The 53,357-nt window shown below is 62.0% G+C and carries 51 protein-coding genes, 1 other RNA gene and 1 pseudogene; 41 read left to right on the plus strand and 12 right to left on the minus strand.

What is annotated here, in order from left to right; genetic code table 11:
- Positions 1-29: 29 nt before the first annotated feature.
- Positions 30-809, minus strand: coding sequence for a peroxide stress protein YaaA (gene yaaA / locus APH36_RS18555; RefSeq protein ID WP_060499773.1), 780 nt, complete (start codon positions 807-809; stop codon positions 30-32).
- Positions 810-947: 138 nt separating this feature from the next.
- Between yaaA and APH36_RS18560 the strand changes: the two genes are divergently transcribed.
- The 5 genes from APH36_RS18560 (at position 948) to moaE (ending at position 5,022) form a co-directional block, all read left to right on the plus strand.
- Positions 948-2,084 carry a polysaccharide deacetylase family protein gene (locus APH36_RS18560; protein ID WP_060499774.1) on the plus strand — a complete coding sequence of 379 codons (1,137 nt, stop codon included), beginning with the start codon at positions 948-950 and terminating at the stop codon, positions 2,082-2,084.
- Positions 2,085-2,356: 272 nt separating this feature from the next.
- Positions 2,357-3,751 (plus strand): PhoH family protein, encoded by a 1,395-nt coding sequence (locus APH36_RS18565; RefSeq protein WP_012274097.1) that lies wholly within the window; start codon positions 2,357-2,359, stop codon positions 3,749-3,751.
- Between the two features lie 106 nt (positions 3,752-3,857).
- The gene (gene moaC / locus APH36_RS18570; RefSeq protein WP_003251775.1) at positions 3,858-4,328 is read left to right on the plus strand and encodes a cyclic pyranopterin monophosphate synthase MoaC; all 471 of its coding nucleotides are present in this window, start codon (positions 3,858-3,860) and stop codon (positions 4,326-4,328) included.
- The gene (moaD, locus tag APH36_RS18575; protein WP_060499775.1) at positions 4,328-4,573 is read left to right on the plus strand and encodes a molybdopterin converting factor subunit 1; all 246 of its coding nucleotides are present in this window, start codon (positions 4,328-4,330) and stop codon (positions 4,571-4,573) included. The genes moaC and moaD overlap by 1 nt, the downstream gene beginning before the upstream one ends.
- A 2-nt stretch (positions 4,574-4,575) precedes the next feature.
- Positions 4,576-5,022, plus strand: coding sequence for a molybdopterin synthase catalytic subunit MoaE (gene moaE, locus APH36_RS18580; RefSeq protein ID WP_060499776.1), 447 nt, complete (start codon positions 4,576-4,578; stop codon positions 5,020-5,022).
- A gap of 128 nt (positions 5,023-5,150) precedes the next feature.
- On the opposite strand, the gene rhlB is transcribed toward moaE, so the two are convergent.
- Together rhlB and APH36_RS18590 are read right to left on the minus strand one after the other, a co-directional pair.
- Complete coding sequence (gene rhlB / locus APH36_RS18585; protein WP_060499777.1) at positions 5,151-6,614, minus strand: ATP-dependent RNA helicase RhlB; 1,464 nt, start codon at positions 6,612-6,614, stop codon at positions 5,151-5,153.
- Positions 6,615-6,715: 101 nt separating this feature from the next.
- Complete coding sequence (locus APH36_RS18590) at positions 6,716-7,372, minus strand: alpha/beta hydrolase (RefSeq protein WP_060499778.1); 657 nt, start codon at positions 7,370-7,372, stop codon at positions 6,716-6,718.
- Between the two features lie 332 nt (positions 7,373-7,704).
- On the opposite strand from APH36_RS18590, the gene APH36_RS18595 reads away from it, so the two are divergent.
- From APH36_RS18595 to APH36_RS18610, 4 genes are all read left to right on the plus strand, one after another.
- A complete protein-coding gene (locus tag APH36_RS18595; protein ID WP_016713531.1) occupies positions 7,705-8,733 on the plus strand; it encodes an amino acid ABC transporter substrate-binding protein in 1,029 nt (342 codons plus the stop codon).
- A gap of 67 nt (positions 8,734-8,800) precedes the next feature.
- Positions 8,801-9,979 (plus strand): amino acid ABC transporter permease, encoded by a 1,179-nt coding sequence (locus tag APH36_RS18600; RefSeq protein ID WP_060499779.1) that lies wholly within the window; start codon positions 8,801-8,803, stop codon positions 9,977-9,979.
- A 10-nt stretch (positions 9,980-9,989) separates the two neighbouring features.
- Positions 9,990-11,087, plus strand: coding sequence for an amino acid ABC transporter permease (locus APH36_RS18605; protein WP_060499780.1), 1,098 nt, complete (start codon positions 9,990-9,992; stop codon positions 11,085-11,087).
- Positions 11,088-11,097: 10 nt separating this feature from the next.
- Positions 11,098-11,862, plus strand: a complete 765-nt coding sequence (locus APH36_RS18610; protein WP_003251792.1) for an amino acid ABC transporter ATP-binding protein — start codon at positions 11,098-11,100, stop codon at positions 11,860-11,862.
- A gap of 31 nt (positions 11,863-11,893) precedes the next feature.
- On the opposite strand, the gene algW is transcribed toward APH36_RS18610, so the two are convergent.
- Positions 11,894-13,054 (minus strand): Do family serine endopeptidase AlgW, encoded by a 1,161-nt coding sequence (algW, locus tag APH36_RS18615; protein WP_019098030.1) that lies wholly within the window; start codon positions 13,052-13,054, stop codon positions 11,894-11,896.
- Between the two features lie 157 nt (positions 13,055-13,211).
- Between algW and APH36_RS18620 the strand changes: the two genes are divergently transcribed.
- The 3 genes from APH36_RS18620 (at position 13,212) to cysN (ending at position 17,000) form a co-directional block, all read left to right on the plus strand.
- Positions 13,212-13,970, plus strand: coding sequence for a Nif3-like dinuclear metal center hexameric protein (locus tag APH36_RS18620; RefSeq protein ID WP_060499781.1), 759 nt, complete (start codon positions 13,212-13,214; stop codon positions 13,968-13,970).
- 194 nt (positions 13,971-14,164) lie between these two features.
- Positions 14,165-15,082: a sulfate adenylyltransferase subunit CysD gene (gene cysD / locus APH36_RS18625; RefSeq protein ID WP_013974136.1), complete on the plus strand. Its 918-nt coding sequence runs from the start codon at positions 14,165-14,167 to the stop codon at positions 15,080-15,082.
- Between the two features lie 16 nt (positions 15,083-15,098).
- Positions 15,099-17,000: a sulfate adenylyltransferase subunit CysN gene (gene cysN / locus APH36_RS18630; RefSeq protein ID WP_060499782.1), complete on the plus strand. Its 1,902-nt coding sequence runs from the start codon at positions 15,099-15,101 to the stop codon at positions 16,998-17,000.
- A gap of 110 nt (positions 17,001-17,110) precedes the next feature.
- Here the strand turns inward: cysN and APH36_RS18635 are convergent, their stop codons facing one another.
- Positions 17,111-17,590: an Lrp/AsnC family transcriptional regulator gene (locus APH36_RS18635; RefSeq protein WP_016498026.1), complete on the minus strand. Its 480-nt coding sequence runs from the start codon at positions 17,588-17,590 to the stop codon at positions 17,111-17,113.
- 127 nt (positions 17,591-17,717) lie between these two features.
- On the opposite strand from APH36_RS18635, the gene APH36_RS18640 reads away from it, so the two are divergent.
- Positions 17,718-18,914, plus strand: coding sequence for a methionine gamma-lyase (locus tag APH36_RS18640; RefSeq protein ID WP_060499783.1), 1,197 nt, complete (start codon positions 17,718-17,720; stop codon positions 18,912-18,914).
- Positions 18,915-18,961: 47 nt separating this feature from the next.
- Here the strand turns inward: APH36_RS18640 and APH36_RS18645 are convergent, their stop codons facing one another.
- Entirely contained in the window at positions 18,962-19,399 is a 438-nt protein-coding gene (locus tag APH36_RS18645; protein ID WP_016713539.1) for a YhcB family protein, read from the minus strand.
- Between the two features lie 135 nt (positions 19,400-19,534).
- On the opposite strand from APH36_RS18645, the gene APH36_RS18650 reads away from it, so the two are divergent.
- From APH36_RS18650 to zapE, 3 genes are all read left to right on the plus strand, one after another.
- Positions 19,535-20,170 carry an alpha/beta hydrolase gene (locus APH36_RS18650; RefSeq protein WP_060499784.1) on the plus strand — a complete coding sequence of 212 codons (636 nt, stop codon included), beginning with the start codon at positions 19,535-19,537 and terminating at the stop codon, positions 20,168-20,170.
- A 25-nt stretch (positions 20,171-20,195) separates the two neighbouring features.
- Positions 20,196-21,545: a tryptophan--tRNA ligase gene (locus APH36_RS18655; RefSeq protein ID WP_060499785.1), complete on the plus strand. Its 1,350-nt coding sequence runs from the start codon at positions 20,196-20,198 to the stop codon at positions 21,543-21,545.
- Between the two features lie 198 nt (positions 21,546-21,743).
- Positions 21,744-22,838: a cell division protein ZapE gene (zapE, locus tag APH36_RS18660; protein ID WP_060499786.1), complete on the plus strand. Its 1,095-nt coding sequence runs from the start codon at positions 21,744-21,746 to the stop codon at positions 22,836-22,838.
- A 115-nt stretch (positions 22,839-22,953) separates the two neighbouring features.
- Here the strand turns inward: zapE and APH36_RS18665 are convergent, their stop codons facing one another.
- Positions 22,954-23,874 carry a GlxA family transcriptional regulator gene (locus APH36_RS18665; protein WP_174442268.1) on the minus strand — a complete coding sequence of 307 codons (921 nt, stop codon included), beginning with the start codon at positions 23,872-23,874 and terminating at the stop codon, positions 22,954-22,956.
- Between the two features lie 236 nt (positions 23,875-24,110).
- On the minus strand, positions 24,111-25,151 hold the full coding sequence (locus tag APH36_RS18670) for an NADP(H)-dependent aldo-keto reductase (protein ID WP_060499787.1): 1,041 nt from the start codon (positions 25,149-25,151) through the stop codon (positions 24,111-24,113).
- 257 nt (positions 25,152-25,408) lie between these two features.
- Here APH36_RS18670 and rplM point away from each other — a divergent pair, with 257 nt between their 5' ends.
- From rplM to APH36_RS30950, 7 genes are all read left to right on the plus strand, one after another.
- Positions 25,409-25,837, plus strand: coding sequence for a 50S ribosomal protein L13 (gene rplM, locus APH36_RS18675; protein ID WP_003251819.1), 429 nt, complete (start codon positions 25,409-25,411; stop codon positions 25,835-25,837).
- 14 nt (positions 25,838-25,851) lie between these two features.
- A complete protein-coding gene (gene rpsI / locus APH36_RS18680; RefSeq protein ID WP_003260797.1) occupies positions 25,852-26,244 on the plus strand; it encodes a 30S ribosomal protein S9 in 393 nt (130 codons plus the stop codon).
- 263 nt (positions 26,245-26,507) lie between these two features.
- Positions 26,508-27,101 carry a ubiquinol-cytochrome c reductase iron-sulfur subunit gene (petA, locus tag APH36_RS18685; protein WP_003251823.1) on the plus strand — a complete coding sequence of 198 codons (594 nt, stop codon included), beginning with the start codon at positions 26,508-26,510 and terminating at the stop codon, positions 27,099-27,101.
- On the plus strand, positions 27,101-28,312 hold the full coding sequence (locus tag APH36_RS18690) for a cytochrome bc complex cytochrome b subunit (protein ID WP_003251825.1): 1,212 nt from the start codon (positions 27,101-27,103) through the stop codon (positions 28,310-28,312). The genes petA and APH36_RS18690 overlap by 1 nt, the downstream gene beginning before the upstream one ends.
- Positions 28,312-29,091 (plus strand): cytochrome c1, encoded by a 780-nt coding sequence (locus APH36_RS18695; protein WP_060499788.1) that lies wholly within the window; start codon positions 28,312-28,314, stop codon positions 29,089-29,091. The genes APH36_RS18690 and APH36_RS18695 overlap by 1 nt, the downstream gene beginning before the upstream one ends.
- 118 nt (positions 29,092-29,209) lie before the next feature.
- Positions 29,210-29,833 (plus strand): glutathione S-transferase N-terminal domain-containing protein, encoded by a 624-nt coding sequence (locus tag APH36_RS18700; protein WP_060499789.1) that lies wholly within the window; start codon positions 29,210-29,212, stop codon positions 29,831-29,833.
- 10 nt (positions 29,834-29,843) lie between these two features.
- Positions 29,844-30,272 (plus strand): ClpXP protease specificity-enhancing factor, encoded by a 429-nt coding sequence (locus tag APH36_RS30950; protein WP_082426418.1) that lies wholly within the window; start codon positions 29,844-29,846, stop codon positions 30,270-30,272.
- Between the two features lie 89 nt (positions 30,273-30,361).
- On the opposite strand, the pseudogene APH36_RS18705 reads toward APH36_RS30950, so the two are convergent.
- From APH36_RS18705 to APH36_RS18720, 4 genes and pseudogenes are all read right to left on the minus strand, one after another.
- Positions 30,362-30,802: pseudogene (locus APH36_RS18705) on the minus strand (BON domain-containing protein); the annotation flags it as partial.
- Positions 30,799-31,392 carry a phosphoheptose isomerase gene (locus APH36_RS18710; RefSeq protein ID WP_012274070.1) on the minus strand — a complete coding sequence of 198 codons (594 nt, stop codon included), beginning with the start codon at positions 31,390-31,392 and terminating at the stop codon, positions 30,799-30,801. The gene APH36_RS18710 and the pseudogene APH36_RS18705, both read right to left, overlap by 4 nt.
- 86 nt (positions 31,393-31,478) lie before the next feature.
- Positions 31,479-31,850, minus strand: a complete 372-nt coding sequence (locus APH36_RS30955) for a YraN family protein (RefSeq protein WP_019098045.1) — start codon at positions 31,848-31,850, stop codon at positions 31,479-31,481.
- Entirely contained in the window at positions 31,850-33,667 is a 1,818-nt protein-coding gene (locus APH36_RS18720; protein ID WP_060499791.1) for a penicillin-binding protein activator, read from the minus strand. Before APH36_RS18720 ends, APH36_RS30955 begins: the two co-directional genes overlap by 1 nt.
- A gap of 186 nt (positions 33,668-33,853) precedes the next feature.
- Between APH36_RS18720 and rsmI the strand changes: the two genes are divergently transcribed.
- From rsmI to lpxC, 18 genes are all read left to right on the plus strand, one after another.
- A complete protein-coding gene (gene rsmI, locus APH36_RS18725; RefSeq protein WP_060499792.1) occupies positions 33,854-34,729 on the plus strand; it encodes a 16S rRNA (cytidine(1402)-2'-O)-methyltransferase in 876 nt (291 codons plus the stop codon).
- Between the two features lie 67 nt (positions 34,730-34,796).
- Positions 34,797-35,172: RNase P RNA component class A (rnpB, locus tag APH36_RS18730), an RNA gene on the plus strand.
- A 308-nt stretch (positions 35,173-35,480) separates the two neighbouring features.
- Positions 35,481-35,936 (plus strand): division/cell wall cluster transcriptional repressor MraZ, encoded by a 456-nt coding sequence (gene mraZ / locus APH36_RS18735; protein ID WP_004575120.1) that lies wholly within the window; start codon positions 35,481-35,483, stop codon positions 35,934-35,936.
- Positions 35,933-36,880: a 16S rRNA (cytosine(1402)-N(4))-methyltransferase RsmH gene (gene rsmH / locus APH36_RS18740; RefSeq protein ID WP_019097348.1), complete on the plus strand. Its 948-nt coding sequence runs from the start codon at positions 35,933-35,935 to the stop codon at positions 36,878-36,880. Before mraZ ends, rsmH begins: the two co-directional genes overlap by 4 nt.
- The gene (gene ftsL / locus APH36_RS18745; protein ID WP_056801817.1) at positions 36,877-37,170 is read left to right on the plus strand and encodes a cell division protein FtsL; all 294 of its coding nucleotides are present in this window, start codon (positions 36,877-36,879) and stop codon (positions 37,168-37,170) included. Before rsmH ends, ftsL begins: the two co-directional genes overlap by 4 nt.
- The gene (locus APH36_RS18750) at positions 37,170-38,918 is read left to right on the plus strand and encodes a penicillin-binding protein 2 (RefSeq protein ID WP_164525225.1); all 1,749 of its coding nucleotides are present in this window, start codon (positions 37,170-37,172) and stop codon (positions 38,916-38,918) included. The genes ftsL and APH36_RS18750 overlap by 1 nt, the downstream gene beginning before the upstream one ends.
- The gene (locus tag APH36_RS18755) at positions 38,915-40,405 is read left to right on the plus strand and encodes a UDP-N-acetylmuramoyl-L-alanyl-D-glutamate--2,6-diaminopimelate ligase (protein WP_177337114.1); all 1,491 of its coding nucleotides are present in this window, start codon (positions 38,915-38,917) and stop codon (positions 40,403-40,405) included. Before APH36_RS18750 ends, APH36_RS18755 begins: the two co-directional genes overlap by 4 nt.
- Positions 40,398-41,765, plus strand: coding sequence for a UDP-N-acetylmuramoyl-tripeptide--D-alanyl-D-alanine ligase (murF, locus tag APH36_RS18760; RefSeq protein WP_060499794.1), 1,368 nt, complete (start codon positions 40,398-40,400; stop codon positions 41,763-41,765). Before APH36_RS18755 ends, murF begins: the two co-directional genes overlap by 8 nt.
- Positions 41,765-42,847: a phospho-N-acetylmuramoyl-pentapeptide-transferase gene (gene mraY / locus APH36_RS18765; RefSeq protein WP_016713560.1), complete on the plus strand. Its 1,083-nt coding sequence runs from the start codon at positions 41,765-41,767 to the stop codon at positions 42,845-42,847. Before murF ends, mraY begins: the two co-directional genes overlap by 1 nt.
- Before the next feature lie 6 nt (positions 42,848-42,853).
- The gene (murD, locus tag APH36_RS18770) at positions 42,854-44,200 is read left to right on the plus strand and encodes a UDP-N-acetylmuramoyl-L-alanine--D-glutamate ligase (RefSeq protein ID WP_028698611.1); all 1,347 of its coding nucleotides are present in this window, start codon (positions 42,854-42,856) and stop codon (positions 44,198-44,200) included.
- On the plus strand, positions 44,197-45,411 hold the full coding sequence (ftsW, locus tag APH36_RS18775; protein ID WP_060499795.1) for a putative lipid II flippase FtsW: 1,215 nt from the start codon (positions 44,197-44,199) through the stop codon (positions 45,409-45,411). Before murD ends, ftsW begins: the two co-directional genes overlap by 4 nt.
- On the plus strand, positions 45,401-46,480 hold the full coding sequence (gene murG, locus APH36_RS18780) for an undecaprenyldiphospho-muramoylpentapeptide beta-N-acetylglucosaminyltransferase (protein ID WP_060499796.1): 1,080 nt from the start codon (positions 45,401-45,403) through the stop codon (positions 46,478-46,480). Before ftsW ends, murG begins: the two co-directional genes overlap by 11 nt.
- Positions 46,473-47,921 carry a UDP-N-acetylmuramate--L-alanine ligase gene (gene murC, locus APH36_RS18785; protein ID WP_016713564.1) on the plus strand — a complete coding sequence of 483 codons (1,449 nt, stop codon included), beginning with the start codon at positions 46,473-46,475 and terminating at the stop codon, positions 47,919-47,921. The genes murG and murC overlap by 8 nt, the downstream gene beginning before the upstream one ends.
- Positions 47,918-48,874: a D-alanine--D-alanine ligase gene (locus APH36_RS18790; RefSeq protein ID WP_060499797.1), complete on the plus strand. Its 957-nt coding sequence runs from the start codon at positions 47,918-47,920 to the stop codon at positions 48,872-48,874. Before murC ends, APH36_RS18790 begins: the two co-directional genes overlap by 4 nt.
- 5 nt (positions 48,875-48,879) lie before the next feature.
- Positions 48,880-49,749: a cell division protein FtsQ/DivIB gene (locus APH36_RS18795; RefSeq protein WP_012274056.1), complete on the plus strand. Its 870-nt coding sequence runs from the start codon at positions 48,880-48,882 to the stop codon at positions 49,747-49,749.
- 14 nt (positions 49,750-49,763) lie between these two features.
- A complete protein-coding gene (gene ftsA, locus APH36_RS18800; protein ID WP_016713566.1) occupies positions 49,764-51,026 on the plus strand; it encodes a cell division protein FtsA in 1,263 nt (420 codons plus the stop codon).
- A 55-nt stretch (positions 51,027-51,081) separates the two neighbouring features.
- Complete coding sequence (gene ftsZ / locus APH36_RS18805) at positions 51,082-52,278, plus strand: cell division protein FtsZ (RefSeq protein WP_003251871.1); 1,197 nt, start codon at positions 51,082-51,084, stop codon at positions 52,276-52,278.
- Positions 52,279-52,390: 112 nt separating this feature from the next.
- The gene (lpxC, locus tag APH36_RS18810) at positions 52,391-53,302 is read left to right on the plus strand and encodes a UDP-3-O-acyl-N-acetylglucosamine deacetylase (RefSeq protein WP_016713567.1); all 912 of its coding nucleotides are present in this window, start codon (positions 52,391-52,393) and stop codon (positions 53,300-53,302) included.
- The last annotated feature ends 55 nt before the right edge of the window (positions 53,303-53,357 follow it).

Consider the following 53,357-nt stretch of genomic DNA (forward strand, 5'->3'; position numbering starts at 1 on the left):
TCGATCTCAAGAGCTGCGCAAATGCCGGATCAATCGCCCGGATGATCCCGCAAAAACACCAGATGATCAGCCTTGGACTGCTCGGCGCTGTAGTAGTACCCCTGCACATCAAACTGCTTGAGCTGCTCCGGGTCGCTGATGCGTTGCTGGATAACAAAGCGGCTCATCATACCGCGGGCTTTCTTGGCGTAGAAGCTGATGATCTTGTACTGGCCGTTCTTCAGGTCCTTGAAGTCGACGTTGATCACCCGGGCCTTCAGTGCGCTGCGTTTCACGGCACTGAAGTACTCGTTGCTGGCCAGGTTCAGCAGCACGTCATCACCTTGTTCAGCCAGGGCCTGGTTCAGCCATTCGCTGATGCGTGTGCCCCAGAAGGCATACAGGTCCTTGCCGCGGACGTTGGCCAGCTTGGTGCCCATTTCCAGGCGATAGGGCTGCATCAAATCCAGCGGGCGCAGCAGGCCGTACAGGCCCGAGAGCATGCGCAGGTGGTCTTGCGCATAGCTGAAGTCGTCTTCATCCAGGCTCTCGGCGTCGAGGCCGGTGTATACGTCACCCTTGAACGCCAGCAGCGCCTGCTTGGCATTGGCCGGGGTGAAGTCCGGGGTCCAGCTGCCGAAGCGGGCGGCATTCAGGCCGGCGAGCTTGTCGGACAGGTGCATCAGTTCGCTGATTTGTGCAGGCGACAGCTCGCGCAGTTGCTGGATCAGCTCCTGGGAGTCGTCCAGGTACTGGGGCAGGGTGAAACGCTCGGTCACCGGCTTGGTGTCGTAATCGAGGGTCTTGGCGGGGGAAATCACCGTCAGCATCGGGTCGGCTCCTGGCATCGTTGGCCGTGGATTCTACGGGGTGGGCGGTGCAAGTCCAAACTATGACGACGATAGTCACAGACCATGGGGCGGTGCAGGCGCTATAGTTCGCGTTTTGCCGTTGCGGAGCCTTACACCGTGCGCATCGTCTTTGCCTTGCTGGCCGCTCTGTTGAGCTGTGCCGTGCAAGCCGCCCCTTCACCCCAGGTCAGCCTGGACCGCAGCCTGTGGCCCGAACAGCTGGATAGCCCCGCGCTGTTCGATGTGGCCTCGCGGGCCGAGATTCTTTCGTTCGCCCAAGTGCTGCATGAGAGCGAATTGCTGGACGATGCGGCGCTGGCGGCGCGGCTGGGGTTGCGGCAGATCAATCTGCAGAAGGTGCGTCAGGTGCGGGCGCGCATGTGGCAGCGGTTATCGGAGGGTTATCAACAGGCGCAGCGCAGTTGCGTGCAGGATGCATCGTTTTGCTATCCGGTAACTTCCATGGCGGATTTACGTGCCCAGGCGGCAACGTTCGCTGCTGATGTCGGCACGTTCTATACCGGTTGGATCGAGCCGAGCCATCAGTTCCATGTGCGCTACCTGGACGAACAATTGCGCAAGGCGGCGCTGCTGCCGCAGACCAGCAGCGAGGTCGAACGGCTGTCTTCGCGCGAGCGCAATGGTGATGAGCTGAACGACCGCATGTTCCTGCTGACCTTCGTTGGCGGGCCTGGGCCGGACGACGGGAATACCGACATGCTGACGGATTACCTGCGTCGGCAGAAGCTTCAGGGCACCTTCTTCGTGCTGGGTAACCGCCTGCAACAACGCCGTGATGCGGGGGCGGCGAATGCGGTGCGCCAACTGTATCGCGGGCAGTGCGTGGGTATTCAAGGCTGGGAATACCGCTCCCATGCCCAGTGGACGGATTGGCAGGACTCGCTGCGACGTAGCCAGGCGCGGGTGCAGGCTGACCTGCCAGAACAATATGTGCCGCTGTTCCGCCCGCCTTATGGCCAACGCCGTGCCGATGGCGACGCGTTCATGGCTAGCCAACAGTTGCGGGTATCGCTGTGGGATATCGATGCCCAGGATGATGGCGTTTTGAGCGCAGAGGCCTCGGCGCAGCGGGTACTGACCCTGATGCTGTTGTGGCGCAAAGGGGTAATCCAGTTCCACGACAGCCTGCCCAAGGCCCAACCGGCGGTGGAATGGTTGCTACGCAACACCGCCCAAAGCGGGATTGGCTGGGAAGATTGCCGGGAATATGGATATAGCGAACAAGGGGTATGACTTCTGAGCGTAGTCCCGTCTGGCCTCGCCGCCAAGGCCTCTTCGTCAATCGGAAAAATAAACTTCAAAAAGACGTAAAAATGCTTTTTTCGGTCATGGCTTTTGCGGTATGAAGAAACCAGACAGCCGATTCCTGCAGCACAGGTGGCGTCATCCAGGCCCACCTAGCCAGGTTCGCTTCCCGCCCGTAACAACGCGGATACGGGGAGAGCGGTAGTCACTTTGCGGCGCAACAGACCGTGCCGTATGGCTTCGACATAAGGTGACCGAGTATGGATGACCAAGGACGCAACCCTTCCTCCAGCAAGCCAATCCTCTATGTGCTCGATACCAACGTCCTGATTCACGATCCCAACGCGTTACTGAACTTCGAGGAGCACCACGTCGCCATCCCGATGACGGTGCTGGAGGAACTCGACAAGCTCAAGACTGGCAAACAGACCATCGCCGCGGAATGCCGCCAGGCCATCCGCCTGATCGACCAGACCCTCGGTGACGCTTCGCCCAGCGATGTCGAGCAGGGCGTGCCGATCCAGCGTAACAAGAGTGGTCCCAAGGGCTTTCTGTCGATTCTGATGAGCCCGCGCAACGAACCGAGCAAGTTGCTGCCGGAAAACCTCAACGACAACATCATCATCAACACCCTGCTCGACGTACGCAGCCGGCGCACCGACCTGGACGTGGTGCTGGTCACCAAAGATATCAACATGCGCCTGAAGGCGCGCGCCTGTGGCATTGCGGCCGAGGACTACAGCACTGACCAGCTGGTCGATGACGTGTCCTTGCTGTCCAAGGGTTACCACTCGGTTACCGGCTCGTTCTGGGACCGCGTCAGCAAAGTCGACACCCGCCAGGAGCGCGGCCGCACCTGGCATCGGGTGCAGATGATCGACAATCTGCCGGCAGTGCACATCAACGAGTTCATCATCGATGAGCAGGGTTTCGTCGGCTGGATCAAGGGTATCCGCAACGACGAGCTGCTATTGCTCGACCTGCACCAGGAGCCGCTGCTGCACCAGGAAGCCTGGGGCCTGAAGCCTCGCGACATCCACCAGAGCCTGGCGCTGTTCGCCCTGCTCGACCCGGATATCCACCTGGTCAACCTGACCGGCGCCGCCGGCTCCGGCAAGACCATCCTGGCGCTGGCTGCAGCCATCGAGCAGACCATGGTCAGCAAGCGCTACCGGCGCATCATCGCCACCCGCAGCGTGCAGGGGCTGGACCAGGAAATCGGCTTCCTGCCGGGCACCGAAGCCGAGAAGATGGAGCCCTGGCTGGGTGCCATCACCGACAACCTCGAAGCCTTGCACATGGATGACGAAAGCACCCATGGCAGTGTGGAGTACATCCTCGAACGCGTGCCGTTGCAGTTCAAGTCGCTTAACTACATTCGGGGTCGCAGCTTCCAGCAGAGCCTGATCCTGATTGACGAGTGCCAGAACCTCACGCCGCACCAGATGAAAACCATCATCACCCGTGCAGGCTCGGGTTCCAAAGTGGTCTGCCTGGGCAACCTGGCGCAGATCGACACCCCCTACCTGTCCGCGACCAGCTCGGGCCTGACCTACCTCACCGAGCGCTTCAAGGACTTCCCCCATGGTGTGCACATCACCCTGCAGGGTGTGCCACGTTCGGTGCTGGCCGAGTACGCCGAGTCGCATCTGTAACCCTCACCGCCGGGCGGTTCGCCGCCCGGCCTCTTCAAGCATGAACCCTCTGCTCAAACCTGACCCACAGGTTTACACTGGCTGTTCCCTTCACAGGAGCAGAGCAGTGCTGACACATCTTGATTCTCAGGGGCGGGCCAACATGGTCGACGTCACTGAAAAGGCCGTGACCGAGCGCGAGGCCACCGCCGAGGCGCGGGTGCGTATGTTGCCGCAGACCTTGCAGATGATCGTCGACGGTGAGCACCCCAAGGGCGACGTGTTCGCCGTGGCGCGCATCGCCGGGATCCAGGCGGCGAAGAAAACCAGCGACCTCATCCCGCTGTGCCACCCACTGATGCTGACCAGCGTCAAAGTCGAACTCAGTGCCGAAGGGCAGGACGCCGTGCGTATCGTCGCCCGCTGCAAGCTCGCCGGGCAGACCGGCGTGGAGATGGAAGCGTTGACTGCTGCCAGCGTTGCCGCGCTGACGATCTACGACATGTGCAAGGCGGTGGACAAGGGCATGGTCATCGAGCAGGTGCGCCTGCTGGAAAAGCTCGGTGGCAAGAGCGGGCACTACAAGGTGGAGGCATGATGAAGGTCAAGGTGATGTACTTCGCGCGATACCGCGAGCTGCTGGGTGTTGATGCCGAGCGTGTCGAGGGTGCATTCAATGTGCTCGACGATGTGCGCAAGGCGTTGGTGGCCAAGGGCGGGAAGTATGAGCTGCTGGCTGAGCAAAACTTGATGTGTGCGCGCAACGAAGAGCTGTGCAGGCTCGATGAACCGTTGGAAGAGGGCGATGAAGTGGCGTTCTTCCCGCCGGTGACCGGAGGCTGATCATGGCGGTGCGAGTGCAGGAAGGCGCGTTCGACCCGGGGGCCGAGGTCAATGCCATGCATGCGGCCAATGTCGGCGTGGGTGCGGTGGTCGGGTTTGTCGGCTACGTGCGGGATTTCAACGACGGTCGCGAAGTGGCAGGAATGTTCCTGGAGCACTATCCGGGGATGACCGAAAAGGCCTTGGCCAAGATCGTGGTGGAGGCCGAGCAGCGCTGGCCGTTGCTCAAGGTAGAGGTGCTGCACCGCATAGGGGCGCTGGAGCCGGGCGAGCCGATTGTGTTCGTGGGGGTGGCCAGTGCCCATCGGCAGGCGGCGTTCGATGCCTGCAACTTCATCATGGACTACCTGAAGACCCGGGCGCCGTTCTGGAAGAAGGAGAATACCCAGGAAGGGCCAAGGTGGGTGGAAGGGAAGCAGAGTGACCAGGATGCGGCGGGGCGCTGGTAGGCCTTTTTTTGATGGCCGGTGCTTCGCACCGGTTCGCGGGTAAGCCCGCTCCCACAGGTACTGCACAGATTTAAAGCCCTGTGACGTACCTGTGGGAGCGGGCTTGCCCGCGAAGAATCCAGCATCGGTCAGTGATGCTTGCGCGGCACCGGCTTCAGCAGCTCATCCGGCGGCATCTCACACTTGATCTTGCGCCCCAGCAGTTCTTCGATCGCCGGCAGCTGGTAGGAGTCATCCTCCCCGGCAAAGCTGATCGACACGCCACTGGTCCCCGCACGGCCTGTGCGGCCAATGCGGTGCACGTAGTCATCCGGGTCTTCCGGCAGGGTGAAGTTGATCACGTGGCTGATGCCATCGATGTGAATACCACGCCCCGCCACATCCGTCGCCACCAGCACGGTAATGCGCCCTTCGCGGAAGCTTTCCAGGGTACGAATGCGCTTGTGCTGCGGCACGTCGCCCGACAGCTGGGCGGCATTGATGCCGTCGCGTACCAGTTTCTCCTCGATGCGCCGCACTTCGTCCTTGCGGTTGGCAAACACCATCACCCGTTCCCATTTGTTCTGGGTCACCAGGTTGTACAGCAGCTTGTACTTGTCGCTGCCAGCCACGGCATACACGTGCTGCTCGACCGTTTCGCTGGCCACGTTCTCCGGCTCGATCTCGACGATGGCCGGGTTGGTGGTCCACTGCTTGGCCAGGTTCATCACGTCGTCGGTGAAGGTGGCCGAGAACAGCAGGGTCTGGCGCTCGCTTTTCGGCGGCGTCTGGCGAATGATCTGGCGCACTTGTGGGATGAAGCCCATGTCGAGCATGCGGTCGGCTTCGTCCAGCACCATCACCTCGACCATGTCCAGGTGCACTTCGCCGCGCTGGTTGAAGTCCAGCAGGCGACCTGGGGTGGCGACCAGGATGTCGCAGTGGCGAGCTTCCAGGGCCTTGAGCTGTTTGTCGAAGTCCATGCCGCCGACGAAGCTCATCACGTTCAGGCCGGTGTACTTGGTCAGGGCGATGGCGTCCTTGGCGATTTGCACCACCAGCTCGCGGGTGGGCGCGATGATCAGCGCGCGCGGTTCACCCATGTAACGCTCTTTGGGCGGCGGCGTCTGCTGCAGCTGGGAAATGATCGAAATCAGGAACGCGGCGGTTTTGCCGGTACCGGTCTGCGCCCGGCCGATGGCGTCCTGGCCACGCAGGGTGTAACCCAGCACCTGCGCCTGGATCGGCGTGCAGTACGGGAAGCCCAGGTCGTGGATGGCGTGCATCAGCTCGTTGGACAGCTTGAAGTCGTGGAAGCGGGTTTTGCCTTCCTGTGGCTCGACCACGAAGTCTTCCGGCTTCCACAGGCTGGCCTGCGGCTTGGGCTTGCGTTCGCGACGCGGTTTTTCCTTGGCCGGGGTGTCGGCGGCTGGCGTGGCGGCGGTGGGCTGTTCGGCCTTTGGGGCAGGTTTGGCGCGTGGGGCGGCCGGTTTGGGCGCGGGCCGGGCCTCTGTGGCCGGGGCGGGCGCAGGCGGCGACACGCTGGCAGCAGGAGCGGCGGCCTGTGGCGCGGCGTCTCCCTTGCCGAATATTTTCTTGAGTGCCTTGAGCACGATCGTCTCATCAACTGGTTAAGGAATGTACGCCGGGCAGTGTAATGCAAGAACCGGGCGCGGCGTAGTGGAATAGCCCTACAACTACAGGCGGTCCTCGCTTATTGCAGTTGCTTGGCCAGCCATTCGTGGATGTCGTTCAGCTCCTCGACCACCACCTCGTGCTCCATCGGGTACTCGTGCCAGCGTGCGGCCACGCCCCAGGTGTTCAGGTACTCGAAGGCGGTGCGGCCCATGGACGGGATGACCACCGGGTCGTGCACGCCGTGCAGGCACAGGGCCGGGGTGCGTTGCTGGCACGCACTCAACTGGTGCTGGTCGTTGAAGGTGGGGGCATAGGTGGACAGGGCAATCACCCCGCCCAGTGCTTCTTGCCACTTTATATAGGCAGTGTGCAGCACCACCGCGCCACCCTGGGAGAAACCGGCCAGGAAAATACGCGACAGGTTGATGCCTTTGGCCTGCTCGGCCTTGATCAGGGCAATCACCTGTTCGGCCGATTCCTCCAGCTGCGCTTCGTCAATGGCGCGGGCCGGGGTCATGGCCTTGATGTCGTACCAGCTGGGCATGGCGTAGCCGCCATTGATGGTCACCGGGCGGGTTGGGGCCTGGGGCATGATGAAGCGGGTGGTGGCCAGGCGCTCCTGCATGAATTCGGCCACAGGTAGGAAGTCGTAACGGTCTGCACCCAGACCGTGCAACCAGATCACACAGGCATCGGCGGTTTTCTGCGGTTCGAGAATCAGCGGGTTGGTCATGACTGCTCCGAAAGTGTGCGGGTCTTGTTATGGCGTGCGTGAAAAGAAGGCACTGGAAATGATTGTCGGAAAAAGAATGTCGCAACGATACAACTTTCCCTACTTGACGAGCGCTTAAACGCTACAGCCAGAAATTTTGGTACGCGCTTTGCTATTCAACCTGTGATGCAAAGGGCAGGCCGTGACGGTAACACCCTTTGCACGCGAAGGCTGTCATAGAACAGCCCATTGCGCCAATTGACCCAATAACAAGCCAATACGGGTCGGATACGCCTCAAAAGGGTGCGGTGCAATTCCGGCTCGATACAACAAGAGCGATTTGGAGGTTGTGAATGAAGATGTTGAAAACCACCCTGGCAGTCCTGACCGCTGCCGCCGCGCTGGGCGCCGTGAGCAACGCCCAGGCTGGCGCCACCCTCGATGCGGTAAAGAAGAAGGGCTTCGTCCAGTGTGGCGTGAGCGACGGTCTTCCGGGCTTCTCGGTCCCTGATGCGCAGGGCAAGATCGTCGGTATCGACGCCGATGTGTGCCGCGCCGTGGCCGCCGCCGTGTTCGGCGACGCGACCAAGGTCAAGTTCAGCCAGCTCAACGCCAAGGAACGCTTCACCGCCCTGCAGTCGGGCGAGGTCGACGTGCTGTCGCGCAACACCACCTGGACCAGTTCGCGCGATGCCGGCATGGGCCTGGTGTTCGCCGGTGTCACCTACTATGACGGCGTAGGTTTCCTGGTCAACAAGAAGCTGGGTGTTTCCAGCGCCAAGGAGCTGGATGGTGCGACCATCTGTATCCAGGCCGGTACCACCACCGAGCTGAACGTGTCGGACTTCTTCCGCGCCAATAACCTCAAGTACACGCCGATCACCTTCGACACCTCGGACGAAAGCGCCAAGTCGCTGGAATCGGGCCGTTGCGACGTGCTGACCTCGGACAAGTCGCAGCTGTTCGCCCAGCGCTCCAAGCTGGCCGCGCCGACCGAGTACGTGGTGCTGCCGGAGACCATCTCCAAGGAGCCACTGGGCCCGGTGGTGCGTAAAGGCGACGAGGAGTGGTTCAGCATCGTCAAATGGACTCTGTTCGCCATGCTCAACGCCGAAGAGGCGGGCATCACCTCGAAGAATGTCGAGGCCGAAGCCAAGGCCACCAAAAACCCGGACGTCGCCCGCCTGCTGGGCGCGGACGGTGAGTACGGCAAGGACCTCAAGCTGCCCAAAGACTGGGTAGTGCAAATCGTGAAGCAAGTCGGCAACTACGGCGAAGTGTTCGAGAAGAACCTGGGCCAGAGCACCGACCTGAAGATCGACCGTGGCATGAACGCCCTGTGGAACAACGGCGGCATCCAGTACGCGCCACCTGTGCGCTGATGGCTGCACCCTGCGGCGGCATCCCGCCGCCGCAGGCTGTTCGAATCCCTACTGTCCGGGGCACTTCATGCAAAATCAAATCGGCGCACCCAAGGGCTTGTCCCTTAACGATCCGCGTGTGCGCGCGTGGCTGTTCCAGATCCTCACGATCGTTCTCGTGGTCGGCCTGGGCTGGTACCTGTTCCACAACACGCAAACCAACCTGCAACACCGGGGGATTACCTCGGGCTTCGACTTTCTCGACCGCAGTGCCGGCTTCGGCATCGCCCAGCACCTGATCCCGTATGTCGAATCCGACAGCTATGCGCGGGTGTTCGTCATCGGCCTGCTCAATACCCTGCTGGTGACCTTCATCGGTGTCATTCTGGCGACGATCCTGGGGTTCATCATCGGTGTGGCGCGGTTGTCGCCTAACTGGATGATCAACAAGCTGGCGACCGTGTATGTCGAAACCTTCCGCAACATCCCGCCGTTGTTGCAGATCCTGTTCTGGTACTTCGCCGTGTTTCTGACCCTGCCGGGACCGCGGGGCAGCATCAACATCGACGACACCTTCTTTATCAGCAACCGTGGCCTGAACATGCCCGGCGCTTCGATGGCCGACGGCTTCTGGCCGTTCGTTGTTGCCTTGGCCGTGGCGGTGGTGGCGATCGTGGCGATGGTGCGTTACGCCAACAAGCGCTTCGACGAGACCGGCGTGCCGTTTCACAAGTTCTGGGTGGGGCTGGCGTTGTTCGTCGCCATTCCGGGTTTGAGCGTGCTGCTGTTCGGTAGCCCGGTGACCTGGGAAGTGCCGCAACTGAAAGGCTTCAACTTCGTCGGTGGCTGGGTATTGATCCCCGAGCTGCTGGCGCTGACCCTGGCCCTGACGATCTATACGGCCGCCTTCATTGCCGAAATCGTGCGTTCAGGCATCCGTTCGGTCAGCCACGGCCAGACCGAAGCCGCACGCTCGCTGGGCCTGCGCGAGGGGCCGACCCTGCGCAAGGTGATCATCCCCCAGGCACTGCGGGTGATCATTCCGCCGCTGACCAGCCAATACCTGAACCTGGCGAAAAACTCGTCGCTGGCGGCCGGTATCGGCTATCCAGAGATGGTCTCGCTGTTTGCCGGTACCGTGCTCAACCAGACCGGCCAGGCCATCGAGGTGATTGCGATCACCATGAGTGTCTATCTCGCCATCAGCATCAGCATTTCGCTGCTGATGAACTGGTACAACAAGCGCATTGCGCTGATCGAGCGGTGAGGATACGCCTGTGAATGCCCATGTTTTCAAACCCGACATGCCGCCACCGGTGAAAACCGTCGGCGTGCTCGCATGGATGCGTGCCAATCTGTTTTCCAGCTGGCTCAACACGCTGCTGACCCTGTTTGCCATCTACCTGGTGTGGTTGATCGTGCCGCCGCTCATCCAGTGGGCGTTGATCGACGCCAACTGGGTCGGCACCACCCGCGCCGACTGCACCAAGGAAGGCGCCTGCTGGGTGTTCGTGCAGCAGCGCTTCGGCCAGTTCATGTACGGCTATTACCCGTTGGAGTTGCGCTGGCGCGTGGACCTGACCGTGTGGCTTGCCGTGCTCGGCGCTGCGCCGCTGTTCATCAAGCGTTTCCCGCGCAAGGCCTTCTATGGCCTGGGGTTCCTGGTGCTGTACCCGATCCTGGCCTACACCCTGCTGCATGGCGGCCTGCTTGGCCTGGAAACCGTGGCCACCAGCCAGTGGGGTGGGCTGATGCTGACCCTGGTGATCGCCACCGTGGGTATCGTTGGCGCCTTGCCGCTGGGGATCCTGCTGGCCCTGGGGCGGCGTTCGCGCATGCCGGCCGTTAAGGTGGTGTGCGTGACTTTCATCGAGTTCTGGCGCGGCGTGCCGTTGATCACCGTGCTGTTCATGTCGTCGGTGATGCTGCCGTTGTTCCTGCCTGAAGGCATGAGCTTCGACAAGCTGCTGCGGGCGATGATCGGCGTGATCCTGTTCCAGTCGGCGTACATCGCCGAAGTGGTACGCGGGGGCCTGCAAGCCATTCCCAAGGGCCAGTACGAAGCCGCTGCGGCCATGGGCCTGGGCTACTGGCGCGCGATGGGCCTGGTGATTCTGCCGCAGGCGCTCAAGCTGGTTATTCCCGGCATCGTCAATACCTTCATTGCCCTGTTCAAGGACACAAGCCTGGTGATCATCATCGGCCTGTTCGACCTGCTGAACAGCGTCAAGCAAGCCGCCGCCGACCCGGCCTGGCTGGGCATGGCCACCGAGGGCTATGTGTTCGCCGCCCTGGTGTTCTGGATTTTCTGTTTCGGTATGTCCCGCTACTCCATGCACCTGGAGCGCAAGCTGGACACTGGCCACAAGCGTTAGGAGTTTCGAAATGAGTGAAGCGATCAAGCAGCCTGCCGGCCCCGAAGGCATCATCCAGATGCAGGGTGTGAACAAGTGGTATGGCCAGTTCCATGTGCTCAAGGACATCAACCTGAACGTGCGCCAGGGCGAGCGAATCGTACTGTGCGGGCCGTCCGGTTCGGGCAAGTCCACCACCATCCGTTGCCTCAACCGCCTGGAAGAACACCAGCAGGGGCGCATCGTGGTGGATGGTGTGGAGCTGACCAACGACCTCAAGCAGATCGAGGCCATCCGCCGCGAGGTGGGCATGGTGTTCCAGCACTTCAACCTGTTCCCACACCTGAGCATTCTGGAAAACTGCACCCTGGCACCGATGTGGGTGCGCAAGATGCCCCGGCGCAAGGCCGAAGAAATTGCCATGCATTATCTGGAGCGCGTGCGTATTCCGGAGCAGGCGCACAAGTACCCGGGGCAGTTGTCCGGTGGCCAGCAGCAGCGTGTGGCGATTGCCCGTGCACTGTGCATGAAGCCGAAGATCATGCTGTTCGACGAACCGACCTCGGCGCTGGACCCGGAAATGGTCAAGGAAGTGCTCGATACCATGGTGGGCTTGGCCGAGGATGGCATGACCATGCTCTGTGTAACCCACGAAATGGGCTTCGCCCGCACCGTGGCGAACCGGGTGATCTTCATGGACAAGGGGGAGATCGTGGAGCAGGCGGCGCCGGATGACTTCTTCGACCGGCCGCGCAGTGACCGGACCAAGTTGTTCCTCAGCCAGATCCTGCACTGATGCAAATGGGGCCGCTAAGCGGCCCCATTTTTTACTTCTCTTCTTGTGTGGCTGCTGGAGCAGGTGGTGGCCGCAGCCCCACCTCGGCAATCAGCTTCAACTGCTGCCCGTTGCGCATCACCTCGATGGTGATCTTCTCGTTGGGCTTGATCCGTGCCACCTGGTTCATCGACTTGCGCCCGTCACCGGCCGGTTCCCCGTTGATGCTCAGAATCACGTCACCCAGTTGCAGCCCGGCCTTGGCCGCCGGCCCTTCGCGGAAGATGCCCGCCACCACGATACCCGGGCGGTCCTTCATGCCGAACGACTCGGCCAGCTCCTGGCTCAGCGGCTGCACTTCGATGCCCAGCCAGCCACGGATCACCTGGCCATGCTCGACGATCGACTTCATCACCTCCAGCGCCAGTTTCACCGGAATGGCGAAGCCGATGCCCTGCGAACCGCCCGACTTGGAGAAGATCGCGGTATTGATACCGACCAGGTTGCCATTGGCATCGACCAAGGCGCCGCCCGAGTTACCCGGGTTGATGGCGGCGTCGGTCTGGATGAAGTCTTCGTAGTTGTTCAGGCCCAGCTGGTTACGGCCGGTGGCGCTGATGATACCCATGGTGACGGTCTGGCCGACGCCGAACGGGTTGCCGATGGCCAGCGACACGTCGCCGATGTGAATGGTGTCGGAACGGCCGATGGTGATCGCCGGCAGGTTCTTCAGGTCGATCTTCAGCACTGCCAAGTCGGTTTCCGGGTCGCTGCCGATCACCCGGGCCAGGGTTTCGCGGCCATCCTTCAACGCCACGACGATCTGGTCGGCCCCGCTGGTGACATGGTTATTGGTCAGCAGGTAGCCCTCGGGGCTCATGATCACTGCCGAGCCCAGGCTCGACTCCCAGCGGCGCTGCTTGGGCAGGTTGTCGCCGAAGAAGCGGCGGAACTGTGGGTCTTCGAACAATGGGTGGGCGCTTTTGTTCACCACTTTGGTGGTGTACAGGTTGACCACCGCAGGCGCGGCCAGCGTCACCGCGTCGGCGTAAGACACCGGGCCCTGCATGATGCGGGTGGTTTGTGGCGCCTGTTGCAGGTTGACGTCCTGGCTGGGCAGGCCGACCCATTCCGGGAAGCGCTGGATGATCAGCATGGCGATCAGCACGCCGGTGAGCAGGGGCCAGCCAAAGTAACGAAACGCCTTGAACATGAACGAATCCTGGAAAGAGCAGGGGCCATTGGCCGCGCAGTGGGGCATGAGCGCGCGCGATCATACACCGGTTCCCCCAGTGCCGGCGACGGCCCATAATGGCCGGCATTATACGGGCGTTGCGCCCGAGAAAAGCGCAGTTTTCGAGGAGATTTTCATGGCCGTCGCTCTCAACACCCTGGTCGAGGAAGCCGAACGCTACCTGGGCAGCGCGAAGATCCAGGATTATTGCCCCAATGGCCTGCAGGTCGAAGGCCGGCCGCAGGTCAGCCGCATCGTCAGCGGTGTTACCGCCAGCCAGGCGTTGCTGGATGCCGCAGTCGAGGCCGAGGCCGACCTGGTACTGGTGCACCATGGTTACTTCTGGAAGGGTGAGAACCCGTGCATCACAGGCATTCGTCAGCGTCGGCTGAAGACCCTGCTGAACAACGATATCAGCCTGCTGGCGTTTCACCTGCCGCTGGATGTGCACCCGGACGTGGGCAACAACGTGCAGCTGGCACGGCAACTGGACATCACCGTCGAAGGGCCGCTGGACCCGGAAAGCCCCAAGGTGGTGGGACTGGTCGGCTCGCTGGTCGAACCGATGACGGCCCGCGACTTTGCCCGGCGCGTGCAGGAAGTGCTGGGACGTGAGCCGTTGCTGGTGGAGGGAGACGAGATGATCCGCCGGGTCGGCTGGTGCACCGGTGGCGGGCAGGGTTACATCGATACGGCGATTGCGGCCGGAGTGGACTTGTACCTTACCGGAGAGGCATCCGAGCAGACCTACCACAGTGCACGGGAGAATGGCGTCAGCTTCATCGCGGCCGGGCACCATGCCACCGAGCGATATGGGGTGCAGGCGTTGGGTGATTACCTGGCGCGGCGGTTTGCCGTGGAGCATCTGTTTATCGATTGCCCGAACCCCATCTGAGATCGGCGTCGCCTGTTTCGCGGGCATGCCCGCGAAGGGCCGCAGGGCGGCCCCGTTTCAGCCCAAACCCCCAGTCATATCGTTAGACCTTTTCGATCTAGCCCGCCTCCTAAATAGAAGCACCCGCTGTGATAAAGTGGCTCGCTCGAACACGGCCCGCAGGCCGTCCATAAGATCGTTTTTCGTGAGTAGCCATGGTCGACAAACTGACGCACTTGAAACAGCTGGAGGCGGAGAGCATCCACATTATCCGCGAGGTGGCCGCCGAGTTCGATAACCCGGTGATGCTGTACTCGATCGGCAAGGATTCCGCCGTGATGCTGCACCTGGCGCGCAAGGCCTTCTTCCCGGGTAAGCTGCCGTTCCCGGTGATGCACGTCGACACCCAGTGGAAATTCCAGGAGATGTACAGCTTCCGCGACAAGATGGTCGAGGAAATGGGCCTGGAACTGATCACCCACGTCAACCCCGAGGGTGTGGCGCAGGGCATCAACCCGTTCACCCATGGCAGCTCCAAGCACACCGACATCATGAAAACCCAGGGCCTGAAGCAGGCACTGGACAAGCATGGTTTCGATGCCGCCTTCGGTGGCGCGCGCCGCGACGAAGAGAAGTCGCGGGCCAAGGAGCGTGTGTATTCGTTCCGGGACAGCAAGCACCGCTGGGACCCGAAAAACCAGCGCCCCGAGCTGTGGAACGTCTACAACGGCAAGGTCAACAAGGGCGAGTCGATCCGCGTCTTCCCGCTGTCGAACTGGACCGAGCTGGACATCTGGCAGTACATCTACCTCGAAGGCATCCCGATCGTGCCGCTGTACTTCGCCGCTGAGCGCGAAGTGATCGAGAAGAACGGCACCCTGATCATGATCGACGACGAGCGCATCCTCGAGCATCTCACCGATGAAGAGAAAGCGCGCATCGTCAAGAAGAAGGTGCGTTTCCGTACCCTCGGTTGCTACCCGTTGACGGGGGCTGTCGAGTCGGAAGCCGAAACGCTCACCGACATCATTCAGGAAATGCTCCTGACGCGCACTTCCGAGCGCCAGGGCCGAGTCATCGACCACGATGGCGCCGGTTCCATGGAAGACAAAAAACGTCAGGGCTACTTCTAATTTTCAGGGTTACTCCATGTCGCACCAATCCGATTTGATCAGCGAAGATATCCTCGCTTATCTGGCTCAGCACGAGCGCAAAGAACTGCTGCGTTTCCTCACCTGCGGTAACGTGGATGACGGCAAGAGCACCCTGATCGGGCGCCTGCTGCACGACTCGAAGATGATCTACGAGGACCACCTCGAAGCCATCACCCGTGATTCGAAGAAAGTCGGCACCACCGGCGAAGAAGTCGACCTGGCACTGCTGGTAGATGGCCTGCAGGCCGAGCGCGAGCAGGGCATCACCATCGATGTCGCCTACCGCTACTTCTCCACCGCCAAGCGCAAGTTCATCATTGCCGACACCCCGGGCCACGAGCAGTACACCCGCAACATGGCCACCGGTGCGTCCACCTGCGACCTGGCGATCATCCTGGTCGATGCCCGCTACGGCGTGCAGACCCAGACCCGCCGCCACAGCTACATCGCTTCGTTGCTGGGCATCAAGCACATCGTGGTCGCGGTCAACAAGATGGACCTCAAAGGCTTCGATCAGGACGTCTTCGAGTCGATCAAGGCGGATTACCTGAAGTTTGCCGACGCCATCAACCTGACCCCAAGCAGCCTGCACTTCGTGCCGATGTCGGCGCTCAAGGGCGATAACGTGGTCAACCACAGCGAGCGTTCGCCGTGGTACGCCGGCCCGACGCTGATGGAAATCCTCGAAACCGTCGAAGTGTCGGCCGACCGCAACTTCACCGACCTGCGCTTCCCGGTGCAGTACGTGAACCGCCCGAACCTGAACTTCCGCGGCTTCGCCGGCACCATCGCCAGCGGCGTGGTACACAAGGGCGACGAAATCGTCGTGCTGCCGTCGGGCAAGAGCAGCCGCGTCAAGTCCATCGTCACCTATGAGGGTGAACTGGAAAACGCAGGCCCAGGCCAGGCCGTGACCCTGACCATGGAAGACGAGATCGACATCTCCCGTGGTGACCTGCTGGTACACGCCGACAACGTACCGCCGGTGACCGACCAGTTCGACGCCATGCTGGTGTGGATGGCCGAAGAGCCGATGCTGCCGGGCAAGAAGTACGACATCAAGCGCGCCACCAGCTACGTGCCGGGCTCGGTTGCCAGCATCACCCACAAGGTTGACGTGAATACCTTGGAGCAGGGCGCTGCCAGCGCACTGCAACTGAACGAGATCGGCCGCGTGAAGGTTGCCCTGGACGCTTCGATCGCGCTGGACGGTTACGACAGCAACCGCACCACCGGTGCGTTCATCGTCATCGACCGCCTGACCAACGGCACCGTCGGCGCCGGCATGATCATCGCCCCGCCAGTACTGCCGCACGGCAGCACCGGCCAGCATGGCAAGCAGGCTCACGTGTCCACCGAGGAGCGTGCACTGCGCTTTGGTCAGCAGCCAGCCACCGTGCTGTTCAGCGGCCTGTCCGGCGCTGGCAAGAGCACCCTGGCGTATGCCGTGGAGCGCAAGCTGTTCGATATGGGCCGTGCGGTGTACGTGCTCGACGGCCAGAACCTGCGCCACGACCTGAACAAGGGCCTGCCACAGGACCGTGCCGGGCGCACCGAGAACTGGCGCCGCGCCGCCCATGTGGCGCGCCAGTTCAACGAAGCCGGCTTGCTGACCCTGGCTGCGTTCGTGGCCCCGGATGCCGAAGGCCGCGAGCAGGCCAAGGCGCTGATCGGCAAAGACCGACTGGTGACTGTGTACGTTCAGGCATCGCCGCTGGCCTGCCGTGAGCGTGACCCACAAGGCCTGTACGCTGCCGGTGGCGACAACATCCCGGGCGAAAGCTTCCCGTTCGATGTGCCGCTGGATGCGGATCTGGTGATCGACACCCAGTCCACCAGCGTGGATGAAGGCGTGAAGCTGGTGCTGGACGTGCTGCGCCAGCGTGGCGCGATCTAAGCGCTGGCCTGCAATTAAAAACCCGCTTCGGCGGGTTTTTTTATTGTCTGGTTCCGGCTCCCACAGGTTCTCTGCTTGATCATTAACCAATGTTCAGATGTAGGAGCCACTTAGATGTGTTTCTCCGACACAGGTATCACCCGTCTTTCCTTCACCGCCTTGTAGGAAAAACTCGAATAGATCTCCTTCACCCCCGGCAACCGCTGCAGCACTTCCCGAGTGAATTCCCCGAACGACTCCAGGTCCCTTGCCAGGATCTCCAGCAAAAAGTCATAGCGCCCGGAGATGTTATGGCAGGCCACGATCTCAGGGATTTCCATCAGCCGCTGCTCGAACGCCAGTGCCATGTCCTTGGTGTGCGAGTCCATCATGATGCTGACGAACGCGGTCACGCCAAACCCTAGCGACTTGGGCGAGAGAATGGCCTGGTAGCCAGTGATGTAGCCGTTGTCTTCCAGCAGCTTGACCCGTCGCCAGCAGGGTGAGGTGGTGAGCGCCACCTGGTCGGCGAGTTCGGCGACGGTAAGGCGGGCGTTGTCTTGCAGGGCCGCGAGCAGGGCGCGGTCGGTGCGGTCGAGGCTTGAAGGCATGTTTTGCCCTCCTGGTCCGTTGATTATTGTTTTTGTTCCAACAAGCACGCAGATGGGTGGGCTATTTTGGAAAAAATCGGGCAGCTCGGTGGCATAAGCTTATAACAAACCACAAGAGGCTGTTGCCATGCGCGACTCCCATAACAACACCGGTTTTTCCACGCGGGCCATTCACCATGGCTACGACCCGCTTTCCCACGGTGGCGCGCTGGTGCCGCCGGTGTACCAGACCGCCACCTATGCCTTCCCCACTGTTGAATACGGCGCTGCGTGCTTTGCTGGGGAGGAGGCGGGGCATTTCTACAGCCGCATCTCCAACCCCACCCTGGCACTGCTGGAACAACGCATGGCTTCACTGGAGGGCGGTGAGGCGGGGTTGGCGTTGGCGTCGGGTATGGGCGCTATTACCTCGACCATCTGGACCCTGTTGCGGCCGGGTGATGAACTGATTGTCGGGCGCACCTTGTATGGCTGCACCTTCGCTTTTCTGCACCACGGTATTGGTGAGTTCGGGGTGAAGGTCCGCCATGTCGACCTGAACGATGCCAAGGCATTGAAAGCGGCGATCAACAGTAAAACACGGATGATCTACTTTGAAACGCCGGCTAACCCCAACATGCAACTGGTGGACATCGCGGCGGTTGCCCAGGCCGTGCAGGGGCATGATGTGCATGTCGTGGTGGATAACACCTACTGCACGCCTTACTTGCAGCGGCCACTTGAGCTGGGGGCGGACCTGGTGGTGCATTCGGCAACCAAGTACCTCAGTGGCCATGGCGACATCACCGCCGGCCTGGTAGTGGGGCGCAAGGCGCTGGTCGACCGTATTCGCCTGGAAGGGCTGAAAGACATGACCGGGGCGGTAATGTCGCCACATGATGCGGCGTTGCTGATGCGCGGGATCAAGACCCTGGCTCTGCGCATGGACCGGCATTGCAGCAATGCCCGGCAGGTGGCCGAGTTTCTGGCCCGGCAGCCGCAGGTGGAGCTGATTCATTACCCCGGTTTGCCGTCGTTCGCCCAGTACGAACTGGCGCAACGGCAGATGCGTTTGCCGGGCGGCATGATCGCTTTCGAGCTCAAGGGCGGTATCGAGGCGGGGCGGCGCTTCATGAATGCGCTACAGCTGTTTGCTCGGGCGGTGAGCCTGGGGGATGCCGAGTCGTTGGCACAGCACCCGGCGAGCATGACGCACTCCAGTTACACGCCGCAAGAGCGGGCACATCACGGGATATCGGAGGGGCTGGTGAGGTTGTCGGTGGGTCTGGAGGATGTGGAGGATCTATTGGCGGATGTCGAGCAGGCATTGCAGGCTTGCAAATAGGTAAACCGAAAAAGGCCTCTTGCGAGGCCTTTTTCATGTTCAGCGGATTAACGCTTGAGCCCGTAGCTCTCATCCAGCATGCCCGGCGAGTTGGGCGCTTTCGGTGCATAGTCGCGTGGCACTTCGGCGGTGTCTTTCGGCGGGGTCAGGCGGTCACGTGGGCCTTGCGGCGCTTCGGAGTGCAGTGCAGCCAGCAGGCGTTGGCGAGTGACTTCATCCAGGGCCAGGCTGTTGGCGCCTTCGGCCAGGTGATCCTGCACGTCCTGGTAGCTTTGGGTCAGTTTCTTGACCAGCACGGCGGTGCTGTTGAAGTGGGTGACCACTTCGTTCTGGTAGCTGTCGAAACGCTTCTGGATGTCATCCAGCTGACGCTGTGTGCTGCTGGGCGCGGCATTGGGCAGCAGGCGGGCCACGACGAAACCGACGACCACGCCAATGACCAGGGCCAGGGTTGGCAACAACCAAACAAGGAGCGAGAGTTCCACGAGTCCTTCCTCTATAAACGGCTTTGCTTTACGTTAACGGCTCAGACCTGCGCTGTATACCGCGAGCGATCGCAAATCAGAACAGAATTCCTCACCTAGACGAATCGACCCCTCCCGAGGTCACGGAGTAGTGCCTTGCTTGTCCGCGAAACCCCCTTGTTCATCGATGGCCCCAGCGGCCAGCTGGAAGCCTTGTACCTTGATGTGGCCGATGCCCGTGGCGCGGTGCTGATCTGCCACCCCAACCCGGTCCAGGGCGGCACCATGCTCAACAAGGTGGTCTCGACCCTGCAACGCACCGCCCGCGATGCCGGTTACGTCACCCTGCGTTTCAATTACCGTGGCGTTGGCCAAAGCGCCGGCAGCCATGACATGGGCGCAGGCGAAGTGGCCGATGCCGACGCTGCCGCAGCCTGGCTGCGGGCCAGACATCCTGAACTGCCGCTGGTGCTGATGGGCTTCTCGTTCGGCGGCTTCGTCGCCACCAGCCTGGCCGGCCGCCTGGAGGCTGCAGGCACCGAGTTGCAGCACCTGTTCATGATCGCCCCGGCAGTCATGCGCCTGACGGCGGAATTCCCGCTGCCACAGCGCTGCCCGATCACCGTGGTGCAACCGGATGCCGACGAAGTCGTTGCGCCGCAGCTGGTTTACGAATGGTCTGACAGCCTGTCGCGCCCCCATGAGCTGCTGAAAGTGGCAGAATGCGGACACTTCTTCCATGGCAAGCTGACCGATCTGAAGGATCTGCTGCTGCCGCGCCTTTCGAACTGAGCCAAGCCTGAATAAGCGAACACCCATGACCACGCGCATCCTTACCGGTATCACCACCACCGGCACACCGCACCTGGGCAACTACGCCGGCGCCATCCGCCCGGCGATCCGTGCCAGCCAGCAGCCCGGTGTCGACTCGTTCTACTTCCTGGCCGACTACCACGCCCTGATCAAGTGCGACGACCCGCTGCGCATCCAGCGTTCGCGCCTGGAAATCGCCGCGACCTGGCTGGCCGGTGGCCTGGACCCGGACAAAGTGACCTTCTACCGCCAGTCCGACATCCCGGAAATCCCCGAGCTGACCTGGCTGTTGACCTGCGTTGCTGCTAAAGGCCTGCTGAACCGTGCCCATGCCTACAAGGCCTCGGTGGACAAGAACGTCGAGGCCGGCGAAGACCCGGACGCTGGCGTGACCATGGGCCTGTTCAGCTACCCGGTGCTGATGGCTGCCGACATCCTGATGTTCAACGCCAACAAGGTGCCGGTCGGCCGCGACCAGATCCAGCACGTGGAAATGGCCCGTGACATCGGCCAGCGCTTCAACCACCTGTTCGGCCAGGGCAAGGACTTCTTCGCCCTGCCGGAGGCGGTGATCGAGGAAAGCGTGGCGACCCTGCCAGGCCTGGACGGGCGCAAGATGTCCAAGAGCTATGACAACACCATCCCGTTGTTCACCAGCGCCAAGGACATGAAAGACGCCATCTCGCGCATCGTCACCGACTCGCGCGCCCCAGGCGAAGCGAAAGACCCGGACAATTCGCACCTGTTCACCCTGTTCCAGGCCTTCTCGACGCCTGAACAATGTGCCGGGTTCCGCGAAGAGCTGTTGCAGGGCCTGGGCTGGGGTGATGCCAAGCAACGCCTGTTCCAGCTGCTGGACGGTCAGTTGGCCGAAAAGCGTGAGTACTACCACCAGTTGATCGCCCGGCCGGCGGAGCTGGAAGACATCCTGCTGGCCGGCGCCGCCAAGGCCCGCAAGATCGCCACGCCATTCCTCGAGCAACTGCGCGAGTCTGTAGGCCTGCGTTCGTTCCGCAGTGGCGTCCAGGTCAATACCGAAGTGAAGAAGAAAGCCGCCAAGAGCGCGCGTTTCGTCAGCTTCCGCGACGAAGACGGCAGCTTCCGCTTCCGCCTGCTGGCCGCTGATGGCGAGCAACTGCTGCTGTCGCGCAGCTTTGCCGATGGCAAGAGTGCCGGCGCCGTCAGCAAGCAGTTGCAGCAGGGTGGCGAGGCGGATGTGCGCGTCGACGGCCTGGGCTTCGGCCTGTGGCTGAACGGCGAGCAGGTGGCTGACGGGCCGCAGTTCGACAGCGCCGAAGCCCGTGATGCAGCTATTCAAAGCCTGCGTGATGCCCTGGCACCCCAGCAGGACTGAGGATGTTTATCTGTGGGAGCGGGCAAGCCCGCGAAGCAGGCACCGCGGTGCGTGGCACCGGCTTCGCCGGTGTTCGCGGGCGCGCCCGCTCCCACAGGATTCCACTCGGACTGAGGCATATTGACGCAAGTCTCATTGCCATTAAGCGGGCCTGTCGCTACAGTGACGGCCCGTTTTTTGTTGCCTCGCTAACGAATCATGACTCCCTTAGAACGCTATCAAGCAGATCTGAAACGTCCCGACTTCTTCCATGACGCGGCGCAGGAAACTGCGGTGCGTCACCTGCAGCGCCTGTACGACGACCTGGTGCACGCGCAGAACAACAAGCCGGGCGTGTTCGGCAAGCTGTTCGGCAAGAAGGAGCAGACCCCGGTCAAGGGCCTGTACTTCTGGGGTGGGGTAGGGCGAGGCAAGACCTACCTGGTCGATACCTTCTACGAAGCGCTGCCGTTCAAGCAGAAGATGCGTACGCACTTCCACCGCTTCATGAAGCGTGTGCACGAGGAAATGAAAACCCTCAAGGGCGAGAAGAACCCGCTGACCATCATTGCCAAGCGCTTCAGCGAAGAAGCCAAGGTAATCTGCTTCGACGAATTCTTCGTGTCGGACATTACCGATGCCATGATTCTCGGCACCTTGATGGAGGAGCTGTTCAAGAACGGCGTGTCGCTGGTGGCTACCTCCAACATCGTGCCGGACGGCCTGTACAAGGACGGCCTGCAACGTGCGCGCTTCCTGCCGGCCATCGCCATGATCAAGCAGTACACCGACGTGGTGAACGTCGACAGCGGCGTCGACTACCGCCTGCGTCACCTGGAGCAGGCCGAGCTGTTCCACTTCCCGCTCAACGATGCGGCGCATCAGAGCATGCGCGCCAGCTTCAAGGCGCTGACCCCTGAGTGCACCCAGGCGGTCGAGAATGACGTGCTGATGATCGAGAACCGCCCGATCAATGCGCTGCGTACTTGCGATGACGTTGCCTGGTTCGACTTCCGCGCCCTGTGCGACGGGCCGCGTAGCCAGAACGACTACATCGAGCTGGGCAAGATTTTCCATGCGGTGCTGCTGAGCAACGTGGAGCAGATGGGCGTGACCACCGACGACATCGCCCGCCGTTTCATCAACATGGTGGACGAGTTCTACGACCGTAACGTCAAGTTGATCATTTCGGCTGAGGTGGAGCTGAAGGATCTGTATACCGGTGGGCGTCTGAGCTTCGAGTTCCAGCGCACCCTGAGCCGGTTGCTGGAGATGCAGTCGCACGAATTCCTGTCGCGCGCACACAAGCCCTAAAGGCAGCGGCAAGCTACAAGCTTCAAGCGGCAAGAAAAAAGCCAGAGCAAACCGCATGTTGCTCTGGCTTTTTTCTTGCCGCTTGAAGCTTGTAGCTTGCCGCTCAGGAAGCCTTTCAGGCTTCCTGCATGAACTGTTGCCGATACTGGTTCGGCGACAACTCGGTGTGCTGACGGAACAGCCGCGCAAAGAAACTGGCATCGTCATAACCGACCTCATAGCTGATGGTCTTGATGCTCTTGCGCGTACTCGACAGCAACCCCTTGGCTGTTTCGATCCGTAGCCGTTGCAGGTAGTGCAGCGGCTTGTCGCCCGTCGCGCCCTGGAAGCGGCGCATGAAGTTGCGGATGCTCATGCCGTGGTTGCGGGCCACATCCTCGAAGCGGAACTTGTCGGCGAAGTGCTCTTCCAGCCAGTGCTGGATCTGCAGGATGATCAGGTCCTGGTGCAGCTTCTGCCCGCCAAAGCCCATACGCCCCGGGGTGTAGTTGCGCTGGACTTCGTAGAGGATGTCGCGGGCCACGGCGCGGGCCACGTTGGCGCCGCAGAAGCGTTCGATCAGGTAGATGTACAGGTCGCAGGCCGAGGTAGCGCCGCCCGCGCAATAGATATTGTCGGCGTCGGTCAGGTGCTTGTCCTGGTTCAGCCGGATCTTCGGAAAGCGCTCGGCAAAGCTGTTGAAGAAGCGCCAGTAGGTCGTCGCCTCCTTGCCATCGAGCAGGCCGGACTCGGCCAGCCAGAACACGCCACTGGCCTCGGCGCACAGCACCGCGCCGCGCGCATGCTGGTCACGCAGCCACGGTAGCACCTGTGGGTAGCGCTGCAGCAGGTTGTCGAAGTCGTCCCAATAGGCCGGGAGGATGATCACATCGGCATCGTCCAGGCCACCGTCGACCGGTAACTGCACATTGCTGAAACTGTCCACAGGCTGGCCGTCGGGGCTCACCAGGCGGATTTCGAACATGGGCTGCAGGCCCAGGCCCAGCTGCTTGCTGTAGCGCAGGCTGGCGAGGTGGAAGAAATCCTTGGCTTGCATCAAGGTCGAAGCGAACACCTTGTCAATGGCCAGGATGCTGACGCGCCGCAGCGACGCGGAGGGTTGGGTAAACATCATTGTCATTGTTCTTATAGGGTAGAGTGGTCAATCACCGGCTGGATCGTCTTATGTTTTTTGCCCAGCTGCAAGCTTCGAGCTACAAGCTGCAAGAAAAAAGCAGGTCGGTACTCGCCCGCTCTGTCTTGCAACTTGAAGCTTGCCGCTTGTGGCTTTGATCAAGGGGCAGGGTTGGGCTGCTCCTGGTGAATCGCCTCGATCCCTACCAGCAGCTCGTCGCTCAGGCTCAGCTCAATGCTGGCCAGGTTGCTCTCCAGTTGCTCGAGGCTGGTCGCGCCAATGATGTTGCTGGTCACGAAAGGCTGCCGGGTCACGAATGCCAGGGCCATCTGCGCCGGGTCCAGGCCATGCTCGCGGGCCAGTTGCACGTAGCGGCTGCAGGCCGCCACGGTCTGCGGGTTGGAGTAGCGGGCAAAGCGGCTGAAGAGGGTCAGGCGGGCATTTTCCGGCCGTGCACCGTTCTCGTACTTGCCCGAGAGCATGCCGAACGCCAGCGGCGAGTAGGCCAGCAGGCCGCACTGCTCACGGATGGCCACTTCCGCCAGGCCTACCTCGAAACTGCGGTTGAGCAGGTTGTAGGGGTTCTGGATCGATACCGCCCGCGGCCAGCCACGGCTCTCGGCCAGTTGCAGAAACTTCATGGTGCCCCACGGCGTTTCGTTGGACAGGCCGACGTGACGGATCTTGCCCGCACGCACCTGTTCGTCGAGTACTTCGAGGGTTTCTTCCAGCGGGGTGAAGTGGTCCTGTGGCAGGTGCTGGTAGCCCAGCTTGCCGAAGAAGTTGGTGCTGCGCTCCGGCCAGTGCAACTGGTACAAGTCGATGCGGTCGGTCTGCAGGCGCTTCAGGCTCTCGTCCAGTGCCGCGACGATGTGCTGACGGTTGTGTTTGAGCTGGCCGTCGCGAATGTGGCTGATGCCGTTGCCGGGGCCTGCGACCTTGCTGGCCAGTACCCAGTCGTCACGGTCGCCATGTTCACGGAACCAGTTGCCGATGATGCGCTCGGTGGCCGCGTAGGTTTCGGGGCGGGGCGGTACCGGGTACATCTCGGCGGTGTCGATGAAGTTGATCCCGGCGGCCTTGGCCCGGGCGATCTGTTCGAAGGCTTCGGCCTGAACGTTCTGTTCGCCCCAGGTCATGGTGCCCAGGCACAGGGCGCTGACGTTGAGGTCGGTACGGCCGAGCTGGCGGTATTCCATCAGGTAGACACTCCTTGGCAAAGAAGCCCATCAAAGCAGGTTGAAATTTTTCGCGCAATCTGGATAATTCGGCCCCTCTCCGTGTGGCGGAAGTGATGCACCACCACGCAGGAAGAACCCCGTCGAACATTGGCGTGCCCGACCCGAGCCCCCAAAAGCGTCAGCGTTCGGCTGCGCGTTTGCCCTTGGCAAGCTGTGCACTATCCAGTAAGATTCGCCGTCTATTTTTCGCTGGGCGGCCTCTGAGGCTTTAGAGAATGAAAACTTTTACTGCTAAACCGGAAACAGTAAAGCGCGAGTGGTTCGTAGTTGACGCCGCTGGCCAGACCCTGGGTCGTCTGGCTACCGAAATCGCTACCCGTCTGCGTGGCAAACACAAACCAGAATACACCCCTCACGTTGACACCGGTGACTACATCGTCGTTATCAACGCCGAGCAGGTTCGTGTGACTGGTGCCAAGTCTTCCGACAAAATGTACTACTCCCACTCCGGCTTCCCGGGCGGTATCAAGGAAATCAACTTCGAGAAGTTGATCGCCAAGGCCCCTGAGCGTGTTATCGAAACCGCGGTCAAAGGCATGCTGCCTAAGAATCCGCTGGGTCGCGACATGTACCGCAAGCTGAAAGTGTACGCGGGTGCTGCTCACCCACACACTGCTCAGCAGCCTCAAGAACTGAAGATCTAACGGGAAGGTTCATTATGTCGGCGACTCAAAACTACGGCACTGGCCGTCGCAAGACCGCAACCGCTCGCGTATTCCTGCGTCCGGGTACTGGTAACATTTCCATCAACAACCGTTCTCTGGACGTGTTCTTCGGTCGCGAAACCGCTCGCATGGTTGTTCGCCAGCCACTCGAGCTGACCGAAACCGTTGAGAAGTTCGACATCTACGTCACCGTTTCCGGTGGTGGTGTCAGCGGTCAGGCCGGTGCGATCCGTCACGGTATCACCCGCGCCCTGATGGAATACGACGAAACCCTGCGTGGCGCTCTGCGTCGTGCTGGCTACGTCACCCGCGATGCTCGTGAAGTCGAGCGTAAGAAAGTGGGTCTGCGTAAAGCGCGTAAGCGTCCTCAGTACTCCAAGCGTTAATACCGCTTCGGCAGTCGAGAAAAGCCCGGTTCCTTGGAACCGGGCTTTTTTTTTGGCTTGAACTAACCTGTCAGCATGTCAGTGGCCACTTGTCGCATAGACGCAGATCAAGCAAAGCGCGGGTTGTCGCCCCTTGCCGGGGTAATCACCTTGTCAGTGTGTGGATTTGTTTCTTACCATGGCGGCCAATTTTTAGTGCCATTGACACAACCTAAGTACAAGCCTGGTTCAACAGGCCAAGCAAGCTGATGGGAGAGGACTGAATGAGCAATGACGGCGTCAACGCAGGCCGGCGCCGCTTCCTCGTAGCCGCGACATCCGTGGTCGGGGCAGCGGGAGCAGTGGGGGCTGCGGTACCGTTCGTGGGGTCATGGTTTCCCAGTGCCAAGGCGAAAGCCGCGGGTGCACCGGTGAAGGTCAATATCGCCAAGGTCGAGGCCGGGCAGCAGATGGTGGCCGAGTGGCGTGGCCAGCCGGTGTTCATTGTGCGGCGAACGGAGGAAATCCTCGGTAACCTGAAAAAAATCACCGGCGACCTGTCTGATCCAGAGTCCAAGGCCTCGGTGCAGCCGGCTTACGTCGACCCTGAGGTTCGCTCGATCAAGCCGGAAATCCTCATTCTCGTCGGCCTGTGCACGCACCTGGGGTGTTCGCCCACCTTCCGCCCGGAAGTGGCGCCTGCCGATCTCGGTCCAAAGTGGGTGGGTGGCTACTTCTGCCCGTGCCACGGCTCCCACTACGACCTTGCTGGTCGCGTCTACAAGTCGCAGCCGGCACCTCTCAACCTGCCAGTGCCACCGCACTCTTACGAGTCGGACGAGATCATCGTCATCGGCGTCGACCAGGAGAACGCATGATGAGCAAGTTCATGGACTGGATTGATGCTCGCTTCCCCGCCACCAAGATGTGGGAAGACCACCTTAGCAAGTATTACGCGCCCAAGAACTTCAACTTCCTGTACTTCTTCGGCTCCCTGGCGCTGCTGGTGCTGGTCAACCAGATCGTCACCGGCGTATGGCTGACCATGAGCTTTACGCCCTCGGCGGAAGAGGCATTCGCCTCGGTCGAGTACATCATGCGTGACGTGGAATACGGCTGGATCCTGCGCTATTTGCACTCCACCGGTGCGTCGGCGTTCTTTATCGTGGTCTACCTGCACATGTTCCGTGGCCTGCTGTACGGCTCCTACCAGAAGCCGCGCGAACTGGTCTGGCTGTTCGGCATGCTGATCTACCTGGCGCTGATGGCTGAAGCCTTCATGGGCTATCTGCTGCCGTGGGGGCAGATGTCGTACTGGGGGGCCCAGGTGATCATCTCGCTGTTTGGCGCCATTCCGGTGATTGGCGACGACCTCACTCAGTGGATCCGCGGCGACTACCTGATCTCGGGTATCACCCTGAACCGCTTCTTCGCCTTGCATGTGGTCGCACTGCCCATCGTCATCCTCGGCCTGGTGGTGCTGCACATCCTTGCCCTGCACGAAGTGGGTTCGAACAACCCCGATGGCGTCGACATCAAGAAGAAAAAGGACGAAAACGGCATTCCGCTGGACGGCATTCCGTTCCACCCGTACTACACCGTCAAGGACATCGTCGGCGTGGTGGTGTTCCTGTTCGTGTTCTGCGCGGTGGTGTTCTTCTTCCCTGAAATGGGTGGCTACTTCCTGGAGAAACCGAACTTCGAGCAGGCCAACGCCTTCAAGACGCCTGAGCACATTGCGCCTGTGTGGTACTTCACACCGTTCTACGCCATTTTGCGTGCGGTGCCTGACAAGCTGATGGGCGTCATCGCCATGGGTGCGGCCATCGCCGTGCTGTTCGTACTGCCCTGGCTCGACCGAAGCCCGGTGCGTTCCATGCGTTACAAGGGCTGGATCAGCAAGGTCTTCCTGCTGGTGTTCTGCGTGGCCTTCGTCATTCTCGGCGTGCTGGGCGTACTGGCGCCGACACCTGGGCGCACCTTGCTGTCGCAGGTATGCACGGTGTTGTACTTCGCCTACTTCCTGCTGATGCCGTTCTACACAAGGCTCGAGAAGACCAAACCGGTTCCGGAAAGGGTGACTGGCTGATGAAAAAGTTGATTGCAGTATTTTTGCTGGCAGTGATGCCTGCCTTTTCCTTCGCTGCTGAACACGGCCTGGAGCTGGACAAGGTCGATATCGACCTGACCGACAAGGCCGCCATGCAGGATGGTGCGCGCACCTTTGCCAACTATTGCATGGGTTGCCACAGTGCCAAGTTCCAGCGTTACGAGCGTGTGGCCGATGACCTCGGCATCCCTCACGAACTGATGCTGGAGAAGCTGGTGTTCACCGGTGCCAAGATTGGCGACCACATGCAGATTGGCATGAAGCCCAGTGACGCCAAGACCTGGTTTGGCGCCGCGCCGCCAGACCTGACGCTGGTGGCTCGGGTGCGCGGTACCGACTGGCTGTACACCTACCTGCGTAGCTTCTATGAGGACCCGTCGCGGCCTTACGGGGTGAACAACAAGGTGTTCCCGAACGTCGGCATGCCCAACGTGCTGGTCGGCCTGCAAGGCAATCAGGTGGTCGGTTGCAAGCAGGTGCAGACCGTGACCGATGGCAAGAAGCAGTTCGACCCATTGACCGGTAGCCCGATCACCCATGAAGCCTGCGACCAGCTGACCATTACGCCGAAATCCGGTACCCTGACGACCGAGCAGTTCGACGAGAAGGTCAAGAACCTGGTGACCTTCCTGGCCTATTCGGCCAACCCGGTCAAACTGGAAAGCCAGCGCATCGGTACCTATGTGTTGCTGTACCTGGCTTTCTTCTTCGTATTCGCCTACTTGCTCAAGCGTGAATACTGGAAGGACGTGCACTGATCACGCAGTAGTTTCTGGTTGTTGAACGCGCCCGGGGCGCCCCAGCAGAAATGCCGGGGGCGCCCCGGGCGCGTTTTCATTTAAAGTTGCACAAGCATCCCGTGCGAGGAGCCGCTACATGGGCGCAACCAACAGGTTAGCCTGCTATTCCGATCCCGCTGATCACTATTGTCATCGGGTACGCCTGGTGTTGGCCGAGAAGGGCGTTGCCGTACAGGTCATCGATGTCGACCTCGCCCGCCTGCCGCCCAAGCTGGCCGAGGTGAACCCTTACGGCAGTGTGCCGACCCTGGTCGACCGTGACCTGGCGTTGTATGAGTCGACCGTGGTGATGGAATACCTGGAGGAGCGTTACCCGCACCCGCCGCTGATGCCGGTATACCCGGTTGCGCGTGGCAACAGCCGTTTGCTGATGCACCGCATTCAGCGCGACTGGTGTGCCCTGGCCGATACCGTGCTCGATTCACGCAGCAGCGAGGCTGCCAGAACCGAAGCGCGCAAGGCCTTGCGCGAAAGCCTGACCGGCGTTTCGCCGCTGTTCAATGAATTCGCCTGTTTCATGAGCGATGAGCAAAGCCTGGTCGATTGCTGTCTACTGCCCATACTCTGGCGTTTGCCGGTGTTGGGTATCGAGTTGCCGCGGCAAGCCAAGCCGCTGCTGGATTACATGGAACGTCAGTTCGCCCGCGAGCCTTTCCAGGCGAGCCTGTCCTCCGTAGAACGTGAAATGCGCAAGCTTTAAGGAGCCGTTGATGAACTCCAGTCGCCCCTATCTGGTTCGAGCACTGTACGAGTGGATCGTCGACAACGATTGCACGCCCCATATGCTGGTCAATGCCGAATTCCCGAAAGTTCAGGTGCCGGATGGTTTCGCCAGTGATGGCCAGATTGTCCTGAATATCTCCCCAAGCGCTGTGCGCCACCTGCACATGGACAATGAAGCGGTCAGCTTCGAGGGTCGTTTCAGTGGAGTGGCCCACTCGCTGTTCGTACCCGTTGGCGCCATTCTAGGCATCTATGCCCGCGAAAATGGCCAGGGCATGGTCTTCGAGCTGGAGTCGCCAATGGATGGCGACGAGCCGGAAGACGATGACGTGCAGCCGGATGACGACGGGCCGCCAGAGGGTGGTGGGCAGCCGCCACGCCCAAGTGGCCGACCGAGCCTGAAAGTGGTCAAGTAACAAAAAAGGCGATCCAACCGGATCGCCTTTTTTGTGCCTGCCACACCACTTTCAGCGCCTGTGAGATCGAGCGCCGCCCGCGCGGCGCATCGCGAGCTGGGCACGGCATTGTCAGTCAGCATCTGGGTCTTGATCTTGGTGGTCAGCCAGGCGTCGTTGTTGCGTGCCAGGATGGAGGAGGGCTGCATCACCTGCAGTTCGTTGTGCACTTTCTTGACCCGCTGCACCTGGCCGGCGGTTTGCTCGGCAAGGCTCTTGAGGTCGGCGCGCGGGGTTTGCCCGGCCAGCAGGACGATGCCGTTGTAGCTGCTGACAACGATGTGCGAGCCTTTGTCCAGGTCAGGGCTGGCTTTGGAAATGTTCACGGCGGCCTTGGTCTCGATCAGCGAGTCGTCGATCTTGCTGCCGATGGTGCGCGTGCCGCGATCGTCCTCGATCGGCGAATTGCGTGTAGAGGTAAGTACCGAGCTGCAACCGGTGACGCTCAGGCACAGGGTCAGGGCCATCAGGCCGAGGCGCATTGGGGTCATTCTTCACTCCCGAACAGTTGGCTGTCGATCAGGTCGCACAGGCAGTGGATCGCCAGCAGGTGGACTTCCTGGATACGCGCGGTAACGGTGGAAGGTACGCGGATTTCCACGTCCTCGGGCAGCAGCAGCGAAGCCATGCCGCCGCCGTCGCGGCCAGTCAATGCTACGACAATCATTTCGCGGTCATGTGCGGCCTGGATCGCCTGGATCACGTTGGCCGAGTTGCCGCTGGTGGAAATCGCCAGCAGAACGTCGCCGGGTTGGCCCAGGGCGCGGATCTGCTTGGAAAAGACTTCGTTGTAGCTGTAATCGTTGGCGATCGAGGTCAGGGTCGAGCTGTCGGTAGTCAGCGCGATGGCAGGCAGGCTCGGGCGTTCACGTTCGAAGCGGTTGAGCAGCTCGGAGGAAAAATGCTGGGCATCGCCAGCCGATCCGCCGTTGCCGCAGGCGAGCATCTTGCCCTCGTTGAGCAGCGCATTGACCATGACCAGGCTGGCCTGCTCGATGTGCGGTGCCAGGATGTCCATTGCCTGTTGCTTGGTATCGATGCTGGCCTGAAACAGCCGGCGGATTCGGGATTGCATGTCCATCTGGTGACCTTAAGTAGGGCGGTGGCCTTTGCTACGCGCAACAACGACCGGCCCGCGATACATAGAGCAAAAAAAACGAAGTGGGTTCAGCATTCGAAGGCGTTTTTCAGCCATTGAAGCGGTCTGCCTGCATGGTGGCTGCCCTGCAGGGCGACTACGTCGAAGCGGCAGGGGTGGTTGCCCCAATGGGGCTCCTTCTGCAGGAACAGGGTGGCGGCAAGCACCAGCCGTTTCTGCTTGCGCCCGTCGATACTGTCGAGGGCGCCTCCGAAGCCCGCGTGCAACCGGTAGCGGACTTCGACGAATACTACTGTATCGGCGTCAAGCATGACCAGATCAAGCTCACCGCCTTTGCATCGCCAGTTGCGCGCCAGCAGCTGCAGACCTTGCCCCTGAAGGTACTCAAGGGCCTGGTTTTCTGCCGCTTGCCCGGCGCGGGTTGGTGATGCTGCGGCCATCAACGCGCGGTGTCAGGCAGGCGCTTGATCTGGCCGCCGGCAAATTCTGCCCATGGCAACTGGCGCTCGACGCGTTGGTTGGCGTTGATGCTCAGGCTGCCCGAAAGGCCCATGACGCGGTTGTCTGGCAGTGCTTTCAGCTGGCCCAGGCGCGGCGCCAGGCTGTAGGCATCGACGCCCATGGCATACAGGCGGCCCAGGCTGCCAGCGGCTTGCGGCCACTGTTGCACGACTTGCTGGCGCAGGCTGTTGCTGGAGTCGAGCAACCACGGCGTTTCGCAGAAGCGAATGCCGTTCATATCATTGTACTGGTTGACGTCGCCGCTGGCGCTGTACAGGTTCGAGGTCGCGTAGACAGGCACGTCACCGGCGTACTGGAAGTTCAGGGTCGGCTTGATCTGCTGTGCCTGCTGTGGGGTCGAGGCGAGGAAGATGAAGTCGATGTCCTGACGGCGCGACGGTTGCGCTGCGATGTTACCGCCTACCGTGCTTTGCAGGCTCTTGGCGCGGCCTTCGCTCTGGCGCAGCTGGAACAGGTCGGCAATTTGCTGGGCCAGGGCGACGGGTTGGGCGATGCGCTCGGCGGCGAGCAGGGTGCCGCCATTACCCTCCCAGTCCTGGCGGAAGGCGGCCAGTACGCGGTCGCCCCATTCGCCGCTCGGCACCAGGGCGACGGCGCGAACCATGCCGTCTGCGCGTGCGCGGCGGGCAACTTCGCGGGCCTCGTCTTCGGCAGCCAGGCCGAACTGGAACAGCTGCGGCGGCGCCTTCTGACCGGCGTCGGCGTAGTTCAGCGCCAGGGTGGTAATGGGCAGCTGAGGTTTGGCGGCCAGTTGCTTCACCAGCGGTTTTTCCAGCGGACCGATGACCAGTTGCACGCCAGCGGCCTGGGCCTGGCGATAGAAATCATCGAGCGAACCGATACGCGAGCTGTCGAACACCTGCACTGCAGGCGCTGGCTGGCCGGCCTGCTGGGCCTGGAAGTGGGCGGCCATGAAGCCGTCACGCAACGCGCGGGCAACACCGGCCAGCGGGCCTTCCTGCGGCAGCAGCAGGGCAATTTTGGTCAGCGGCTGGCTGGCCAGTTCCTTGAGCTTGGTCAGTGCCTGCGGCAGTTGCAGGGCTGCCGGGTGGTCCGGGTGCTGTTTGACCCAGGCTTCGATAGCCGCTTGCTGCTGCTCCAGGGTGCCGGCGCTTTTCACGGCGAAGGCCAGGCTGGTCCAGCCGCTCAGCGTCTGGTCGTTGGCTGGCTGCTGCAGTTGCTCTGCCGGCAGCGAGGCGACCAGTGCCCAGATGGCATCGTTGTTGGCGCTGGCGGCCTGGCCGCTGAGCAGCGGGGCCAGCAGTACACGCTGTTGCGCAGCAGCCAGGGCCTGGCCGTCGGCTTCGAGGGCGGCGGCGTGTACGCTGTAGGTGCGTGCTTGCTGCTCTGCCGGAAGCTCGGCGACGCGCTGCAGGCTAGGGTGAGCCAGTGCAGTCAGGGCGGCCTTGGGTTGGTTGCGGCTCATGGCCAGTTCGGCAGCGAGGGTGCTGGCGAACACTTGCTGGGCCGGCTTGAGCGTGTCCAGCGGGACTTGCTCGAGAATGCGTGCGGCGCGTGGGAAGTCCTTCTGCTTGTAGGCCAGGTCGGCTGCGCTCAGGCGCAGCAGGGCGGCGTCTTGCGCAGACTTGCTGGAAGCAGCCTTTTCGAGCAGTTGCTCGATGCTGGCATCCGGGGTGCGTGGCAGTTCGCCCAGGCTGGATGAGGGCGAGCTGGCGCAGGCCGCCAGCAGGGCAGCGAGGCAGAGGGCTGTGAGCAGCCGCAGGCATGCGATCATGTAAAGGTCCTGTTACTCGATCAAGTTGGCCGGCAATTGTACCCAAGCACTGGCCGGGGCGCGATGTCGCCGTATAGATCCTTCACTATAGGTGGCTTGCCGCCGGTCGCTGGTGAAGTTCTTTGCGCCCTGTTGCAGGCGCTCGGGCTACAATGGCGCCTTTGATCCGAATGACAGGTGTGCGCAGTGACTGATGTGGCAGGGGCTTCGAAATCCACGGTGGGGACGCTGTATGTGGTGGCAACCCCTATCGGCAACCTCGATGACATGAGCGCCCGGGCGTTGAAGGTGCTGGCGGACGTGGCGCTGATCGCCGCCGAGGACACCCGCCATTCGGTCCGGTTGCTGCAGCACTTTGGCATCGACACGCCGCTGGCTGCCTGTCATGAGCACAACGAGCGTGACGAAGGCGGGCGTTTCCTCACCAAGCTGCTGGCTGGCGAGAGCGTGGCATTGGTCTCTGATGCCGGCACGCCGCTGATTTCCGACCCGGGCTACCACTTGGTGCGCCAGGCGCGGGCCGCTGGGGTGAATGTGGTGCCGGTGCCAGGTGCCTGTGCGCTGATCGCTGCGCTGTCGGCGGCCGGCTTGCCGTCGGATCGCTTCATCTTCGAAGGTTTCCTGCCAGCCAAGCAGGCCGGGCGCCGGGCACGCCTGGAGCAGGTAAAGGAAGAGCCGCGCACGCTGATCTTCTATGAAGCCCCGCACCGAATCCTGGAGTGCCTTGAAGACATGGAGGCGGTTTTTGGTGGCGACCGCCCGGCCTTGCTAGCGCGCGAACTGACCAAGACGTTCGAGACCCTCAAGGGCCTGCCGCTGGCTGAATTGCGTGCCTTTGTGGCCGGCGACAGCAACCAGCAGCGCGGTGAGTGCGTGGTACTGGTGGGTGGCTGGAGTGCGCCGGAGGGCGAGCAGGCCATCAGTGCCGAGGCCCAGCGGGTGCTCGACCTGTTGTTAGCCGAGTTGCCGCTGAAGCGGGCGGCTGCACTTGCGGCTGAAATTACCGGGGTGCGCAAGAACCTGTTGTATCAACTTGCCCTTGAAAAGCAGAAAGCCGAATAGTGGCAAATTGATATAAATGCCGGTATTGCTTGTTCTCAAGCGCGCGTGCCGGTAACCTTGTCGGCGGAGAGTCGATCGGACAGTCGCTGCCTGTTTTTGTTCCGCAACTTTTTGTTGTGTGAGCAGCAGGGGGAGGAAAGTCCGGGCTCCATAGGGCAGAGTGCCAGGTAACGCCTGGGAGGCGTGAGCCTACGGAAAGTGCCACAGAAAATAACCGCCTAAGCACTTCGGTGCCGGTAAGGGTGAAAAGGTGCGGTAAGAGCGCACCGCACGGCTGGCAACAGTGCGTGGCTAGGTAAACCCCACTCGGAGCAAGACCAAATAGGGTTCCATCAGGCGTGGCCCGCGTCGGAACCGGGTAGGTTGCTAGAGGCGTCCAGTGATGGCCGTCGTAGAGGAATGACTGTCCTCGACAAAACCCGGCTTACAGATCGACTCTCCACCTTTCCTTCTCTGCTTCATTCGATAGCAGATCCTCTCTGGTAATACCGAAAAAATCTTACTCTTGATAAATCACTTTAACTTCGAACTCCATTCGCTTGCGTGGGTTTGATTTTTCTCGTCTTTTTTTCTACTTGGTAGTGCTTCCACCTTCTCTTAACGCGCTAAATCTCGGTCCTGTAAGGCTTTTCCTTATGAACGTGCCTTGACGGTGCTGCGGGCGGATTCCTATAGTGTGCGCAAGTGGCAGAAAGTGGGATGAAGTGGGTTTTCTGGCACAAAAAAGCTAACATTGTGGGGAGTCGCAGCCGTGTTCCGCGGAGCCAACGCCGTCAGCCTCGATGCCAAGGGCCGTCTCGCCATGCCGAGCCGGTACCGTGACGAGCTCGATTCGCGTTGCAATGGTCAGCTGATCGTGACCATCGACGCCGTGGACCCCTGCTTGTGTGTTTATCCCCTCGATGAGTGGGAACAGATAGAAGCCAAGTTGCGTGCCTTGCCATCGTTGCGTGAGGAAAACCGTCGCCTGCAGCGTTTGCTGATCGGCAATGCGGTTGACCTGGAGCTCGATGGCAGTGGGCGTTTCCTGGTACCGCCCCGCCTGCGTGAGTACGCCAAGCTCGACAAGAAGGCGATGCTGGTGGGGCAGCTGAACAAATTCCAGCTGTGGGATGAAGATGCCTGGAACGCGGTTTCGGCAGCCGACCTTGCAGCTATTCAACAACCGGGCGCCATGCCCGACGAATTGCGTGACCTGATCCTGTGACCATAGATAGCGGCTTCAACCACATTACCGTCCTGCTCGACGAAGCTGTCGAGGCATTGGCCCTGCGCGCCGACGGTTGCTATCTGGACGGCACCTTTGGCCGTGGCGGACACAGCCGGCTGATTCTCAGCAAGCTCGGGCCGCAAGGGCGGCTGCTGGGCTTCGATAAAGATCCACAGGCGATTGCCACAGGGCAAGCGCTGGCGGCCGAAGACGGCCGCTTTGTCATTGTGCAGCGCAGCTTTGCCGAGCTGGGCGCGGAAGTGGCCGAGCGCGGCCTGCACGGCAAGGTCAGCGGCGTGTTGCTGGACCTTGGCGTGTCGTCGCCGCAGCTGGATGACCCTGAGCGTGGTTTCAGCTTCCTCAATGACGGCCCGCTGGACATGCGCATGAACCCGGCCCAGGGCATCAGTGCCGCCGAGTTCATCGCCACCGCGCCGGTGGAAGAAATTGCCCGCGTCTTCAAGGAATACGGTGAAGAGCGCTTCGCCGGCCGCATGGCGCGTGCCGTGGTCGAGCGCCGTGAAAAGGAGCCTTTCACCCGCACCGCCGACCTGGCGGAAGTACTCAAGGTGGCCAACCCAGCCTGGGAAAAAGGCAAGAACCCGGCTACCCGTGCCTTCCAGGGCCTTCGCATTCACGTCAACAACGAATTGGGTGACCTGGAAGCCGGCCTCGAGGCCGCGCTCGATGCCCTCGAAGTCGGTGGCCGCCTGGCGGTGATCAGCTTCCACTCGCTGGAAGACCGTATCGTCAAGCTGTTCATGCGCAAGCTGGTCAAGGGCGAGGCCGACAACCTGCCGCGTAACCTGCCGGTACAGCACAAGGCCTTCGAGCCGAAAATCAAGCTCATCGGCAAGGCCCAGTTCGCCTCCGAAGCCGAGCTCAAGGCCAACCCACGGTCGCGTAGCGCCGTGATGCGCGTGGCGGAGAAGCTGCGGTGAGCAGGCTGTTTGCCAAACCCTTGCCAGGCGGAAGCTTCCTGATGCTTCTGCTGTTCGTTGCCGTGCTGGTTTCGGCTATCGCCGTGTCCTACAGCGCGCACTGGAACCGTCAGTTGCTCAACACCTTGTACGGCGAGCTGAACGAGCGTGACAAGGCCCAGGCCGAGTGGGGGCGCCTGATTCTTGAACAGAGCACCTGGACTGCTGCCAGCCGTATCGAGAGTCTGGCTTCCGAGCAATTGAAGATGCGCGTACCTTCGGCTGACGAAGTGCGGATGGTGGCGCCATGATGAAGCTCGAAGGCGCACTCTACCCGTGGCGCTTCCGCGTGGTGATCGGCTTGCTGGCCATCATGGTCGGTGCCATTTGCTGGCGCATCATCGATTTGCAGGTCGTTGACCGTGACTTCCTCAAGGGGCAGGGCGACGCGCGCAGCCTGCGTCATATCCCTATTCCGGCGCACCGTGGCCTGATTACCGACCGCAACGGTGAACCGCTGGCCGTGAGCACCCCGGTTACCACCCTGTGGGCAAACCCCAAGGAAATGCAGGCGTCCAAAGAGCGCTGGCCGCAGTTGGCCGCAGCGCTGGGGCAAAACCCGCAGCAGCTGACCGAGCGCCTGACCCAGCAAGCCAACAAGGAATTCATCTACCTGGTCCGCGGCCTGACCCCGGAGCAGGGCCAGCATGTGCTCGACCTGAAAGTGCCTGGTGTGTACGGCCTGGAAGAATTCCGTCGCTTCTATCCGGCGGGTGATGTCACCGCGCACATGGTCGGCTTCACTGATCTCGACGACCATGGTCGCGAAGGTGTCGAACTGGCCTATGACGAATGGCTGGCCGGCGTGCCGGGCAAGCGGCAGGTGATCAAGGACCGGCGCGGCAGGCTGATCAAAGACATCCAGGTAACCAAGAACGCCAAGGCCGGAAAGACCTTGGCGTTGTCGATAGACCTGCGCCTGCAGTACCTGGCCACCCGCGAACTGCGCAATGCCATTGCCGAACAGGACGCCAAGGCCGGCAGCCTGGTGATCATGGACGTCAAGACCGGTGAGGTCCTGGCCATGGTCAACCAGCCGACCTACAACCCCAACAACCGCCGCAGCATGTTCCCGGCGGCCATGCGTAACCGGGCGATCATCGACGTGTTCGAGCCAGGCTCCACGGTCAAGCCGATCTCCATGAGTGCGGCCCTGCAGAGCGGGCGCTGGAAGCCGACCGACAAGGTCGAGGTGTACCCGGGCAGCCTGCAGATCGGCCGCTACACCATCAAGGACGTATCGCGCAGTGAAGGCCCGATCCTCGACCTGACCGGGATCCTGATCAACTCCAGTAACGTCGGCATGAGCAAGATCGCCTTCGACATTGGCGGTGAGGCTATCTACCGCGTCATGTCCCAGGTCGGCCTGGGCCAGTACACCGGTCTGGGTTTCCCGGGTGAGCGCGTCGGTAACCTGCCTAATCACCGCGAGTGGCGCAAGGCTGAGACCGCAACCTTGTCCTATGGCTATGGCGTGTCGGTGACCGCCCTGCAACTGGTGCATGCCTACGCGGCGCTGGCCAACGACGGCAAGATGGTGCCGCTGTCGATCCTCAAGGTCGACAAGGCGCCGGACGCTGTGCAGGCCATTCCAAAGGAAACCGCCGAAACCGTTCAGGGCATGCTGCAGCAGGTGATCGAAGCGCCGCGTGGTGTGTTCCGCGCCCAGGTGCCGTTCTATCACGTGGCCGGCAAGTCCGGTACCGCGCGTAAGGCCACCGTGGGTTCCAAGGGCTACACCGAAAACGCCTACCGCTCGCTGTTCGCCGGCTTCGGTCCGATGAGCGACCCGCGCTATGCCATCGTCGTGGTCATCGACGAGCCGGGCAAAGGCGGCTACTTCGGTGGCCTGGTTTCTGCGCCGGTATTCAGCAAGGTCATGTCCGGCACCTTGCGTCTGATGAACGTGCCGCCAGATAACCTGCCGCCACCCGCGCCAGCGGCACCCGCCGTGCAATCGCAAGTCAACGCAGCAGCCGCCAAGGGAGGGCGTGGATGATGACAATGCCATTGAGCAAACTTTTCGCCCACGCCAGTCGTGACCCGCTGATTCGTGAGCTGACCCTGGACAGCCGCAATGTGCGCCCGGGTGACCTGTTCCTGGCCGTGCCGGGCGCCAAGGTCGATGGTCGCGAGCATATTGCCGATGCGCTGGCCCGTGGCGCCGCTGCAGTGGCCTACGAAGAGCAGGGCGCCAACGTGCTGCCGCTGACCGATGTGCCGCTGATTCCGGTCAAAGGCCTGATCGCTCAGCTGTCGGATATTGCCGGGCGTTTCTATGGCGAGCCCAGCCGTCAGTTGAACCTGGTGGGGGTGACCGGCACCAACGGAAAGACCAGCGTTACCCAGTTGGTGGCCCAGGCGCTCGACCTGCTCGGCCAGCGCTGCGGCCTGATTGGCACCCTGGGGACCGGCTTCTACGGTGAGTTGCAGAGCGGTCGCCTGACCACGCCCGACCCGATCGCGGTGCAGTCGACCCTCAACGACCTCAAGAAAGGTGGCGCCAAGGCTGTGGCCATGGAGGTTTCCTCCCATGCGCTGGAGCAAGGCCGGGTTGCCGCACTGGAATTCGACATCGCGGTGATGACCAATCTCTCCCGCGACCACCTCGACTATCACGGCAGCATGGAGGCCTATGAGGCCGCCAAGGCCAAGCTGTTCGCCTGGCCGAGCCTGCGTTGCCAGGTGGTCAACCTGGATGACGCCTTTGGGCGTCGCCTGGCCGATGACTTTGCCCGGCGCCCGAGTGTCGATCACATCGAGACCCGGCTGCTTAGCTACAGCCTGGAAAACCCGGACGCTTCGCTGTTCTGCCGCGAAGCCGTATTCAATGACGATGGTGTGCGTGCCACCCTGGTCACCGCCCAGGGTGAGCGCGCTCTGCGCAGCCAGCTGTTGGGCCGCTTCAACCTGAGCAACATGCTGGCTGCCGTGGCGACCCTGCTGGCGCTGGACTATTCGTTGGACGAAATTCTCAAGGTCACCCCGCACCTGCAAGGGCCGGTAGGCCGCATGCAGCGCCTGGGTGGCGGCGACAAGCCGCTGGTGGTGGTCGACTACGCGCACACCCCGGACGCCCTCGAGAAAGTGCTTGAAGCCCTGCGCCCGCACGCCCACGGCAAGCTGCTGTGCCTGTTTGGCTGCGGTGGAGACCGCGACCGTGGCAAGCGCCCACTGATGGCCGAAGTGGCCGAGCGCTTGGCCGACCGCGTGCTGGTCACCGACGACAACCCGCGCACTGAAGACCCGCTGCGCATTTTCGACGACATCCGCCCCGGCTTCGCCAAGCCTGCCGAGGTCGAGTTCGTCGCCGGCCGTGGTGAAGCCATCGCGCACCTGATTGCCACCGCTGCTGCCAGCGACGTGATCGTGCTGGCCGGCAAGGGGCACGAGGATTACCAGGAGATCAATGGCCAGCGCCATGACTTCTCCGACCTGACTGAAGCCGAGAAGGCACTTGCAGCCTGGGAGGCTCCACATGCTTAAGCCGCTGTCACTCAGCCAGCTGACCACAGCACTGAGTGGTCAACAAATCGGTGGCGAGGCCACCTTCACCGGTGTCAGCATCGACAGCCGCAGCGTCAGCGCCGGGCAGCTGTTCGTCGCCTTGGCCGGTCCGCGTTTCGATGGTCACGACTACCTGGCCGATGTGAAGGCCAAAGGCGCAGTCGCTGCCCTGGTCGAGCGTGAAGTGGCCGGTGTCGACCTGCCGCAATTGCTGGTCAAGGATTGCCGGGTAGCGCTCGGCCAGCTCGGCGCCTTGAACCGCGCCGCCTTCGACAAGCCTGTTGTTGCCATTACCGGTTCCAGCGGCAAGACCACCGTCAAGGAAATGCTTGCCGGCATCCTGCGTACCCGTGGCTTGGTGCATGCCACCCGTGGCAACCTGAACAACGACCTGGGCGCGCCGCTGACCCTGCTGGAGATCGCCCCCGAGCACAGCGCGGCGGTGATCGAACTGGGCGCCTCGCGCATTGGTGAAATCCGCTACACCGTCGGCCTGACGAAGCCTCAGGTGGTCATCATCAACAACGCCGGTACCGCCCACGTTGGCGAGTTCGGCGGGCCGGAAAAGATCGTTGAAGCCAAGGGCGAGATTCTCGAAGGCCTGGGCGAGGGCGGCACTGCCATCCTCAACCTGGCTGACAAGGCGTTCGACATCTGGCGCAAGCGTGCCGGCGACCACCGCATTTTCACCTTTGCACTGGATAACCCGCAGGCAGACTTCCACGCCAGTCATATTGGCCGTGATGCCCGGGGCTGCCCGTCGTTCACCCTGCATGGGCCTGATGGCAGCGTGCCGGTACAGCTGAACCTGCTGGGTACCCACAACGTCAGCAACGCCTTGGCCGCTGCGGCTGCCGCCCATGCCGTTGGTCTGAGCCTTAGCGGCATCGCCGCCGGCCTGGCTGCGGTACAACCGGTCAAGGGCCGCACCGTGGCGCAGATCGCGCCGAACGGTGTGCGGGTAATCGACGACAGTTACAACGCAAATCCCACCTCCATGTGCGCGGCCATTGATATACTCGCCGGCTTTTCCGGGCGCACCGTCCTGGTGCTTGGAGATATCGGCGAACTGGGGCAATGGGCGGAAGAAGGCCACCGTCAGGTGGGTGACTACGCGCGTGGCAAGGTCGATGCCCTGTACGCAGTGGGTTCCAACATGACATATGCGGTCAAGGCGTTCGGCGCCAATGGCCGTCATTTCGCTACTCAAGCTGAGCTGATCGACGCCGTTAGCGCCGAAAGTGCCAGCGACACCACTATCTTGATCAAGGGCTCGCGCAGCGCTGCGATGGAAAACGTCGTGGCGGCATTGTGCGGTGCCAGCGGGGAGAAACATTAATGCTGCTGCTGTTGGCCGAGTATCTGCAACAGTTCCACAAAGGCTTCGCGGTCTTCCAGTACCTGTCCCTGCGCGGGATTCTTGGTGTGCTGACCGCGTTGTCCCTGGCGCTGTGGCTGGGGCCGTGGATGATCCGTACCCTGCAAATTCGTCAGATCGGCCAGGCCGTGCGTAATGACGGCCCGCAATCGCACCTGTCCAAGTCCGGCACCCCGACCATGGGTGGCGCATTGATCCTGTCGGCCATCGCGATCAGCACGCTGCTGTGGGCTGATCTGTCCAACCGCTACGTGTGGGTGGTGCTGATCGTAACGCTCGCATTCGGTGCCATCGGATGGGTCGATGACTACCGCAAGGTGATCGAAAAGAACTCGCGTGGCCTGCCAAGCCGCTGGAAGTACTTCTGGCAGTCGGTGTTCGGCCTGGCTGCGGCCGTGTTCCTGTACAAGACCGCGCCGACCAGCGTCGAGACCACGTTGATCCTGCCGTTCATCAAGGACGTCACCATCCCGCTGGGCATCGGCTTCGTGGTGCTGACCTACTTCGTCATCGTCGGCTCCAGCAACGCGGTCAACCTCACCGACGGCCTCGACGGCCTGGCAATCATGCCGACGGTGATGGTCGGCGGCGCCCTGGGCATCTTCTGCTACCTGTCGGGTAACGTGAAGTTCGCCGAATACCTGCTGATCCCTTACGTTCCGGGCTCGGGCGAACTCATCGTGTTCTGTGGCGCGCTGATCGGTGCCGGCCTGGGCTTCCTGTGGTTCAACACCTACCCGGCACAAGTCTTCATGGGTGATGTCGGTGCGCTGGCGCTGGGCGCGGCGCTGGGCACCATCGCGGTGATCGTTCGCCAGGAAATCGTCCTGTTCATCATGGGCGGCATCTTCGTCATGGAAACCTTGTCGGTGGTGATCCAGGTCGCCTCCTTCAAGCTGACCGGCAAGCGCGTGTTCCGCATGGCGCCGATCCACCACCACTTTGAACTCAAGGGCTGGCCAGAACCACGGGTGATCGTCCGCTTCTGGATCATCACCGTGATTCTGGTGCTGATTGGCCTTGCAACCCTGAAACTGAGGTAGATGAGCGTGTCTTTGATCGCTTCCGACCAATTCCGCATCGTTGTCGGCCTCGGCAAGAGCGGCATGTCCCTGGTTCGCTTCCTGGCGAACCGGGGCATTGCCTTTGCGGTCGCCGACACCCGCGAGCAACCGCCGGAACTGGACACCCTGCGCCGTGATTACCCGCAGGTGGAAGTGCGCTGTGGTGAACTGGATGTGGACTTCCTGTGCCGCGCCAACGAACTGTACGTAAGCCCTGGCCTGGCCCTGGCCACGCCAGCCCTGCAGCAGGCTGCTGCGCGTGGTGTGAAACTGTCCGGTGACATCGAACTGTTCGCCCGCAACGCCAAAGCGCCGATCATTGCCATCAGCGGCTCCAACGCCAAGAGCACGGTCACTACTCTGGTCGGCGAAATGGCCGCCAAGGCGGGCAAGCGTGTAGCGGTGGGTGGCAACCTCGGTACCCCGGCGCTGGACCTGCTGGCCGATGACGTCGAGCTGTACGTGCTGGAGCTGTCCAGCTTCCAGCTGGAAACCACCGACCAGCTCAATGCTGAAGTGGCCACCGTACTGAACATCAGCGAAGACCATATGGACCGCTACAGCGGCCTGCCGGCCTACCACCTGGCCAAGCACCGGATTTTCCGTGGCGCGAAGCAGGTCGTGGTCAACCGTCAGGACGCCCTGAGCCGGCCGCTGCCGGTGGAAGGCCGCCCGTGCTGGACCTTCGGCCTCAACCAGCCGGACTTCAAGGCCTTCGGCCTGCGCGAAGTGGATGGCGAGAAATACCTGGCATTCGAGTTCCAGGCGCTGATGCCAGCGCGTGAACTGAAGATTCGCGGTGCGCACAACCAGAGCAATGCCTTGGCGGCGTTGGCCCTGGGGCATGCCGCAGGCCTGCCGTTCGAGCCCATGCTCGAAGCCCTGCGCGAGTTCGGTGGCCTGGCCCATCGCTGCCAGTGGGTGCGTGAGCGCAATGGCGTGAACTGGTACGACGATTCCAAGGCCACCAACGTCGGTGCAGCTTTGGCCGCCATCGAAGGCCTGGGTGCCGATATCGAAGGCAAATTGGTATTGATCGCCGGTGGCGACGGCAAAGGTGCCGAGTTCACGGCCTTGCGTGAGCCGGTCAAGCGCTTCTGCCGGGCCGTGGTACTGCTTGGCCGTGATGCCGAGCGCCTGGCCGAGGCCCTGGGTGATGACGTGCCACTGGTACGGGTCAAGACCCTTGATGACGCCGTGCAACAGTGTGCCGAACTGGCTCAGGCCGGCGATGCCGTGCTGCTGTCGCCCGCATGTGCCAGCCTCGACATGTTCAAGAACTTCGAAGAGCGCGGGCGCCTGTTCGCCCAGGCAGCGGGAGGCCTTGCATGATCTTCGGCATCTTCAAGCCCTACCCGTCGCCGCTGATCAGCGGCCGTGGCATCGACCTGGACTTCCCGATGCTCGCCGGCTGCCTGGCCTTGCTGGGCCTGGGCCTGGTGATGATCACCTCGGCGTCGTCGGAAGTGGCTGCGGTGCAGTCGGGCAACCCGCTTTATCACATGTTCCGCCACCTGGTGTACGTGTTCCTGGGCCTGGTGGCCTGTGGCGCCACCATGCTGGTGCCGATCGCCACCTGGCAGCGCATGGGCTTCATGATGCTGCTGGGCGCCTTCGGCCTGCTGGTGCTGGTGCTGGTGCCGGGTATCGGCCGTGAGGTGAACGGTTCGATGCGCTGGATCGGTTTCAGCTTCTTCAACGTGCAGCCTTCGGAAATCGCCAAGGTATTCGTGGTCGTTTACCTGGCCGGTTACCTGGTACGTCGGCAAACCGAGGTACGCGAGACCTGGATGGGCTTTTTCAAACCGTTCATCGTGCTGCTGCCCATGGCTGCCCTGTTGCTGATGGAGCCGGACTTCGGCGCCACCGTGGTAATGATGGGTGCCGCGGCGGCCATGCTGTTCCTGGGCGGGGTGGGGCTGTTCCGCTTCAGTCTGATGGTGGTGTTGGCGGTGCTGGCGGTGTTCGTACTGGTACAGGCGCAGCCGTACCGGATGGCGCGACTTATTACCTTTACCGACCCGTGGTCCGACCAGTTCGGCTCGGGCTACCAGTTGACCCAGGCACTGATCGCCTTCGGCCGTGGCGAGTGGCTGGGCGTTGGCCTGGGCAACAGCGTGCAGAAGCAGTTCTACCTGCCCGAGGCGCACACCGACTTCGTGTTCTCGGTATTGGCCGAAGAACTGGGCGTCGTCGGTTCGCTGGTGACCATCGCATTGTTCGTGTTCGTCACCGTGCGTGCCCTGTACATCGGCCTGTGGGCCGAAAAAGCCAAGCAGTTCTTTGCAGCGTATGTGGCCTTTGGCCTGGCCTTCCTGTGGATTGGCCAGTTCCTGATCAACATCGGCGTAAACGTCGGCCTGCTGCCGACCAAAGGCCTGACCCTGCCGTTCCTCAGTTACGGAGGTAGCTCGCTGGTGATCTGCTGCGCCTGCGTGGGTTTGCTGCTGCGCATCGAGTGGGAAAGCCGTACGCACCTGGGCAGCGAGGAACACGAATTCAGCGAAAGCGATTTTGCCGAGGAGACCAGTCATGGCCGCTGACGGCAAGAACGTATTGATCATGGCTGGCGGCACCGGGGGCCACGTGTTCCCGGCCCTGGCCTGCGCGCGGGAGTTCCAGGCGCGCGGTTACAGCGTGCACTGGCTGGGCACCCCGCGTGGCATTGAGAACGAGCTGGTGCCACAGGCTGGCTTGCCACTGCACCTGATTCAGGTCAGCGGCCTGCGCGGCAAAAGCAAACTGTCGCTGCTCAAGGCGCCGTTCACCCTGGTCAAGGCCGTGCTGCAGGCTCGGCGCATCATTCGCCAGCTCAAGCCGGTGTGCGTGCTGGGCTTTGGTGGCTACGTGACCGGCCCCGGCGGTGTGGCCGCGCGGTTGTGTGGCGTGCCGCTGGTGATCCACGAACAGAACGCGCGTGCAGGTACCGCCAATCGGCTGCTGGTGCCGCTCTCGGCGCGGGTCTGCGAAGCTTTCCCGAACACCTTCGAGGCCAGCGACAAGCGTCGTACCACCGGCAACCCGGTGCGCCCGGAGCTGTTCATGGAAGCGCAACGCGCCCCCCTGGCCGAGCGCCGTGCACGCCTGCTGGTGCTCGGTGGCAGTCTGGGTGCGGAACCATTGAACAAATTGTTGCCTAAGGCCCTGTCCGAAGTGCCCGCCACCCTGCGGCCAGAGGTGTTCCACCAGGCCGGCAAGCAACACGCGCCGATTACCGCCGAGCGTTATCACGAGGCGGGCGTCGAGGCTCAGGTAGAGCCCTTTATCAAGGACATGGCCCAAGCCTATGGCTGGGCCGACATGGTGGTGTGCCGGGCCGGTGCCCTGACCGTCAGCGAGCTGGCGGCAGCAGGCCTGCCCTCGATGCTGGTGCCTTTGCCCCACGCCATCGACGATCACCAGACCCACAACGCCCAATATCTGGCCCGAGAAGGCGCTGCCTTCCTGATGCCACAAGCGACAACTGGCGCAGCGCAGCTCGCTGAACGCCTGAACGAGGTGCTGATGCAACCCGAAAAACTCAACGTCATGGCAGGCACCGCACGGCGCCTGGCCAAACCTGCCGCAACCAGCACCGTGGTCGATATCTGCCTGGAGGTGGCCCATGGTTGAGAGCCAGAAAGCCATGCCCCAACCGAAGATGGGCCGTATCCGCCGTATCCACTTCGTCGGTATCGGCGGCGTGGGCATGTGCGGCATTGCCGAAGTGTTGCTGAACCTGGGCTATGAAGTGTCCGGTTCCGACCTGAAAGCCTCGCCGGTGACCGAGCGCCTGGAATCGTTCGGTGCCGAGATCTTCGTCGGCCACCGCGCCGAGAACGCCGCCACCGCCGATGTGCTGGTGGTGTCCAGCGCCATCAACCCGGCCAACCCGGAAGTGGCCACCGCCCTGGAGCGCCGCATTCCGGTAGTGCCGCGCGCCGAGATGCTTGCCGAGCTGATGCGCTACCGCCATGGCGTGGCCGTGGCCGGTACCCACGGCAAGACCACCACCACCAGCCTGCTGGCCTCGGTGTTCGCCGCCGGCGGCCTGGACCCGACCTTCGTCATCGGTGGCCGCCTGACCGCTGCCGGCACCAATGCCCAGCTGGGTACCAGCCGCTACCTGATCGCCGAAGCGGATGAAAGCGATGCCAGCTTCCTGCACCTGCAGCCGATGGTAGCCGTGGTCACTAACATCGACGCCGACCACATGGCGACCTATGAAGGTGACTTCAACAAGCTGAAGAAAACCTTCGTCGAGTTCCTGCACAACCTGCCGTTCTACGGCTTGGCCGTGATGTGCCTGGACGACCCGGTGGTGCGCGAGATCCTGCCGCAGGTGAAGCGCCCGACCGTAACCTATGGCTTCAGCGAAGAGGCCGACATCCGCGCCATCAACGTGCGCCAGCAGGGCATGCAAACGCACTTCACCGTGCTGCGTCGCGACCGCGAGCCGCTTGAGGTGTCGGTGAACATGCCCGGCAACCACAACGTGCTCAACGCCCTGGCCACCATTGCCATCGCCACTGACGAAGGCATCACCGACGAGGCCATCATCCAGGGCTTGTCTGGCTTCCAGGGTGTCGGTCGACGTTTCCAGGTGTATGGCGAACTGCCGGTCGAAGGCGGCAGCGTGATGCTGGTCGACGACTACGGCCACCACCCGACCGAAGTGGCGGCGGTGATCAAGGCCGTGCGGGGGGGGTGGCCAAGCCGCCGCCTGGTGATCGTCTACCAGCCGCACCGCTACAGCCGCACCCGCGACCTGTACGACGATTTCGTCCAGGTGCTGGGCGATGCCAACGTGTTGCTGCTGATGGAGGTCTACCCGGCCGGCGAAGAGCCGATTCCCGGTGCCGACAGCCGCCAGCTTTGCCACAGCATCCGTCAGCGCGGCAAGCTGGACCCGATCTACATCGAACGTGGCGCCGAGCTGGCACCGCTGGTGAAACCGCTGCTGCGCGCAGGTGACATCCTGATCTGCCAGGGTGCCGGTGATGTCGGCGGCCTCGCCCCGCAACTGATGAAAAGCCCGCTGTTCGCTGGCGCCAAGCAGGAGAAGTCGAAATGACCAGCGCCTACGAAAAGCTGCACTCAACCCTGGACGTCAAGGCGTTCGGCCGTGTCGCCGTGCTGTACGGTGGCAAAAGCGCCGAGCGTGAAGTGTCGCTGAAGTCCGGCGCTGCGGTGATCGATGCCCTGACCACTGCCGGTGTCGACGTGGTCGCCATCGATGTGGGCGACGACCTGCTCGACCGCCTGCAAAGTGAGAAGATCGACCGCGCCTTCATCATCCTCCACGGCCGTGGCGGTGAAGACGGCAGCATGCAAGGCCTGCTGGAGTGCCTGGGCATCCCCTACACCGGCAGTGGCATCCTTGCCTCGGCGTTGGCCATGGACAAGCTGCGCACCAAACAGGTGTGGCAGAGCCTGGGTATTCCCACCCCGCGCCACGCGGTATTGGCGAGCGAAAGCGATTGTTTGCAGGCCAGTACGGAACTGGGCTTCCCGCTTATCGTCAAACCCGCCCATGAAGGCTCTAGCATCGGCATGGCCAAGGTGAACAGCGCCCAGGAACTGGTCGCTGCCTGGCAGGACGCCGCCAAATACGATTCCCAGGTACTGGTGGAACAGTGGATCCACGGCCCGGAGTTCACCATCGCGGTCTTGCGCGGTCAGGTGCTGCCGCCGATCGCACTGGGGACGCCGCATGTGTTCTACGACTACGACGCCAAGTACATCGCCAACGATACCCAGTACCGCATCCCGTGCGGCCTGGACAGTGACAAGGAACAGGAACTGATCGACCTGACCGCACGCGCCTGCGATGCCATCGGCATCGAAGGCTGGGGGCGTCTGGACGTGATGCAGGACGAGCAGGGCCGGTTCTGGCTGCTCGAAGTCAACACCGCACCCGGCATGACTGATCATAGCCTGGTGCCCATGGCGGCCCGCGCGGCTGGCCTGGACTTCCAGCAACTGGTGCTGGCAATCCTGGCTGAAAGCGTGGCGACGCGAGGTTAATAACCATGCAAGGCGCGATGATACGTCAGCAGCAACCCGTTACCGGCCGTAGTAAGCCGGTGCCGCGTGGTGCCAGCCGGCTGGTGGCCGACGAGCCCGTATCGGCGCGCCTGCCGCGTCCAAGCCTGGGCGGCCTCAAACGCCTGCTGTGGCCGGTGCTGCTGGTGGCGGCCGGCTTTGGTGCCTATGAGGGTGCCATTCGCCTGATGCCCTATGCCGACCGGCCGATCACCAAGATCGACGTGCAGGGTGACCTCAGCTACATCAGCCAGCAATCGGTGCAGCAGCGTATCGCGCCCTACGTGGCGGCGAGTTTCTTCAGCGTCGACCTGCCGGCGATGCGTGCGGAACTCGAACAGATGCCATGGATCGCCCACGCCGAAGTGCGCCGGGTGTGGCCCGACGAGGTGGTGATCCGCCTGGAAGAACAGCTGCCGGTGGCACGCTGGGGTGACGAAGCCTTGCTCAACAACCAGGGCCAGGCCTTTACCCCGCGTGAACTGGCCAACTACGAGCACCTGCCGCAGCTGGCCGGGCCGCAACGTGCTCAGCAACAAGTCATGCAGCAGTATCAGGTATTGAGCCAGATGCTGCGCCCCCTGGGCTTTTCCATCGCTCGCCTGGAGCTGCGCGAGCGAGGCAGCTGGTTCCTGACCACGGGCGCGAGCAGCGCCGGGCCAGGCATCGAGCTGCTGCTGGGGCGCGACCATCTGGTGGAGAAGATGCGCCGTTTCATTGCCATTTACGACAAGACACTCAAAGACCAGATCACCACTATCGCCCGCATTGATCTGCGTTATTCCAACGGACTTGCCGTTGGCTGGCGGGAACCGATTGCACCGACGACGGCCCAACCCGCCGTTGCGAAGAATTAGAGAGAGGCAGGACCATGGCAAACGCGCATAGCGGCAAAATGATCGTCGGGCTGGACATTGGCACCTCCAAGGTGGTGGCGCTGGTGGGCGAAGTGGGCGAAGACGGCACCCTGGAAATCGTCGGGATCGGCACCCATCCGTCCCGCGGCCTGAAGAAAGGCGTGGTGGTGAACATCGAGTCCACCGTGCAGTCGATCCAGCGTGCGGTGGAAGAAGCCCAGCTGATGGCCGGCTGCCGTATCCACTCGGCCTTCGTTGGCGTGGCCGGCAACCACATCCGCAGCCTGAACTCCCACGGCATCGTCGCCATCCGCGACCGCGAGGTCAGCCTGGCCGACCTGGAGCGCGTGCTCGACGCCGCCCAGGCCGTGGCTATTCCGGCCGACCAGCGTGTGCTGCACACTCTGCCGCAGGACTACGTGATCGACAACCAGGAAGGCGTGCGCGAGCCACTGGGCATGTCGGGCGTGCGTCTGGAAGCCAAGGTTCACGTGGTCACCTGCGCAGTGAATGCGGCGCAGAACATCGAGAAGTGTGTACGCCGCTGTGGCCTGGAAATCGACGACATCATCCTCGAGCAGCTGGCCTCGGCGTACTCGGTGCTGACCGACGATGAAAAAGAACTGGGCGTATGCCTGGTGGACATCGGTGGTGGCACCACCGACATCGCCATCTTCACCGAAGGCGCCATTCGTCACACCGCGGTCATCCCGATTGCCGGCGACCAGGTGACCAACGACATCGCCATGGCCCTGCGTACCCCGACCCAGTACGCCGAAGAAATCAAGATCCGCTACGCCTGCGCCCTGGCCAAACTGGCCGGTGCCGGCGAGACCATCAAGGTGCCGAGCGTGGGCGACCGCCCACCGCGCGAGCTGTCGCGCCAGGCCCTGGCCGAGGTGGTGGAGCCACGTTACGACGAGCTCTTCACCCTGATCCAGGCCGAGCTGCGCCGCAGCGGCTACGAGGACCTGGTGCCGGCCGGCATCGTCCTCACCGGCGGCACCGCGAAGATGGAAGGTGCCGTGGAACTGGCCGAGGAAATCTTCCACATGCCGGTACGCCTGGGCGTACCGCACAGCGTTCGGGGGCTGAGCGACGTGGTGCGCAACCCGATCTATTCCACCGGCGTGGGCCTGCTCACCTACGGTCTGCTGAAGCAGTCCGAGGACATGGTCCTGACCGGTAACAGCAACAGCAGCAACAACAGCTATGGCGATGAACCGAAGGCCCCAGTACTTGAGCGCTTCAAGAAGTGGGTCCAGGGCAACTTCTAAGTTTCAAAGCAGTAGTGGTAGGCGCAACAACTAGAGAACTGTAAGGAGAGGGAAAATGTTCGAGCTCGTAGACAACGTCCCGCAAAGCCCGGTCATCAAGGTGATCGGCGTTGGTGGTGGTGGCGGCAACGCCGTCAACCACATGGTCAAGAGCAGCATCGAAGGCGTGGAATTCATTTGCGCCAACACCGATGCTCAAGCGCTTAAAAACATCGGTGCGCGTACCATCCTGCAATTGGGCACTGGCGTGACCAAGGGCCTGGGTGCCGGTGCCAATCCGGAGGTCGGCCGTCAGGCCGCGCTGGAAGACCGTGAGCGCATCGCTGAAGTGCTGCAGGGCACCAACATGGTGTTCATCACCACTGGCATGGGCGGCGGTACCGGTACCGGTGCAGCGCCGATCATTGCCGAAGTGGCCAAGGAAATGGGCATCCTCACCGTAGCCGTGGTGACCCGTCCGTTCCCGTTCGAGGGCCGCAAACGTATGCAGATCGCCGATGAAGGCATCCGCATGCTGGCCGAAAGCGTCGACTCGTTGATCACCATCCCTAACGAGAAGCTGCTGACCATCCTGGGCAAGGATGCCAGCCTGCTGTCGGCGTTCGCCAAGGCTGACGATGTTCTGGCCGGTGCCGTGCGCGGTATCTCCGACATCATCAAGCGTCCGGGCATGATCAACGTCGACTTCGCCGACGTGCGTACCGTGATGGGCGAAATGGGCATGGCCATGATGGGTACTGGTTGCGCCAGCGGCCCGAACCGTGCGCGTGAAGCCACCGAGGCTGCCATCCGCAACCCGCTGCTGGAAGACGTCAACCTGCAGGGCGCCCGCGGCATCCTGGTGAACATCACCGCAGGCCCGGACCTGTCGCTGGGTGAATACTCCGATGTGGGTAGCATCATCGAGGCCTTCGCCTCTGACCACGCCATGGTCAAGGTCGGCACCGTGATCGACCCGGACATGCGCGACGAACTGCACGTGACCGTTGTGGCCACCGGCCTGGGCGCGCGCATCGAGAAGCCGGTCAAAGTGGTGGACAACACCCTGCAGACCGCTCAGCAGGCGTACGAAGCATCCAACCCCGCACCGGTTCGTCAGGAGCAGCCAGCGGTCAACTACCGTGACCTGGAGCGCCCGACCGTAATGCGTAACCAGGCCCATGCAGGTGCTGCCGCAGCCGCTAAACTGAACCCTCAGGACGACCTGGACTACCTCGATATCCCGGCTTTCCTGCGTCGTCAGGCTGATTAATGGAATTTATCAGGGGTATAAAGGTGATTGGTATTCATCAAAGGTTGGGTCTGTTATCATCCCCAGCCTTTGTTGATACCTGTTCGCAATTTGCGCTGAAGCGGCCAATGCCATGATTAAACAACGCACCCTGAAGAATACCATCCGTGCCACAGGTGTCGGTCTGCACTCCGGGGAGAAGGTTTACCTGACCCTCAAGCCTGCACCTGTTGACACCGGCATCGTCTTCCGCCGCGCCGACCTCGACCCTGTGGTCGAAATCCCTGCGCGTGCGGCCAACGTCGGCGAGACAACCATGTCGACGACGCTGGTCAACGGTGACGTCAAGGTCGATACGGTCGAGCACCTGCTCTCCGCCATGGCGGGCCTGGGCATCGATAACGCCTACGTCGAGCTCTCCGCCTCGGAAGTGCCGATCATGGATGGCAGCGCCGGTCCTTTTGTATTCCTGATTCAGTCTGCCGGCCTGGAAGAACAGGACGCAGCCAAGAAGTTCATCCGCATCCTGCGTGAGGTCACCGTGGAAGAGGGCGACAAGCGCGCCACGTTCCTGCCTTTCGAAGGGTTCAAGGTGAGCTTCGAGATCGACTTCGATCACCCGGTCCTCAAGGGCCAGACCCAGAGTGCAGTCGTCGACTTTTCCAGCACCTCGTTCGTGAAGGAAGTCAGCCGCGCCCGCACCTTCGGTTTCATGCGTGACATCGAGTACCTACGCAAGCACAACCTTGCGCTGGGCGGCAGTGTAGAGAACGCCATCGTCGTCGACGAAACGGGTGTGCTTAACGAAGACGGCCTTCGTTCCGATGACGAATTCGTCAAGCACAAGATCCTCGACGCCATTGGCGACCTGTATCTGCTGGGCAACAGCCTGATCGGCGAGTTCAAGGGCTACAAGTCCGGCCACGCGCTGAACAACCAGCTGTTGCGCAAGCTGATTGCCGAAACCGATGCCTGGGAAGTGGTCACTTTCGAAGATGCCAGCACGGCACCGATCTCGTACATGCGCCCTGTTGCGGCCGTGTAAGTTCGAACACTCTCTCTAGTGTTGTAATCAAGGCCACCCTCGGGTGGCCTTTTTT

It is taken from the genome of Pseudomonas sp. NBRC 111133 (assembly GCF_001320605.1).
GTDB lineage: Bacteria > Pseudomonadota > Gammaproteobacteria > Pseudomonadales > Pseudomonadaceae > Aquipseudomonas > Aquipseudomonas monteilii.

What these genes read in the sequence shown, in the direction of transcription:
- APH36_RS18700 (WP_060499789.1), top strand. Translation starts at nt 29,210, where the DNA reads ATGGGCGCAACCAACAGGTTAGCCTGCTATTCCGATCCCGCTGATCAC.
- ftsW (WP_060499795.1), top strand. Translation starts at nt 44,197, where the DNA reads ATGATCTTCGGCATCTTCAAGCCCTACCCGTCGCCGCTGATCAGCGGC.
- cysD (WP_013974136.1), top strand. Translation starts at nt 14,165, where the DNA reads ATGGTCGACAAACTGACGCACTTGAAACAGCTGGAGGCGGAGAGCATC.
- algW (WP_019098030.1), bottom strand. Translation starts at nt 13,054, where the DNA reads ATGTTCAAGGCGTTTCGTTACTTTGGCTGGCCCCTGCTCACCGGCGTG.
- APH36_RS18750 (WP_164525225.1), top strand. Translation starts at nt 37,170, where the DNA reads ATGAAGCTCGAAGGCGCACTCTACCCGTGGCGCTTCCGCGTGGTGATC.
- APH36_RS18610 (WP_003251792.1), top strand. Translation starts at nt 11,098, where the DNA reads ATGAGTGAAGCGATCAAGCAGCCTGCCGGCCCCGAAGGCATCATCCAG.
- APH36_RS30950 (WP_082426418.1), top strand. Translation starts at nt 29,844, where the DNA reads ATGAACTCCAGTCGCCCCTATCTGGTTCGAGCACTGTACGAGTGGATC.
- rpsI (WP_003260797.1), top strand. Translation starts at nt 25,852, where the DNA reads ATGTCGGCGACTCAAAACTACGGCACTGGCCGTCGCAAGACCGCAACC.
- ftsZ (WP_003251871.1), top strand. Translation starts at nt 51,082, where the DNA reads ATGTTCGAGCTCGTAGACAACGTCCCGCAAAGCCCGGTCATCAAGGTG.
- APH36_RS18790 (WP_060499797.1), top strand. Translation starts at nt 47,918, where the DNA reads ATGACCAGCGCCTACGAAAAGCTGCACTCAACCCTGGACGTCAAGGCG.
- APH36_RS30955 (WP_019098045.1), bottom strand. Translation starts at nt 31,850, where the DNA reads ATGGCCGCAGCATCACCAACCCGCGCCGGGCAAGCGGCAGAAAACCAG.
- ftsA (WP_016713566.1), top strand. Translation starts at nt 49,764, where the DNA reads ATGGCAAACGCGCATAGCGGCAAAATGATCGTCGGGCTGGACATTGGC.
- zapE (WP_060499786.1), top strand. Translation starts at nt 21,744, where the DNA reads ATGACTCCCTTAGAACGCTATCAAGCAGATCTGAAACGTCCCGACTTC.
- APH36_RS18795 (WP_012274056.1), top strand. Translation starts at nt 48,880, where the DNA reads ATGCAAGGCGCGATGATACGTCAGCAGCAACCCGTTACCGGCCGTAGT.
- APH36_RS18600 (WP_060499779.1), top strand. Translation starts at nt 8,801, where the DNA reads ATGCAAAATCAAATCGGCGCACCCAAGGGCTTGTCCCTTAACGATCCG.
- moaD (WP_060499775.1), top strand. Translation starts at nt 4,328, where the DNA reads ATGAAGGTCAAGGTGATGTACTTCGCGCGATACCGCGAGCTGCTGGGT.
- APH36_RS18670 (WP_060499787.1), bottom strand. Translation starts at nt 25,151, where the DNA reads ATGGAATACCGCCAGCTCGGCCGTACCGACCTCAACGTCAGCGCCCTG.
- yaaA (WP_060499773.1), bottom strand. Translation starts at nt 809, where the DNA reads ATGCTGACGGTGATTTCCCCCGCCAAGACCCTCGATTACGACACCAAG.
- APH36_RS18590 (WP_060499778.1), bottom strand. Translation starts at nt 7,372, where the DNA reads ATGACCAACCCGCTGATTCTCGAACCGCAGAAAACCGCCGATGCCTGT.
- APH36_RS18755 (WP_177337114.1), top strand. Translation starts at nt 38,915, where the DNA reads ATGATGACAATGCCATTGAGCAAACTTTTCGCCCACGCCAGTCGTGAC.
- rplM (WP_003251819.1), top strand. Translation starts at nt 25,409, where the DNA reads ATGAAAACTTTTACTGCTAAACCGGAAACAGTAAAGCGCGAGTGGTTC.
- APH36_RS18665 (WP_174442268.1), bottom strand. Translation starts at nt 23,874, where the DNA reads ATGCAAGCCAAGGATTTCTTCCACCTCGCCAGCCTGCGCTACAGCAAG.
- cysN (WP_060499782.1), top strand. Translation starts at nt 15,099, where the DNA reads ATGTCGCACCAATCCGATTTGATCAGCGAAGATATCCTCGCTTATCTG.
- APH36_RS18720 (WP_060499791.1), bottom strand. Translation starts at nt 33,667, where the DNA reads ATGATCGCATGCCTGCGGCTGCTCACAGCCCTCTGCCTCGCTGCCCTG.
- mraY (WP_016713560.1), top strand. Translation starts at nt 41,765, where the DNA reads ATGCTGCTGCTGTTGGCCGAGTATCTGCAACAGTTCCACAAAGGCTTC.
- APH36_RS18655 (WP_060499785.1), top strand. Translation starts at nt 20,196, where the DNA reads ATGACCACGCGCATCCTTACCGGTATCACCACCACCGGCACACCGCAC.
- APH36_RS18595 (WP_016713531.1), top strand. Translation starts at nt 7,705, where the DNA reads ATGAAGATGTTGAAAACCACCCTGGCAGTCCTGACCGCTGCCGCCGCG.
- APH36_RS18710 (WP_012274070.1), bottom strand. Translation starts at nt 31,392, where the DNA reads ATGGACATGCAATCCCGAATCCGCCGGCTGTTTCAGGCCAGCATCGAT.
- petA (WP_003251823.1), top strand. Translation starts at nt 26,508, where the DNA reads ATGAGCAATGACGGCGTCAACGCAGGCCGGCGCCGCTTCCTCGTAGCC.
- APH36_RS18565 (WP_012274097.1), top strand. Translation starts at nt 2,357, where the DNA reads ATGGATGACCAAGGACGCAACCCTTCCTCCAGCAAGCCAATCCTCTAT.
- lpxC (WP_016713567.1), top strand. Translation starts at nt 52,391, where the DNA reads ATGATTAAACAACGCACCCTGAAGAATACCATCCGTGCCACAGGTGTC.
- APH36_RS18695 (WP_060499788.1), top strand. Translation starts at nt 28,312, where the DNA reads ATGAAAAAGTTGATTGCAGTATTTTTGCTGGCAGTGATGCCTGCCTTT.
- moaE (WP_060499776.1), top strand. Translation starts at nt 4,576, where the DNA reads ATGGCGGTGCGAGTGCAGGAAGGCGCGTTCGACCCGGGGGCCGAGGTC.
- APH36_RS18690 (WP_003251825.1), top strand. Translation starts at nt 27,101, where the DNA reads ATGAGCAAGTTCATGGACTGGATTGATGCTCGCTTCCCCGCCACCAAG.
- murF (WP_060499794.1), top strand. Translation starts at nt 40,398, where the DNA reads ATGCTTAAGCCGCTGTCACTCAGCCAGCTGACCACAGCACTGAGTGGT.
- murC (WP_016713564.1), top strand. Translation starts at nt 46,473, where the DNA reads ATGGTTGAGAGCCAGAAAGCCATGCCCCAACCGAAGATGGGCCGTATC.
- APH36_RS18635 (WP_016498026.1), bottom strand. Translation starts at nt 17,590, where the DNA reads ATGCCTTCAAGCCTCGACCGCACCGACCGCGCCCTGCTCGCGGCCCTG.
- APH36_RS18620 (WP_060499781.1), top strand. Translation starts at nt 13,212, where the DNA reads ATGGCCGTCGCTCTCAACACCCTGGTCGAGGAAGCCGAACGCTACCTG.
- APH36_RS18640 (WP_060499783.1), top strand. Translation starts at nt 17,718, where the DNA reads ATGCGCGACTCCCATAACAACACCGGTTTTTCCACGCGGGCCATTCAC.
- murG (WP_060499796.1), top strand. Translation starts at nt 45,401, where the DNA reads ATGGCCGCTGACGGCAAGAACGTATTGATCATGGCTGGCGGCACCGGG.